The organism is Vreelandella aquamarina (assembly GCF_900110265.1).
Classification (GTDB): domain Bacteria; phylum Pseudomonadota; class Gammaproteobacteria; order Pseudomonadales; family Halomonadaceae; genus Vreelandella; species Vreelandella aquamarina.
In genome coordinates this window covers 1-56,737 of the sequence record NZ_FODB01000002.1, presented here as the reverse complement: position 1 = coordinate 56,737, position 56,737 = coordinate 1, and the positions used below count along the sequence as shown (strand labels likewise).

The window sequence follows — 56,737 nt, the reverse complement described above, 5'->3', positions numbered from 1 at the left end:
ATGCTGACGGCGCCCATGCGCACGCCTGCCACCAAGGCGCCACCCAGGCTCAGGGTGTCCATGAGCAGCGGGTTCATCTGGGAAGTAATGGGGACTTCTTCACTTTCGCGATAGGCGATCTCGGCACCGATATCCAGCCGGGGCAGCTGTTCGGGGCTGAATCCCGCGGTCAGCCGAAAGCCGGTGGTGTTGGTGTCCAGGCTGCTCAGGTCGCTGCCTTCCAGCACCACACCGTTATCGAGGCGCATCCATTCGCTATTGGGGGCTGCATAGGAGAGAGCAGGAGCGTCATCATCGGCCAAGGTGGCTTCTAGGGGTAGGAGCGTGCCGAACAGACTCAAGAGCAGGGTGCTTGCCAAGCGGTTCATTGGCGTTCCTCTTGTCCTTTCTTGTTGACGTTATCCCTAACAGACTAGCAACGGGCGCTGATTTCCACCACGTTAATTGCGCCGTTGGCCAAATTTTCTAGCAAATTTTTTCCCATCTGCACAAACCTCTCACCGAACACCCATTGCGGCGAAAGCACAGCGGCATGCGCTGCCTGCTCTTTTTGCCGCTGGCGCTGGCGCCATTCAAGTGCCGTGTCGCTCCAGTCTTCGCAGTGTCGAATATCGAAGCCCGCCGTTTGCAGTCGCTGTGTCAATGCCGCCAACGTCAGCAAATGCGAGTGTGTCGGCCCTTCTGCCCAGGGCACCGGAAAACGCAGTGCCTCGCAGTGAGGGCCGCTGACCACCTCATGCATCACCAGCTGCCCGCCGGGGCGCAGCACGCGGCGGCACTCGGCCAGTACGCGTGCAGGATCGGGCATATTCATCAGGCTGTGTTGGAACAGCACAGCATCGAAGCTGGCATCACTAAACGGCAGTGCGCAGGCATCTCCCGTCACACAGCGCAGAGTGCCCGCTGATGAATCGTTAGGAGGCTGTGTCATTGCCAGTTCGCTGATGGCTTGATTCAGCACGTTAAAGCGGTGGGTAATATCCAGTCCGGTGAGATGAAAACCCAATGCGGCCCCCTGGCGCATCAATCCCCCCAGCCCTGCGCCAATATCCAGCGCCATAGGGGCGCTCTGATCGAGCAAATCCAAGAGCCTTTTTGATGCGGCGATACCGCCAATATGCAGCTGGTCGAGCGGTGCTAATTGATGCAGCGTGGGGCCATCGGGGTAGTGGGAGCTCAGTTGGTTAAGGATATCCTGGTCGCGCAGCGCTTGATGGTAGTGGTGGGCGAGGGAAGTAGGCATGGGGAGCCTCGGTTGGGGCTAGCGTCTCAGGATCAGAACAACCCTGGCGAAGGCCGCCGCTACGGGTTGTTCTGATCGACAGTTGATCGTTGTAACAGCTTCGATCCCTTTTACTTTTGGTCTTCCAGCCCCAGCTCTTTAATCGAGATTTCGCGTATTTTGAATTTCTGAATTTTGCCGGTCACGGTCATCGGGAACTCATCCACGAACTTGAAGTAGCGCGGGATCTTGAAGTGGGTGATTTTGCCTTTGCAGTATTCGCGCAGGTCTTCCCCGGTAATTTCGCCCGCCGTGCTGTTGAGCTTCACCCAGGCAATCAGCTCTTCGCCGTACTTTTTATCTGGCACGCCGGTGACCTGTACTTCGGAAATCGCCGGGTGAGCGTACAAGAACTCTTCGATCTCTTTCGGGTAGACGTTTTCGCCGCCGCGAATCACCATGTCTTTGATGCGACCGACGATCTGGATGTAGCCCTCGTCATCCATGGTGGCCAAGTCGCCGGTGTGCATCCAGCCTGTCTCGTCGATGGCCTCAGCAGTGGCTTTGTCGTTGTTCCAATACTTCAGCATCACGCTGTAGCCACGGGTACACAGCTCGCCGATTTCGCCACGGGGTAGAATGCCGCCGTTGCCGGGGTCGACGATCTTGCTCTCCAGGTGGGGCTGGGTGCGGCCCACGGTGGAAACGCGCTTTTCAATGGTGTCGTTCGCGCCGGTTTGCGTAGAGACCGGGCTGGTTTCGGTCATGCCGTAGGCGATTTGCACGCCCTTCATGTTCATCTTGTTGATGACCTGCTTCATGATTTCAGCAGGGCAAATGGAGCCCGCCATAATGCCGGTGCGCAGCGTCGAAAAATCGGTGCTGGCGAAGTCAGGGTGCTCAAGTTCGGCAATAAACATAGTGGGCACGCCGTAGAGCGCGGTGGCTTTCTGCTCATGAACGGCTTTCAGCACTTTACCGGGGTCGAAGCCTTCATCTGGGTAGATCATCGCCGCGCCGTGGGTCACGCAGCCCAGGTTGCCCATTACCATGCCAAAGCAGTGGTAGAGCGGTACGGGAATCACCAAGCGGTCTTCGCTGGTAAAGCCCATGCTTTCGGCCACAAAAAAGCCGTTGTTAAGAATGTTGTGGTGAGAGAGCGTGGCCCCTTTGGGAAAGCCGGTGGTGCCAGAGGTGTACTGGATATTGATCGGATCATCGAACTGCAGCGTGGCCTGTAGGTCGTCCACGTCGGTTTGGCTCACCTTGTCGGCTTCGGCGATGAAATCTGCCCAGCGCCACATGCCGCTGTGCTTGTCGGCGCTTAAATTAATCACACACTCAAGGTCCGGCAGCTTTTGTGATGTTAGCTTGCCTTCCGCGCAGCTGTTGAGCTCTGGCGCCAGCTCGAACAGCATCGCCGTGTAGTCGGAGCTTTTGAATTGGTTGGCGGTGACTAAAAAGCGCGCGCCGGACTGGTTCAGCGCGTACTCCAGCTCGTGGGTTCGGTAAGAGGGATTGATGTTCACCAGGATCGCGCCAATTTTAGCGGTGGCAAACTGGGTCAACGTCCATTCGCTGCAGTTGGGTGCCCAAATGCCCACGCGGTCGCCTTTTTGTACACCAATCGCGAGCAGGGCGCGGGCGCAGCGGTTCACTTCCTGCTGAAGCTCGCGGTAGCTCCAGTGAATATTCTGGTGTAGCGCAATCAGCGCGTCGTTATCCGGATACTGGGCGGCAATTTGGTCGAATTTATCGCCAATGGTCATGCCCAACAGCGGCTTTTCTGCGGTGCTGCTGGTGTAGCTGGGCAAGGTTGCAGGTGATGCCATGGTGAGTCTCCGATGTCTTTTTCTTATCTGAACGGGAAGTGACGCATTTTTAATTATTAGGTTGTTTGGGTGGCGTTATGCTTTGCTGCTTTTGGCACACCCTTTGGCGAGTGCCACTTTGGCACTGGGTTTACGGCCAAGCTGCTGAGTGATCCAGTAGCCGGTATCGATCACTGCCTGCAGGTCGATGCCGGTATCGATACCCAGCCCTTCCAATAAATAGAGCACGTCTTCGGTGGCCACATTGCCCGATGCGCCCTTAGCGTAGGGGCAGCCACCCAGGCCTGCCGTGGCGGCATCGATCACGCTCACGCCTTCTTCCAGCACGGCGTACAGGTTGGCAATCGCCATGCCGTAAGTGTCGTGGAAGTGAGCGGCCAGTTTCTCAATCGGCACCTGTTGGCGAGTGGCTTCGATCATTCGCTTAGCGGCCAGCGGCGTACCCACGCCAATGGTGTCGCCCAGGGAAACTTCATAGCAGCCCATCTCATACAGCGCTTTGGCGACGTCAGCCACTTTATGGGGGGCAATGTCGCCCTCATAAGGGCAGCCCAGCACGCAGGAGACGTAGCCCCGCACCCGCACGCCTGCCTCGTTGGCGCGGGCAAGCACCGGCTCAAAGCGCGCCAGCGACTCGGCAATTGAGCAGTTGATGTTCTTCTGGGAGAACGCTTCCGATGCCGCACCGAATACCGCGACTTCCTCAACACCTGCCTCCAGGGCGCTTTCCAACCCCTTTAGGTTTGGCGTCAGCGCGGAATACACCACGCCGTGCTGGCGCTGAATGCCGCGCATCACCTCAGCGGCATCGCCCATTTGCGGCACCCACTTGGGCGAGACAAAGCTGGCTGCTTCGATATGGTGAATACCCGCATTCGCCAGCCGCTCGATCAGCTCGATTTTGGTGGCGGTGGGCACCAGGGTGCCCGGCTCGTTCTGCAGCCCGTCGCGGGGGGCCATTTCAAAGAGCTTGATAGACGAGGGCAGTGCCATGTTCGGCTCCTATTCACTGGGGGCAAAGTCGAGCAGTACATCGCCCTGGCCAACGGTATCGCCCGCCTGGAAGTGGAACGTCTCTACGCTGCCATCGGCGGGAGCGGTCATGGTGTGCTCCATTTTCATGGCTTCCATCACCATCAGCGGCATGCCTTTTTCAACCTGAGCGCCGGGCTCCACCAGCAGCGCCACTACCGTGCCGTTCATCGGAGCGGTGAGGGTGGATTCCGCTTCGTGGTGGCCGTGGTCGATGGCATCGATGCGCCGCCAGAACAGGCGGATTTCACCGCTGGGTTCGGCCATCACCACGACATGACCATCTTTATACGCCTGTAAGCGGCGGCGGTGACCGTTGAGTGTGACGGCCACGGCATCGCCTTCCAGCGGCTGTAGGCTGGCAGTCAGTGTGCTGTTGCCAATGGTGAGCTGCCACTGGGTATCCAAGGTGGCGCGCTTGCCCTCTACCACGACCACTGCGCTGTCATTATCCGCGGCTTGAGCGCTTGCCGGGTCACACAGCGCAATGCGAATGGTGTGCGGCGCGTTCAGTCGGAAACCATCGTGGCGGCCCCAAGGGGAGTCGCTTTCGCACTCCTGGGCTAATTGATGCAAGCCAATCAGCGCGGCGCTGGCATAGTCTTCTGTAGAAAACTGACGCGGAGCAAACAGGGTGGCTTCGTTGCGCTCGATAAAGCGGGTATCCAGCTCGACGTTCTTAAAGCCAGGGTGATTGGCTAAGCGCTGCAAGAAGGCGCGGTTGGTGACCACGCCCTGCACATCCAGCGCCGCCAGCGCCCGGTTGAGGGTGGCTAGCGCAGCGTCGCGGTCAACGCCATGCACAATCAGCTTGGCGAGCATCGGGTCGTAGTGCATCGACACCGTATCGCCGCTCTCCACGCCGCTATCCAATCGCACTTGATCAGCGCCTAGCCCTGCGCCTTCCAAGTCCAGCGCGAAGCGGGTGAGTAGGCCGGTGGCGGGAAGGAAGTCCTGCTCCGGGTCTTCGGCGTAAATGCGTGCTTCAAAGCTGTGGCCGGTAATGGTTAGCTCGTCCTGGCGGCAGGGCAGCGGCTCGCCCATAGCGACTCTTAGCTGCCACTCCACCAGGTCTTGACCGGTAATCATCTCGGTAACGGGATGCTCGACCTGCAGGCGGGTGTTCATCTCCATGAAATAGAAAGCGCCGTCCTGACCTGGTGAAGAGTCCAGCAGAAACTCCACCGTGCCCGCATCCACGTAGCCAATCTCCTGGGCGGCGCGAACGGCGGCATCGCCCATGGCGGCGCGCAGTTCAGGCGTCATGCCGGGGGCGGGGGCTTCTTCAATCACTTTTTGATGTCGGCGCTGCACGCTGCAGTCCCGCTCGAACAGATACACGCCGTTGCCGTAACGGTCGCAGAACACCTGTACTTCCACATGGCGGGGCTGTACTAGATACTTCTCGATCAGCATGCGGTCATCGCCAAACGCGGCTTTAGACTCCCGGCGGCAGCCGTCCAGCGCGGCCTGGAAGCCTTCACCGCTCTCTACCACGCGCATGCCTTTACCGCCGCCACCGGCGCTGGCTTTTAGCATGACGGGGTAGCCGATCTTATCGGCCTCGGAACGCAGCAGGGCATCGCCTTGGTCGTCGCCGTGGTAGCCGGGCACCAGCGGCACGCCCGCATTCGCCATACGCGCTTTGGCGGCAGACTTGTCGCCCATGGCGGCAATGGCGGAAGCGGGCGGGCCAACAAAAGTAATGCCCGCTTGCTCTAGCGCTTTAACAAAGGTGCCGTTTTCAGACAGAAAGCCATAGCCGGGGTGAATCGCGCCGGTGCCGGTGCGTTGGGCGGCCTCAATCACCGCGTCAACGCTTAAGTAGCTTTCCCGGGCGGCGGCAGGGCCGAGGCGCACGGCTTCATCGGCTTCACGTACGTGGCGGGCGGTGGCGTCGGCATCGGAATAAACCGCCACGGTTTTTAAGCCCATGCGGCGGGCGGTACGCATCACGCGGCAGGCAATCTCACCGCGGTTAGCCACCAGCAGGGTATCGAATTTGGTTGGGGTAAACGTCATGAGCGTGGCTCCGCAGTGTTGTTGTGTTCTTCGGGTGACGTCCAGGCGGGGCGACGCTTGTCAAAAAAGCTGGCGAGGCCCTCTTGGCCCTCTTGGCTCACCCGCAGCTTGGCAATCACTTGGCAGGTGTGCTCACGAGTAGCATCGGCATCTGGAGCTTGGGCCACGGTGGCTAATAGTGCCTTGGTAGCCCGCTGTGCCTGAGGGGAGCCTTTAACCAGCGTAGCGATCATGCTATCCACCGCGTTATCCAAGGCATCGTGCTCCACTACCTGATGGGCTAAACCCAGGCTGAGCGCGGTTGGCGCATCCATCACTTCGGCGGTCAGCGCGTAGCGGCGCATTTGGCGCTGGCCAAGGGCGCGCTGAACGTAAGGGCTAATCACCGCAGGCGACAGGCCAATATTGACTTCCGACAGGCAAAACTTGGCTTTTTCGGACGCCACGACGATATCGCAGCAGGCGGCTAAGCCCACCGCGCCACCAAACGCCGCCCCCTGTACGCGGCAGATGGTCGGGCAGGGCAGGGTATCCAGGCCGTGCATCAGCGCCGCAAGCTTGCGGGAATCCGCTAGGTTATCTTCCAGGTCGTAATCGACCATGCGCTTCATCCAGTTCAGGTCAGCACCTGCGGAGAAGCTTTTACCTTCAGAGCCGAGCACCACCACCCGCACGTCGCCTGCACTTGCCAAGTCGTGGAGCTTTTCCAGATGAGCATTGAGTTCGGCAATCAGGCTATCGTCAAAGGCGTTATGCACCTCTGGGCGGTTTAAGGTTAGGCGAGCGATACCCGCCTCGATGACTAATGTTGAGTAAGCCATGATGTTCGCCCCTTACATCCGGAACACGCCGAAGCGCGTCTCTTTGACTTCGGCATTCATCGCGGCGGCCAGTGACAGCCCCAGCACATCGCGGGTTTGCATCGGGTCGATCACGCCGTCATCCCACAGGCGGGCGCTGGCGTAGTAGGGGTGGCCCTGATGCTCGTACTGGTCGCGGGTGGGCTTTTTGAACGCTTCTTCGTCCTCTTTGCTCCATTCTTGGCCTTCGCGCTCGTACTGCTCGCGTTTTACCTGGGAAAGTACGCCCGCCGCCTGTTCGCCGCCCATCACCGAAATACGCGCGTTGGGCCACATAAACAGCAGGTTGGGGTCGTAAGCACGACCACACATACCGTAGTTACCCGCGCCGAAGCTGCCGCCAATCAGCACGGTGTATTTCGGCACGTTGGCGCAGGCCACGGCGGTGACGAGTTTGGCGCCGTGCTTGGCAATGCCTTCATGCTCGTACTTGGAGCCAACCATAAAGCCGGTGATGTTCTGCAGGAACACCAGCGGGATTTTGCGCTGGGCGCACAGCTCAATAAAGTGCGCACCTTTTACCGCGCTCTCAGAAAACAGCACGCCGTTATTCGCCACGATCCCCACCGGGTAGCCGTGAATATGGGCAAAGCCGGTCACCAGCGTGTCGCCGTAGTAGCGTTTGAACTCGTCAAAGTCGGAGCCATCGACGATGCGGCCAATGACTTCGCGCACGTCGTAGGGCTTTTTCAGGTCGGTGCCGACGATGCCATAAAGCTCTGAAGGGTCGAGCTTGGGCGGCCTAGGCGGCTGCATGGCCAGCTGGCCGCGCTTTTGCCAGTTCAGACGCGATACGCAGGCGCGGGCAAGCTGCAGCGCATGGGCGTCATTTTCGGCGTAGTGGTCGGCTACACCGCTCACTTTGGCGTGAACATCCGCACCGCCCAGGTCTTCCGCGCTGATGCTCTCCCCCGTGGCGGCTTTTACCAGTGGTGGGCCACCCAGGAAGATCGTGCCTTGCTCTTTAACAATGATGGACTCATCCGCCATGGCAGGCACATACGCACCCCCTGCGGTACAGGAGCCCATCACCACGGCGATCTGCGGAATGCCTTCAGCGGACATCGTGGCCTGGTTGTAGAAAATACGCCCGAAGTGGTCACGGTCAGGGAAGACTTCGTCCTGGCGGGGCAGGAAGGCACCGCCAGAATCCACCAAGTAGATGCACGGCAGGCGGTGCTTGCGGGCAATTTCCTGGGCACGCAGGTGCTTTTTCACCGTTAGCGGGAAATAGGTGCCGCCTTTTACCGTGGCGTCGTTGGCCACAATCACGCACTCAACGCCAGATACCCGACCAATCCCGGTGATCACGCCTGCGGCAGGTACCTCACTGTCGTAAACGTGATGCGCCGCCAGCGCGGAAAACTCCAGAAACGGCGAGCCTTCATCAATCAAATGGTCGATGCGGTCACGCACGTACAGCTTGCCACGGCTCTCATGGCGGGCGCGGGCTTTCTCACCGCCTCCTTCTGCAATGGCCGCAGTGAGTTCACGGAGTTTGTTGACTTCCCCCAGCATGGCGGCCTCGTTGGCCTGAAACACATCGCTGCGCGGGTTGATCTGTGTGGAGAGTGTGCTCATGGCGCGCCCCTGCTAATTTTTGTTAAAGGCTTTCGGTGAAAAGTTCGCGGCCAATCAGCATCCGGCGAATCTCGCTGGTGCCCGCGCCAATTTCGTAAAGCTTCGCGTCGCGCAGCAGGCGGCCGGTGGGGTACTCGTTGATATAACCGTTGCCGCCCAGTAGCTGGATGGCATCCAGCGCGACCTGGGTGGCTTTTTCAGCGCAGTAGAGGATGACGCCAGCGGCATCTTTACGAGAAGTTTGGCCACGGTCGCAGGCGGCCGCGACGGCGTATAAATAAGCGCGGCAGGCGTTTAGCGTGGTGTACATATCCGCCACCTTGCCCTGCACCAGTTGGAACTCACCGATGGATTGATTGAACTGCTTACGCTCATGGATGTAAGGAATGACGATGTCCATAGCGGCTTGCATGATGCCGATGGGGCCAGCGGCCAGAACGGTGCGCTCGTAATCCAGGCCGCTCATCAATACACGAACGCCTTTGCCTACTTCGCCCAGCACGTTCTCGGCGGGCACACGGCAATCCTGGAAGACCAGCTCGCAGGTGTTAGAGCCGCGCATGCCCAGCTTGTCGAGTTTCTGGGCGGTGGAGAAGCCCGGCATGCCTTTTTCGATAATAAACGCAGTGATGCCTTTGGAACCGGCATCCGGGTCGGTTTTGGCGTAAACCACCAGCACATCGGCATCGGGGCCGTTGGTGATCCACATTTTGTTGCCGTTGAGAATGTAGTGGTCGCCATCCTCTTTGGCGCGCAGCTGCATGGAGACCACATCGGAGCCAGCGCCGGGCTCTGACATCGCCAGCGCGCCCACGTGGTCGCCGCTCATCAGCTTGGGCAGGTATTTGGCTTTTTGCTCGGCGGAGGCGTTGATCTTGAGCTGGTTAACGCACAGGTTGGAGTGCGCGCCGTAGGAGAGCCCGACGGAAGCACTGGCCCGGGAGATCTCCTCCATGGCGATACAGTGGGCCAAGTAGCCCATACCGCTGCCGCCATCTTCTTCCGGTACGGTAATGCCCAGCAGGCCCATATCGCCGAATTTCTTCCACAGGTCGTTGGGAAACTCGTTGTTGTGATCGATCTCGGCGGCGCGTGGGGCAATCTCACTGGCGGCAAAGGCGTTGACCTGCTCACGCAGCATGTTCAGCTCATCGTCAAGACCGAAATTTAGTTCTGAATAGTGGGAAAACATGGTCAATCACCTTGTCGTTGTTAATCGGGTCGTTATGCGTTGGTGTTGTTTATTTCGCGGTGGCCGGATGTTTCTCGTTAAGCTCTTCAAGGGCTTGGCGGCAGCGAATCTCAGCGCTTTCAAGCTCCAACTGCACCATCGTGATGTCTTTCATCTGCTGCTCTAGCGCGGCTTTGCGTTCGCTGATTTTGCTCAGCATCAGGTGTAGCTGCTTTTCGCTGCCGCTGCGGGTCTCATCCCACAGCTCAAACAGCTCGCGGATTTCCGCCAGCGAAAACCCCAGGCGTTTGCCGCGCAGTGTCAGCTTTAGCCGTACGCGATCTTTACTGCTGTAAATACGTGTCTGGCCCCGGCGGGTGGGATGCAGTAGCTCCTGATCTTCATAAAAGCGGATGCTACGCGTGGTCACATCAAACTCGCTGGCCAGTTCGCTGATCGAGTAGGTTTTGCTCATGATCATTATTCTCGTCGATAGGGGAATGTCCCTATGGAACACTGACCATGAGGCTAAAACAAGTTTACGTTAACGTAAAGCTTAGATTGCAATGAGTGAGTTACCGTTGAATTTTAAAAAATAACTGATAAATAAAGACTTTTAAGCTTTAATTTGGTGCATCAGAGTGGTGCGTAGACCAAAGTTGTAATTGTAATACCCTGTGTGGGGTTGCTAGTTTGCACTTACACCTTACGTTCAGGTAAGGATGCGTTGCTGGCTAACGAGTTTCGCTTCCCACCGTACAAGAACAACAAGAGGCGTCCTACCTCATGCGTGCAGACGAAGTGACCAAGGGGCCAGTGCTCGAAACTCGAGGGCTGACCAAAGAGTTTCGCGGCTTTACCGCCGTGGATAACGTAAACCTCCAGGTGCAGGAGGGGCATATTCATGCCCTGATTGGCCCAAACGGTGCAGGTAAAACGACGGTCTTTAACCTGTTAACCAAGTTTTTGCCCCCTACGCGGGGCGAGATTCTCTATCGTGGCCAACCCATCACCAGCAAAAAATCCAACGAGATCGCCCAGCTTGGCTTAGTGCGTTCGTTTCAGATTTCAGCGGTATTTGCCCACATGACCGCACTGGAAAACGTGCGCGTAGCGCTTCAGCGCCAGCTGGGCACGTCGTTCCACTTCTGGAAATCGGAAAAAACGCTGGAACACCTCAACGACCGCGCCCTAGCGCTGCTCGATGAAGTGGGCCTGCGCGAATACGCCGATACGCTCACTGTGGAAATGCCCTATGGCCGCAAGCGCGCCTTAGAAGTGGCCACCACGCTGGCGCTGGACCCCAGCATGATGCTGCTAGACGAGCCGACCCAGGGCATGGGCGCGGAAGATGTTGACCGTATCGTGGCGCTGATCAAACGGGTTTCCCAAGGCCGCACGGTGTTGATGGTGGAGCACAACCTTAGCGTGGTCAGCCGCTTGTGTGACCGTATTACCGTATTGGCACGGGGTGCGGTACTGGCAGAAGGGGATTACGACACGGTTTCCCGCAACCCCTTAGTGCGCGAAGCCTATATGGGCAGCGAAGAGGCTGAGGAGGCTGCCGTATGAATACCGCAGAAGCATTCGAGAGCCAAGAAGCCCCAGAAAACCAGACCCTAGAGATGCTGCGAGTGCAAGACCTGCACGCCTTCTATGGCGAATCGCACATTCTGCATGGGGTGAATTTCGACGTGAAGCGTGGCGAGCTGGTGACTCTGCTGGGCCGTAACGGCGCGGGCCGCAGCACCACGCTAAAAGCGATTATGAATATGGTCGGGCGGCGCACTGGTTCGATTGTCATTAATGGCAATGAAACCCTGCGCATGAAGCCGCACCATATTCCCCGGTTAGGGATTGGCTACTGCCCGGAAGAGCGCGGTATTTTTGCGAGCTTAGATGTTCACGAAAACCTGCTGCTGCCACCCACTGTGCGTTCAGGCGGTATGAGCTTGGATGAAATCTACGGCATGTTCCCGAACCTCTACGAGCGTCGCAAAAGCCAGGGCACGCGGCTCTCCGGCGGCGAACAGCAGATGCTGGCCATGGCGCGCATTCTGCGTACCGGTGCGCGCTTGCTGCTGCTGGATGAAATCACCGAAGGCTTGGCGCCGGTCATCGTGCAAAAGCTGGGCGAGGTATTGGTGCAGCTAAAAGAGCGCGGCATGACCATCGTGCTGGTTGAGCAGAACTTCCGCTTTGCTGCCCCGCTGGCTGACCGCCACTTTGTGATGGATCACGGCCAAATTGTTGAGGAGATCACCGCCGAGCAGTTGCCTTCCCGGCGGGAACATTTAAACAGCATGCTGGGGGTATAAATCGCACACCATCTAAACTGTAAGCACGGCCTTAAAGAACAACAAACGCAACACTTACGTTTCATACACAAGCGCTCCACACACAAACGCTATAACTGAACGTCCGCATCATAAAAACAAAGGCCCTCAGGGCCAGGAGACGAACATGACCTATATGAAGAAGACGCTGGCCGCCAGCATCGCCGTTGCCGCTGCCTCCAGCATGGCGATCTCGACCGCCCACGCCGAGATCAGCGATGGTGAAGTGCGTATTGGCTACTTAGCCGATATGTCCGGCACCTACCGTGATTTGGCTGGCCCAGGTGGCCAAACTGCGATGGAAATGGCGGTGGCCGATTTTGGCGGCAGCGTGAACGGCTCACCCATTGTGATTTTCAGCGCCGATGACCGCAACAGTGCCGACGTGGGTGCCAACACCGTGCGCGAGTGGATCGACCAGCGTAACGTCGATATGGTTGGCGGCTTAGTGGCGTCGTCTGTGTCTATCGCCGTGACCAAAGTGTTGCAAGAGAACAACGGCCTGGGCATCGTCTCGGGCTCGGCGGCGTCTAGTATTACCAACGAACACTGTACTCCGAACCATATTCACTGGGTATATGACACCTATCCGCTGGCCAACGGCACCGCGAAGTCCGTCGTTGAGCAGGGCGGCGATAGCTGGTTCCTACTCACTGCGGATTACGCCTTCGGCCATGCACTGGAAGCCGACGTGACCAGTGTGGTAGAAGCCAATGGCGGTGAAATTGTCGGCGGCGTGCGTCACCCGTTCCCCACCAGTGACTTCTCCTCCTACATTCTTCAGGCGCAGGGTTCTGGAGCGAAAATTGTCGGCCTCGCCAATGCCGGTGCCGACACGGTCAACGCCATTACCACTGCCAGCCAGTTTGGTCTGACCCAAAGCGGCCAGCAATTAGCAGGTCTGCTGATCTTTCTCAACGACGTACACGCGCTGGGGCTAGAAGCCACCCAAGGGCTGCTGCTGACCACCGGCTGGTACTGGGACATGGATGAAGAGTCCCGCGCTTGGTCCGAGCGTTACTTTGAAGAAACAGGCCGTATGCCCACCATGGTGCAAGCCGGTATCTACTCCAGCACTATGCACTACCTGAAAGCCGTGGAAGCCGCTGGCACCGATGACCCCGAAACCGTGCGCGCGAAAATGGCCGAAGAGCCGATCAACGACTTCTTCGCCCGTAACGGCAGCATTCGTGAAGATGGCCGTATGATTTACGACATGTACCTAGCCCAGGTAAAAACGCCGGAAGAGTCTACCGGTGAGTGGGACCTCTACGAGATCCTTAGCACCATTCCCGCCGCAGAAGCCTACCGTCCGCTGTCTGAAAGCCAGTGCTCGCTGGTACAGAACTGATCTGCTGACGCGCTCCAGGCCCAGGCATCTGCTGCCTTGGCCTGGGGCCAAGCAAGCCGTAAAGGCGTGATGAAAGGCGTTTCTAACAATAAGCAACGCGCTGGGGCAGCCCTATAGGGCTGCCCGCTTAGCGGCGAGGAGAGTCATACCATGACGATGATATTCGGCGTGCCAATGGCCGTGTTCATGGGCCAGCTAACGCTTGGGCTTGTGAACGGTGCCTTTTACGCACTGCTTAGTTTGGGCCTGGCGGTCATCTTCGGCCTACTGAAGATCGTCAACTTTGCCCATGGGGCGCAGTACATGCTGGGAGCCTTCGCCGCGCTGCTAGGCTTTCGCTACCTGGGCATTAACTATTGGCTAGCACTGATTTTGGTCCCGCTGGTAGTGGGTGGTTGCGGCATGCTGATGGAGCGCTTTCTGCTGCGTCGCATTGCCCACCTGGACCACCTTTACGGGCTACTGCTGACCTTCGGGTTGGCGCTGATTTTCGAAGGCACTTTGATTAACTTGTTCGGCGTTTCTGGGGCGCGTTACGAAACGCCTGCCATTCTACAGGGCGGGCTGAACCTGGGCTTTATGTTCCTGCCCACCTACCGTGCTTGGGTGCTGGTAGCGGCGCTGGCCATGTGTCTATTCACCTGGTTCATGATTGAGCGTACCCGCTTGGGTGCCTACCTGCGCGCCGGTACAGAAAACTCCCAACTGATGCAGGCGTTCGGTGTGAACGTACCGCTGCTGATTACCCTAACCTACGGGTTTGGGGTTGGGCTTGCCGCCTTTGCAGGCGTGCTGGCGGCACCGCTGTACCCGGTATCGCCCACTATGGGCTCAAGCCTATTGATTGTGGTGTTTGCGGTGGTCGTTATCGGCGGTATGGGCTCCATTTTAGGCGCCATTTTAACCGGCTTAGGCATGGGCATTATTGAAGGGTTAACCAAGGTGTACTACCCGGAAGCCTCTAATACCGTGATCTTTCTAGTGATGATCCTGGTACTCATGCTACGCCCCGCTGGGCTGTTCGGTAAGGAGGCATAACCATGACAACAACGCATACCACCTCGGCAACCCAGTTGCCCTCCGTGGTGCAGGAGCGTCAACGGCGCGCCAAGCTACGCCGCAATATGTTCTACCTTGTGCTGCTGGCGATGGGGTTAGTTGCTCCCTTTGTGGCGTACCCCGTCTTCTTGATGAAGATTCTCTGTTTTGCGCTGTTTGCCTGCGCTTTCAACCTACTGTTGGGCTACGCCGGGCTGCTCTCATTTGGCCATGCGGCCTTCCTAGCCACCGGCGGCTATGTGACCGGCTACTTGCTGGCCAGCTACCCAGGCTTAACGCCAGAGCTAGGCATTCTTGCGGGTACGTTAATGGCAACGCTGCTAGGCGTATTGTTTGGCGTGCTCTCTATTCGCCGCCAGGGCATTTACTTCGCCATGGTCACACTGGCGCTGGCACAGCTGATGTTCTTCGTGTTCGTGCAGTCGTCGTTCACCGGTGGGGAGGATGGCCTGCACGGTGTGCCGAGAGGGCACCTGTTTGGCGTGATCGATTTGAGCAGCAACTTGGCGATGTACTACTTCGTCTTCGCCGTGTTCGTGTTTGGCTTCGCGGTGATTCAGCGCACGGTTCATTCACCCTTTGGGCAAGTGCTGAAAGCCATTCGCGAGAACGAGCCCCGGGCCGTGTCGCTGGGCTACAACGTCGATGCCTACAAGCTGTTGGCTTTCGTTCTCTCGGCGGCGCTAGCAGGTTTGGCAGGTTCCACTAAAACCGTGGTGTTCCAGCTGGCCTCGCTCACCGATGCCCACTGGCATATGTCGGGTGAGGTGATTTTGATGACGCTGCTGGGCGGTGTAGGCACGCTGCTTGGCCCGCTGATGGGGGCGGGGCTAGTGGTTAGCCTGCAGCATCTGCTGGCGCAGTCGCCGTTGGGGAACTGGGTAAGCGTGATTCTGGGCATCATCTTTGTGGTGTGCGTGCTGAGCTTCCGTAGCGGCATCATCGGCGAGCTGGCCAAAATGTACCGTAAAAACTTTAAGTGATGGATTCCCGTTAACCGCGTCTGTCCGTGGATTGGGTGCCTTCGGGCACCCTTTTTTCTGCTTGTGAAATAAGGCCGTAAGCCCATTTCTACGCCAAAGGTCGTGGGGGATTTGGTTGCGCAAGGTAGGGTAAGAATATAAGTTAACGTAAACGTCAACATTGCTAATAATGACAACAGCTAATGCGTGACTTGCCTGCCGCCTGCCTAGGCGCGGTGCATCCACGCACTGTGGAGATACGCCATGAATTTTGAGCTAAGTGAAGACCAAGTCGCTTTTTCCGATATGGCCCGGGCGTTCGCCCAGAACGAGCTGGAGCCCCGCGCCGCCGAGTGGGACGCAGAATCTTTTTTCCCCGTCGATGTGATTCGTAAAGCAGGGGAGTTGGGCTTCTGTTCGCTCTACGCCCCGGAAAGTGTCGGCGGACTGGGCCTTTCCCGGCTCGATGCCAGCATTATTTTTGAACAGCTCTCGATGGGCTGCACCTCCACCACCGCGTACCTCACCATCCACAACATGGTGACCTGGATGCTGGCGGACTTCGGCACACCGGACGCCGTGGCGCAGTGGGGCGAAAAGCTGGCGACCGGCGAGCTATTGGGCTCTTACTGCTTAACCGAACCCAACGCAGGCTCCGACGCGGCCTCGCTGAAAACCACCGCCAAGCGTGATGGCGAGCACTACGTGCTGAACGGCAGCAAGATGTTTATTTCCGGCGCGGGTAGCACCGATTTCCTGGTGGTGATGGCGCGCACCGGCGGCGAAGGCCCCAGCGGCGTTTCCGCCTTCGCGGTGGATGCCAAGAGCGAGGGCATCAGTTACGGCCGCAAAGAGGAAAAAATGGGTTGGAATAGCCAGCCCACCCGCATGATCACCTTTGAAGACGTGCGCGTACCCGCTAACCACCTGCTGGGCAACGAGGGCGACGGTTTCAAAATCGCCATGAAGGGCCTGGACGGCGGGCGCATCAATATTGCGACGTGTTCGATCGGCACCGCTCAGCAGGCGCTCAATAAAGCCCGCGAGTATATGCTAGAGCGCAAGCAGTTCGGCAAGCGCCTGGCCGAGTTCCAAGCGCTGCAGTTCCGCCTAGCCGATATGGTGACCGAGCTGGTGGCCGCCCGCCAACTGGTACGCATGGCCGCCACCAAGCTGGATGCGGGCCACCCGGATGCCACCACCTACTGTGCGATGGCCAAGCGGTTCGCTACCGATGTGGGTTTCAAGGTGTGCGATGAAGCGCTGCAGCTTTACGGTGGCAATGGCTACATTAAGGAGTACCCGATGGAGCGCTACGTGCGCGATACCCGCGTGCACCGTATTCTGGAAGGCACCAACGAGATTATGCGGCTGATTATTTCCCGCCGCGTACTGGCCGACGGTGCCGCTGAGCTATAGCTGCCAGGGCACATATCACCAAGCCCCGAGCATATAAGGACAAACCATGAGTTGCGTACTATTTGAAGAGCACACCACCCAAGATGGCCATGTGATTGGCGCGATTACCCTGAACGCCGAGCGCTCTTTAAATGCGCTCACGCTGGAAATGATCGAAGAGATCCTGCCGCGCTTAAACCAGTGGCAAAGCGACGAGCGGGTCGTAGCCGTGCTGCTGGATAGCGCAGGCGAAAAAGCCTTCTGCGCCGGTGGCGATGTGGTCAACCTCTACAAAGCCATTCAAGGTGAAGGTGCCGCGGACTTCCCCGAGCGCTTCTTCGAGAACGAGTACCGCCTGGATTACCAGCTGCACACCTTCCCCAAACCGGTGATCTGCTGGGGCAACGGCATCGTGATGGGCGGCGGCATGGGCCTGTTAAGCGGCAGTAGCCACCGCATCGTCACGGAAACCTCCCGGTTGGCTATGCCAGAAGTCACCATTGGGTTGTACCCGGATGTGGGCGCGAGCTGGTTCCTTAACCGCCTACCGGGCGGCGCTGGGCGGTTTCTGGCCATGACCGGTGGGCAAATTAATGCCCCGGACGCGGTTCACCTGGGTCTTGCCGACCGCGCCATTGCCAGCCACTACCGCGACGAGCTGGCCGAAAAGCTGCTAGCAGCCAGCTGGGGCGAAGGCGAACACACCGACGCCCACGGCGTAGTGAATCACGTACTGCGCGAGCTGGAGCAGGCCTCCCAAGAGGTGTTCGCGGAGATGGAAGCGCCAGTTTACAAGTCGTCTTCTTTAATTCGTGAGCTGATGGACCACGACACCGTCGAGCAGATGGTCGAGGCTGTGCTGGCGGTCGAGACCGACGACAAGTGGTTCAGCAAAGCGCAAAAAACCTTGGCCCACGGCAGCCCCGTTTCGGTCAAGTTGATTCACGAGCAGCTCGCCCGCGCCAAGCATATGTCGTTGGCGGAAGTGTTTCAGTTTGAGCTTTCGCTCTCTGTGCAGTGCTGCCGCCACCGGGAGTTCCCCGAAGGCGTACGCGCACTGCTGGTGGATAAAGACGGCCAGCCAAGCTGGACCTACCCCGACGTGGCCTCGGTCGAGCCCTCCTTTATAGACGAACTGCTGGCACCCGCATGGGACACCAACCCGCTGGCAGACCTCAAATAACGCACACTCATTCACCGCAAATGACACGCTAATAAGGACAAAAAGATGACTACCGTTGCGTTTATTGGTTTAGGCAATATGGGCGGCCCCATGGCCGCCAATCTGGCGAAAGCAGGCTTTAACGTGCGCGCTTTTGACCTTTCCGCCCAAGCGCTGGAAACCGCTAAATCTCAAGGCTGCGAGATTGCCGCCACCGCTTCGGAAGCGGCCACCGATGCCGACTTCGTCATCTCCATGCTGCCCGCAGGCAAGCACGTGCGCGGGTTGTACGTGGATGGCGACGCGCCGCTGTTCGAGGTGATCAAACCCAGCGCGCTGGTGATTGATTGCTCCACCATTGATGCCGATACCGCCCGCCAAGTAGCCGCTGCTGGCGCTGAAAAGGGCATTGGCTTTGTAGATGCACCGGTTTCCGGTGGGGTAGGCGGTGCCCAAGCGGGCACGCTGACCTTTATCGTCGGCGGCTCGGAGGCTCAGTTCGCCCAGGCGCAGCCAGTGCTGCAAGCCATGGGTAAAAACATCTTCCACGCCGGTGACCACGGCGCAGGGCAGGTAGCCAAAGTGTGCAACAACATGCTGCTCTCGATTCTGATGGCGGGCACCTGCGAAGCGATCAATATGGGCGTCAAAAACGGCCTAGACCCCGCCGTGCTGTCGGAAATCATGAAGCAAAGCTCCGGCGGCAACTGGGCGCTGAACGTCTACAACCCCTACCCAGGGGTGATGGAAAACGCCCCCGCCTCGAAAGGCTACCAGGGCGGCTTCCAGGTGGATCTAATGATCAAAGACTTAGGCCTCGCCATGGACGTGAGCCAGCAAAGCGCATCCCCCGTGCCCATGGGCTCCGCCGCCCGTTCGTTGTTCACCCTGCACAAAGCAGGCGGCAACGGCAAACTCGACTTCTCCAGCCTGCTCAAGCTGTATCAGGATAAGAGTGAGTAGTGAGTGGTAAGTGGTAAATCGTGAGGGGGTGGCGTAGCGCGTGGTAACGAGCAGCGCGAGGCACCCGCGAAGGGCGGCAACGCCGCCCTGGTCGCGCCACAAAACTAACCAACAACAAGGATTGCCATGATTACGCTTTGGGGCCGCAACAACTCCACCAACGTTAAAAAAGTGCTCTGGGCACTGGAAGAACTGGAACTACCGTTCGAGCAGGTCATGGCAGGCCTGCAACACGGCGTAAACGACACGCCAGAATACCTCGCCATGAACCCCAACGGCTTGGTGCCGCTGCTTAAAGATGACGCCACCCAAAGCGTGCTGTGGGAGTCCAACACCATCATCCGCTACCTAGCGGCGCAGTACGGCCCCAACCATTTATGGATTGAAAGCCCTGCCAAACGGGCGCAAATGGAAAAGTGGATGGACTGGTCCACCAGCCTGCTAACCCCCGCCCACCGCACCATTTTGATGGGCTATGTACGCACCCCGCCGGAGCAGCGCGATAGCACACTGCTAGACCCCGCCATCGCCACCTGCGAAAAACTCTTCGCCCAGCTAGACGCCGCGTTAAGCCAGCAGTCCTGGTTCTCTGGTGATGAATTCGGCCTTGCCGATATCGCCATCGCCCCGTTCACCTACAATCTCTTAAACAGCGGCCTTACTTGGCAGCCCCGCCCGCTTCTACAGCGCTGGGTAGAGCAGCTCGCCGAACGCCCCGCCTACCGCAAAATAGTGATGATTCCCGTCACCTAAAAATTCATTTTGAGCTTGGCGTGTATCTTCGTCGTTGAACAGGGGTAATCATCCCGTAGCACGGCGTAACGAGCCACGCGAGGCACCCTCGAAGGGTGGCAAAGCCGCCACTGGGCTGTTATCGACATACTCAACCTACCCATCGGGCGTTATAACAATACTCAACTTTAGTGCTTGTGGGAGCGCCTGTGGGAGGTCGCTTCAGCGCGCGACGATCCAGCCACCCAAGCCTGCCTAAAACCCCGCTTCCAACAACGTCAGTTCCTGATCTAGCCCCTTCAATACTTCACACCCCAACCCATGCCGCTCAGCGCTCTCAATCAAAGGCCCTAAAATCGCCCTACGCTCGGTAGGCCGCTTCGCCTCTACATCCTGCAGCATCGAGGCTTTATTATTCGCGGTGTTCTCCACCACTTGCCACACCAGCGCCAACCAGGCGGCTTCACCCTCGCCACCGTTCGGCGGCACAACGCCTTCCTTCGCTAAAATCGCAGCCACTTCCTTCACCACGGCAACCACACGGCCCGAGTAGGCATTACCACGAAGTTCCCCATTGCGCACGCCATGCAACGCCGCCAGGGGGTTAATCGCCGCGTTGACCGCTAGCTTCTGCCACAGGCGGCTACGAATATCGCCCACTGCCGTAGCGGGAAACCCAGCCTCACTCAACAGCGCCGCTAAGAATTCCGCTAACCCTGGGTGCTGGTTATCCAAATCCCCGATAAACGTTGGCCCACGGCCTGCGTGTACCACGCCATCATCCCCGGTTAAGTACGCCCCCTGAGTCGTGGTAGCGCACAGCACCGGCCCAGGCCACGTTTGGGTAATGCCCGGCTGGGTATAAAAACCGTTCTGCCACAGCACCAGCGGGGTAGAGGGGGGCAGCAGGCTGGCAATACTCGAAAGCGCCGCCTCGGCAGCCATCGCTTTGGTAGTGATATGCACAAACGCAGGCGGCTTAGGGGCATTAGCCACCAACTGTTTAGCGGCGAGTGAGGTTAAGTACTGATCACGCGCTTCGCCTTCTGGCGTGGTGAGCACCTGCCGCGTAGGCAATTCACGGCGGCCAATCACCGCCACCTCCACAAACGGGGCCAGCGAGTGCGCCAATAAACGGCCAATGGCCCCAGGGCCAAGCATCCAGTGGGTTGTCATGGGTAAAGTATCTTCAGCAGCGGGAGTGCCGCCAAGCTTACCGTGTTCGGTGTGGGGAGGCTAAGCTAAGGGAAGCGCTGCACGCATCCCGCCACAGCTGTCATCTGCCCTGCCAGCCGGCTAATCCGGCTGGCAGGGGAAACAGACCACCTTCGCTGGTCAGAAAGCGACCGCTGATGCAGTGAAAGTGCCATTATGAGCGTTTCAGCCGCTTAGAGACGAATTGATCAGCGGTTCCTGAAGGTAAGCTTTTTTGTAACTTTATGTTTCGCAATTTGCTTCCAATTGCTCAATCATTTTGCGGGCAGCATTAGAGAGCGTGCGGTTGTTATGTACTAGATAGCCCAACGGACGATGGATGGTAGCGGTGTCTACGGGTAGCGCTACTAGCTCGCTGTCGAGCATTTTTTCGGGTAACAGGCTCCACCCTAAACCAACGCCACACATCATTTTGAGCGTTTCAAGGTAGTTGGTGGACATGCTCACGGGCAGGTTAAGACCTGCTTCTTCAAAGCGCTGGCCAATCAGCGTGCGGGTAAAGGTTTTGGCTCCCGGCAATATGCAGTTCACTTCACACAGTTCCGCCAAGCTCAGGGGCTTGTCATCAGCACGGCTGCGTTGGGCCAGCGGGTGGTCTTTGGCGCAGACAAAACACAGCCGGTCTCGCCAAAGCTCGACTACCTGCAGTTGTTCAACGGGGTGAGGGGCGAGCGTCACAATGGCCATTTCCAGCGTGCCATCCATTACGCCCTGGTAGGCCAGTTCGGAATCTAAAAAGTGCAGGTCTAACGCGACTTCTGGGTGGCGCTGGGTGTACTGCTTTAATAGCGGCGGCAGCCGGTGCAAACCAATATGGTGGCTGGTGGCGAGCGTCAGTTTGCCGCCCACTTGGCCAGAGAGATTCGCCAGCGCGCGGCGGCTGTCTTCCACGGTAAATAGAATGCGCTGAGCTTTGGGTAGCAGCACGTTACCCGCCTCGGTGAGTGCGATGCGCCGTCCAATGCGGTCGAAGAGCCGCGTGCCCAGCAGGTCTTCCAGTGTGGCGATGCGCTTGCTGACGGCGGGCTGCGTGAGATGGAGCTGCTCGGCAGCGCGGGAGAAGCTCTGGGTTTCCGCCACGGCGAGAAAGGCTTGCAGGCTTTGGGTATCCACGGGCGGCTCCCTGGTTGCTATTCCTATTTGGAATCTAAAGTATGAATAACATGAATTGCTTTTATGCACGAGTCGCGTAACACTCCTGTTCATCGCAATTTAAGCAGCACGCAGAGGCTGCCATACCGAACTAGCAGGGCACTGCCCAGGAGAGCCACATGTCAGGTCAAACCCTTTACGACAAACTCTGGAACCAGCACTTGGTGAAACAGCGCGATGATGGTACGGCGCTGATCTACATCGACCGCCAGTTGCTCCACGAAGTGACCTCGCCCCAGGCGTTCGAAGGCCTGCGTTTGGCCAACCGTAAGCCCTGGCGTTTGGATGCCAACCTGGCAACGCCGGACCACAACGTGCCCACCACGGTGAAAGAGCGCGCCGAGGGCAATAGCGGCATTAAAGACCCGGTCTCGCTTATTCAGGTGCAAACCCTGGACGATAACTGCGTCGAGTACGGCATCGAAGAGTTCAAAATCAACGACCCACGCCAGGGTATCGTGCACGTGGTAGGCCCCGAGCAGGGCGCTACATTGCCCGGTATGACCGTGGTATGCGGCGACTCCCACACCGCCACTCACGGCGCATTTGGTGCCTTGGCTCACGGTATTGGTACGTCAGAAGTGGAGCATGTATTAGCCACTCAGTGCCTGCTGGCGCAAAAGATGAAAAACATGCAGGTGCGCGTCGAAGGCGAGCTGGGCCTGGGCGTGACCGCAAAAGACGTAGTGCTGGCGATTATCGGCAAGATTGGCACCGCAGGCGGCACAGGCTACGCCATCGAGTTCGCTGGCAGTGCCATCGAGTCGCTCTCCATGGAAGGCCGCATGACGGTGTGCAACATGGCGATTGAAGCGGGTGCTCGCGTGGGCCTGATCGCCGTGGACGATACCACCATCGACTACCTCGCTGAGCGCCCCTTTGCGCCCACCGCCGAGCAGTGGGAAGCCGCCGTAGCCGATTGGCGCAACCTAGTGTCGGATGCAGACGCCCACTTCGATAAAGTGGTGACGCTGAAAGCCGAAGAGATCGAACCGCAGGTGAGCTGGGGCACCAGCCCGGAAATGGTCACCGGTATTTCAGGCCAAGTACCCGACCCGCAAGCCGCCGATGACGAAACCGTTCAGCGCAGCCACGCCCGCGCGTTGGAGTACATGGGCTTGCAGGCGAATCAGAAGATCACCGATATCAAACTGGATAAAGTCTTTATCGGCTCCTGTACTAACTCGCGTATTGAAGACCTGCGTGAAGCGGCAAAAGTGGCGAAGGGCAACAAAGTGGCCGATTCCATCAAGCTGGCTATGGTGGTGCCGGGTTCTGGCTTGGTGAAGCGCCAAGCGGAAGCGGAAGGCCTGGACAAAATCTTCATTGAGGCGGGCTTTGAATGGCGCGAGCCGGGCTGCTCCATGTGTTTGGCCATGAACGCTGACAAGCTGGGCGCAGGCGAGCATTGTGCGTCTACCTCTAACCGTAACTTCGAGGGTCGCCAGGGCTACGGTGGTCGTACTCACTTGGTCAGCCCTGCCATGGCAGCGGCAGCGGCGATTGCCGGTCACTTTGTTGATGTACGTACCTTACCCGCTAACGACGCCACACACGCGCAGGAGGCCTAAGTCATGAAAAAGTTCGAACGTTTTGAAGGCATCGTCGCGCCGCTGGATCGCGCTAATGTCGACACCGACCTGATCATTCCCAAGCAGTTTTTGAAGTCCATCAAGCGCACGGGCTTTGGCGTCAACCTGTTTGACGAGCTGCGCTACCTGGATGAAGGCCAGCCGGGGCAAGACTGCTCGAAGCGCCCGCTGAATCCGGATTTCGTATTGAACCAGCCGCGTTACCAGGGCGCTGAGGTACTGCTGGCGCGCCGTAACTTCGGTTGCGGTAGTTCCCGCGAACACGCGCCTTGGGCACTGGAAGATTTCGGCTTCAAGGTAGTGATTGCCCCCAGCTTTGCCGATATCTTCTACAACAACGCGTTCAAGAACGGCATTTTGCTAATCACGCTGGCGGAAGAAGAAGTGGATCGCCTGTTTGCTGAAGTAGAAGCTAACGAAGGCTACCAGTTAGACGTGGATCTTGAGCACCAGCGGGTGATTACGCCCAGTGGCGAGATTCTTGAGTTCGACGTGGATGCATTCCGCAAGCACTGTCTGCTGAATGGCTTGGACGATATTGGCATCACCCTGCAAGACGAAGACGCTATTCGTAGCTTTGAGGAGAAGCACCGCCAGCAGCGCCCGTGGCTGTTCCGCCAGTCAGCTTAGCGTCCACTCACCGAGTAATGGCAAGGGCAAGTCTATGCGAGGGTCTTTTGCCATGGATGGCAAAAGTAGCGCCCAGGGAGGGGTTCACAGCGCCCTCGCAGAGAGTTGCCATGGGCTATGAATATCTAAATTATCAGTGCTAAGGATCGAGCATGACTCACAAAGTGTTACTGCTGCCCGGTGATGGTATCGGCCCGGAAATCGCGGCCCAGGCGGCGCGTTTGTTACAAGCCTGCCAAGAGGCGGGCTTGGATATCGAGGTAGAAGAGGGCTTGGTGGGCGGTTCCGCTTACGATGTCCACGGCGAGCCGCTGCCCGCTGAAACCCTGGAAAAAGCCAAAGCCGCCAGCGCCATTCTGCTGGGTGCGGTGGGTGGCCCCAAGTGGGATAAACTCGAAGATCTTTCCAAGCGCCCTGAAAAAGGCCTGCTGGGGCTGCGTAAGAATCTTGGTCTGTTCGGCAACCTTCGCCCGGCCATGCTCTACCCGCAGCTAGCCAGCGCTTCCAGCCTGAAACCCGAGCTGGTAGCGGGGCTGGATATCATGATCGTGCGTGAACTCACCGGCGGCATCTACTTCGGGCAGCCGCGCGGTATCGAAGAGCGCAACGGTGAGCGTGTTGGTTTCAACACCTATGTCTACTCCGAAAGCGAAATCGAGCGCATTGGCCGCGTCGCCTTTGAGATGGCCCAGAAGCGGGGCAAAAAGCTCTGCTCGGTGGACAAGGCCAACGTGCTGGAAGTGACGATTCTGTGGCGTGAGGTCATGGAGCGGCTGGCGCCGGAGTACCCGGATGTCGAGCTGGCCCACATGTACGTGGACAACGCTGCCATGCAGCTGGTGCGCGCGCCGAAGCAGTTCGATGTGGTGGTCACCGGCAACATGTTTGGCGACATTCTCTCCGATGCCGCCGCCATGCTGACAGGTTCCATTGGCATGCTGCCGTCTGCCTCGCTCAACGAGAGCGGTCAGGGCATGTACGAACCTTGCCATGGCAGCGCGCCGGATATCGCGGGCCAAAACATCGCCAACCCGCTGGCCATGATGCTCTCCGTGGCGATGATGCTGCGTTACTCGCTCAATGAAACGGCGATGGCCGAGCGTATCGAAGCCGCCGTGGGTAGCGTGTTGGACGATGGCTTGCGTACCGCCGATATCGCCTCTGAAGGCATGAAGCGCGTCTCGACGGTTGAGATGGGGGACGCCGTGCTCGCGGCGTTCGAGCATTATCAAGCATAAAGCGAGCTTGCTAACTAACTGATTCGCCTTGTTGCTTTGTAAACAGACCGCGTCGGCCGCCCTCAGGGGTGGCCGACGTCGTGTCTGATATGTGTGTATAATATAGGTCTCATTCTTAGTTGGAGGACTTCACATGTTGAAAGTCGGTTTCGTGGGATGGCGTGGCATGGTTGGCTCGGTGCTGATGCAGCGCATGCAGGAAGATGGTGATTTTAACGGCATTGAGCCGATCTTTTTCACCACTTCTCAAGTTGGCCAGCCCGGCCCCGACATCGGCGTGGACGTGCCTCCGCTGAAAGATGCGTTTGCACTGGATGACCTGAAAGCGCTGGACGTGATCATCACCTGTCAGGGCGGTGACTACACCCAGAAGGTCTACGGCGACCTGCGCAGCGGCGGTTGGCAAGGCTACTGGATCGATGCCGCCAGCACCCTGCGGATGGAAGACGAAGCCACCATCATCCTCGACCCGGTGAACCGCAAGGTCATCGATGCGCAGCTGGCGAAAGGTGCCAAAACCTTCGTGGGTGGCAACTGCACCGTCAGCCTGATGCTGATGGGCCTTGGCGGCCTGTTCGAGGCCGATATGGTCGAGTGGATGACCTCCATGACCTATCAGGCGGCGTCTGGCTCCGGTGCCAAGCACATGCGTGAACTGCTGAACCAGATGGGCCAGCTGCGCGACAGCGTTTCCAGCGAACTAGCCGACCCGGCAAGCGCCATTCTGGATATCGACCGCAAAGTGACGGCAGCCATGCGCAGCGGTGATTTCCCCACAGACAACTTCGCTGCGCCGTTAGCAGGCAGCCTTTTGCCGTGGATCGACACCAAGTTGGATAGCGGCCAGAGCCGTGAAGAGTGGAAGGGTAGCGTCGAGACCAACAAGATTCTGGGCCTTGAGAACAACCCGATTCCCATTGATGGCCTCTGCGTACGTATCGGTGCTATGCGCTCTCACAGCCAGGCGTTCACTATCAAGCTGAAGCAAGATGTGCCGCTGGATGAGATTGAAGAGCGTATTGCCAAGCATAACGAGTGGGTTAAGCTAATCCCCAACGATAAAGATGCCACCATTGCGGGCCTAACGCCTGCAGCTGCCACTGGCACGCTGCAAGTGCCGGTAGGCCGCCTGCGTAAGCTGAAAATGGGCGGTGAATACCTCTCTGCCTTCAGCGTTGGCGACCAACTGCTGTGGGGTGCTGCTGAGCCGCTCAAGCGCATGCTGAAAATTCTGCGTGAGCAGTAAGCGGTCGCGAAACACCGGCGTTTAATCGCTAGCTAAAAGTGGGAAGCTGTTCGCAGCTTCCCATTTTTTTGCCGTGACTTATGTTTCTAATCCATGACATTCATGCAAATGTATGCGTTGAACATAACGGCATGATAAATACGCTATGATAAGAACGAACTACCTTATCTCGTCGCAATAGAATGCAGGTGTTGCATCGTGGCAGTGAATCGCAGGCAGTAGGGGCCCTACATGAAAAAGAAGCTGGCATGGTGGTTGTGGTTGCCACTGAGCGCTGTTAGCCCGTTGGCTTTAGCAGTTGGGCTTGGGCAAGCCACCGTGAATTCTCCGCTGCAATCGCCGCTAGATGCCACCGTGCCGCTGGTCGATGCCGCCGGTGTGGCGCTAGACGATGTACGCGTGGAAATAGCAAATGAAGCTGCCTTTAACGCGCTGGGCTTAGAGTGGACGCCGCTGGTCGCCAGCGTGCGCGCTGAATTACAGCATATGCCCGGTGGCCCACAGTTGGTGCTGCGTTCTGAGCAAGCGGTGAGCGAGCCATGGTTGGATCTCTTGGTCACCATCACTACGCCTGAAGGGCGGCGTACGGAAGCGATTATGCTGCTGTTTGACCCGCCCAATATGGTGAATGCACGCAGTCCATCGCATGAGCAGCAGAAAATTGCTCTACCCAATCGCCAGTCTGCCGCTTCTGCAGCCCCTGGCGTGCCAAACGGCGGTAGCACTTCCACAGCGAATAACACCGCTTATGTGGCAAGTGGCGATACGCTGTGGAGTGTGGCCGACCGGATTAAGCCCGATAATGCTAGCGTACAGCAGATGATAGTGGCGCTGGTGGATGCAAATCCGAGCGTTTTTCCCTCTGGCAATATCAATAGCCTGCGTGCTGGCCAAACGTTGGCGGTGCCGAGCCGGGAGCAGGTGATGGCGCGCTCTCCCGGTGAGGCAGCGCGTGCGGTACAAGCAATGCGGCGGACAAGTCAATCGCCGCCTGCCGAAGCGGCGGCAGAAATCCCGCAGGAAGAGCCGGGTCAGGCCACTGGTGATAGCGCTTCTGTCGCGGAGTCAGTGGCAGAGCCACTTGACGCTGAGCAGGCGCAAAATCCTGAAAGTGCGCTGGCTGGCCTTACTTTAGATGACGTCATAGAGCAGCTGGCCGAAAGCCAAGCCATGCTCCAACAAGTGCTTGAAGAGCGAGCCCAGCTGCGTATAGAGCTGGCTGAGCTACGCCAGGAGGTTGCTGCGTTAACCGAGGCGCTGAATGCCTCTCAGCAGGAGAGCCGCGCGGCTAATGCCGTCGCAACGGGGCTTTCGGTAGGTGCAGGGCGTGAGCAAGGCCAGGGCGCTTCACCTGAACCTACTGCCAATCAGGGCAGTGTGTTAGCGCCGCTGGCTGAGTATCGGTGGCCGCTAGCCAGTGCTGCCCTCGTGCTGTTGTTGGCAGGGTTAGTCTGGTCGCGCAAGCGCCGAGAGCGTCAGTGGGAAGATGCACCGGTAACCGAATGTTCCGTAACGCCTCCGCCGGCGTCTGCTGCGACAGCCTCAGGGCGCACGGAGCCGCATGTCGCGGAGCCTGCCCATGCTGCCCCTTTTGAATCACAGGCTGCTGAGCCAGAGCTGGAGACCGCAGCGTTTGATGAGGCGCCGGTAATGAAGCCCGGCATGGCTGCGCCAAATGAGGAGCCGCCAACGGTTAGTGACAGCGAAGCACCAAAAGAGTGGGAAGCGGACGACGATGACGTGTTTACACGCAGCCAAGCATCGGGATTAGCGGCACAGCGTCAGCAGCATAAACCGGATAGCCAAGATCAGGTATCGCTAGCGCCTTCGACGGCGAAACAGGAAACCAGTGCGCTCGATGATTTATCCCATGCCGATGAGCAGGAAAGCCCGAAGGAGGGCGTGGAGGACGAGATGTCGCCGCCTGATGAGGATCAGCGCTCTCAGCCCCTGGATTACTACATTGACTATAACCCCCCATCGCTAAAACAAGAGGAAATGGGTGAGGAGGGCGCGTATAACGATGGGCTGAACAGTGGCACGACAACCCCGTCTAAGAGCGCGAATCACACGCGGCGAGTGCCCGAAGAGGAGTGGGAAATCGAAGAGGTGGCATTCGAGCCGCGACGTCGGGATAATAGCTAACCTTCAAAATCCTCTAAATGACGTGGCTCGATGACGCTGTTCTACCACTTTGATGAGACACAACCGCTGGCTGGCCGTTTGGCGATGGGCGTTGAGTACGATGGCTCACGCTTTTGCGGCTTCCAGCGTTTAAAGCATGCGGCCTCTGTCCAGCAGGCCATCGAGGATGCGTTAGCCAAGGTGGCTGGCGCGCCGGTGCGTATCCATGCCAGTGGGCGCACAGATTCAGGCGTACACGCCACGCGCCAAGTGATTCACTTCGACCCGCCGGTACAGCGCACCGAAAAGGCCTGGATCTTTGGCGCGAATACCAATCTGCCCCGAGACGTGGCAGTGCGTTGGGTGAAGCCGGTGTCCGACGACTTTCATTCGCGCCTTGGCGCGCTGGCGCGCCGTTACCGCTATATCTTTCTGAATCAGATCAGCCGCCCGGTCATGGAGCGCCACAACGTCACCTGGTGTCGCGACCCGCTGGATGCCGATGCCATGCATCGTGCTGCCCAGGCGTTGGTTGGTGAGCATGACTTCAGTAGTTTTCGTGCCGCCGGTTGTCAGTCGAAAACCCCCTGGCGCCAGATGCACTTCGTCGAAGTGAAGCGTTACGGCCCGCTGGTGGTGATCGATATCCAAGGTAATGCCTTCCTGCATCACATGATCCGTAACATTGCCGGAGCGCTGGCCAGCGTTGGCCGGGGGGCGCAGGACGAAGGGCATATTGAGCGCCTTCTGGCGATGAAAAATCGCCAGAAGGGCGATGTCACGGCGCCTGCCTGCGGCCTGCATTTCGTCGACTCCATCTACGATGAGCGTTTCGAGCTACCCAAAGAGCCGCTAGGCCCGAATCTACTCGCCTTTACTGGGGAGTGGACCGGAGAGCGCGTATTGCCGGAAAGCCCTCGGGTGGCCGCAAGGCGGCGGCTGACGTTCTCCAAGCAAGCGAAACCTGAGCAGCAGGAGACTTCCTCATGAGCCAGCTGATGACACGCACGCGTATCAAATTTTGTGGGCTCACTCGCCCGGAAGATATTGCCAAAGCGGTGGCATTGGGTGTCGATGCGCTAGGTTTTGTGATGTGGCCGAAAAGTAGCCGCAGCATTACCCCTGAGGCCCTGCGGGTACTTGCCGCACAGGTGCCTGCGTTTGTGACCCGCGTGGGGCTATTTGTGAACCAGCCTACCGAGCTGATTGAGCAGTGTCTGCCGCATTTAGATCTTATTCAGTTCCACGGCGATGAGTCGGCGGCGTTTTGCCAACAGTTTGGGCGACCCTGGATTAAAGCGCTGCGCATGCGTGATGACATCGACCTACACGAGGCGGCAAAAGAGTACGCGGCGGCGCAAGCGCTGCTGTTAGATGCCTACCGTCCGGGCGTGCCGGGTGGAACTGGCGAGACTTTTGATTGGTCTAGAATCCCCGCAACCTTGGAAAAACCTGTTATCCTCGCGGGTGGGCTAACAGCCAATAATATTGCCGCCGCGGTGACTCAGGTAGCGCCGTATGCGGTTGATGTTTCAGGCGGTATTGAGGCATCCCCCGGTGTTAAAGAGGCCGAGTTAATGGCCGCTTTTGTTCGTCATGTGGCGCAGGCCAATACGCATTAAGCGTTACCACCTGCGTGCACTCAGAATTACGATGCGTGGCTCACCGCGAACGTGGGCGCGCTAGACGTTTGTTCATTCATTTTTGCCTTTTCTGGCGATCTTGTGAGGTATGCCTGTGACTGTCTCAGCAACTGAAACCAAGTTCAGCGACCTGACCCGAATGCCGGATGCCCGTGGTCATTTTGGCCCCTACGGCGGCCGGTTTGTGTCAGAAACCTTAAGCTTTGCCCTGGAAGAGTTGGAGCAGATTTATCTGAGTTTGCGTGATGATCCGGATTTTCAGGCCGAGTTTGATCGTGACTTGGCTCACTACGTGGGCCGTCCATCTCCGCTTTATCATGCAAAGCGCTGGTCGGAGTCGTTAGGCGGCGCGCAAATCTGGCTGAAGCGGGAAGACCTCAACCACACGGGCGCTCATAAGGTTAATAACACCATTGGTCAGGCGCTGTTGGCGAAAAAGACCGGCAAGCCGCGCGTGATTGCTGAAACCGGTGCTGGCCAGCACGGCGTTGCCACGGCCACCGTAGCCGCCCGCTTGGGCCTTGAGTGCGATGTCTATATGGGGGCTGCCGATGTGCAGCGCCAGAAGCTCAACGTTTACCGCATGCGTCTGTTGGGTGCCCGTGTCATCCCGGTGGAGTCTGGCACCCGTACACTTAAAGACGCCATGAACGAAGCCCTGCGCGATTGGGTAACGAACGTGGATAATACCTTCTATATCATCGGTACCGTGGCGGGCCCGCACCCATATCCGCAGCTGGTGCGTGATTTCAATGCCGTGGTGGGCCGCGAAGCCCGTCGCCAGTCACTAGAGCAAATCGGCCGTTTACCCGATGCGCTGGTCGCCTGCGTGGGCGGTGGCTCCAACGCGCTGGGTCTCTTCTATCCGTTTGTAGAGGATGATGCAGTGGCCATGTACGGCGTAGAAGCCGGTGGTGACGGGGTAGAGACAGGCCGTCACGCCGCACCGCTCTCATCTAACGCGCCGCGTGGCGTGCTGCACGGCAACCGAACTTACCTGATGTCGGATGAGGCGGGGCAGGTGTCGGATACGCACTCGATTTCTGCAGGCCTGGATTACCCCGGCGTTGGCCCCGAACACGCGCTGTGGAAAGACGTGGGCCGGGTTAACTATGTAGCCGCGAACGATAAAGAGGTGCTGGAAGCTTTCCGTGAGCTGACCCACATGGAGGGCATTATGCCCGCTTTGGAGTCTGCCCATGCGTTGGCCCATGCCAAGGTGCTGGCTCCCACCATGCGCCCGGATCAGCATATTGTGGTGAACCTCTCGGGTCGTGGTGATAAAGACATCATGACCGTTGCGAAAATCGACGGCATCGAGTTTTAAGGGCTAGCATGAATCGTATTGACCAGCGTTTTTCAGAGTTAAAGCAGCAGGGGCGTAAAGCCCTGATCCCTTACATCACCGCAGGCGACCCGGCACCGCAGTATACCGTTGGCTTTATGCATGCCTTGGTAGACGCGGGCGCTGATGTGATTGAGCTTGGCGTGCCGTTTTCAGATCCCATGGCCGATGGCCCGGTGATCCAGAAAGCCTGTGAGCGGGCGCTGAAGCAGGGCACCCGGCTGGTGGATCTGCTGGAAATGGTGGCCGAGTTTCGCCAAACCGATACCACCACCCCCATCGTCTTGATGGGCTATCTCAACCCTATCGAGCGCATCGGCTACGAGGTGTTTGCCGATAAAGCCGCGAGTGTTGGGGTGGATGGTGTGCTGGTAGTTGATATGCCACCAGAAGAAGCCGATGAGTTCGGCCCGCTGCTGAAGGCACGTGGCTTGGCAGCGATTTTCCTCGTTGCGCCTACCACTTCCCATGCCCGTGCCGCTACAATATGCGCCCACGGTGAGGGCTACCTTTACTATGTTTCGCTAAAAGGTGTCACCGGTGCGGCAACGCTGAACGCTGAAGACGTTGCCGAGCACCTTGCGCCACTGCGTGATATGACCGATTTACCGCTTTGCGTTGGTTTTGGTATTCGCGATGGTGTGACGGCTGCCGAAGTGGCAAAAGTTGCCGACGGCGTGATTGTGGGCAGTGCACTGGTTAACCGTATTGCCGATAGCGTCGATGCGCCTGAAACGATCGCCGGGCAGTTAAAAAGCGTGCTGGCAGAAATGCGCACCGCGATGGACGCCTAAGCGCGTTCCCTCATCGTCTACACTGAATTGATTGACGACACTCATCAGGCTTGGCGCTGCCAAGCCTTGACGTACACGGAAGCCTTTTTGATATGAGCTGGTTAGACAAGATCGTGCCCTCCATGGGGCGTATCCAGCGTAAAGACCGTCGTGCCAGCGTGCCCGATGGTCTCTGGCGTAAATGTCCCAAGTGTGAAGCCGTTCTCTACCTGCCTGAATTAGAGAAACATCACAGCGTATGCCCCAAGTGTGAGCATCATTTACGCTTAACGGCGCGCAAACGCTTGGACTGGTTCCTGGATAAACAGGGGCGCGAAGAGATCGCGGCAGAGATTGAGCCGAATGATCGCCTCAAATTCCGCGACTCCAAGAAGTACAAAGACCGCCTGACCGCAGCGCAAAAAGAGACTGGCGAGAAAGACGCGCTGGTGGCGATGCGCGGCGAGCTGGATGGCCTGCCGATCGTTGCTGTGGCGTTTGAGTTCACCTTTATGGGTGGTTCTATGGGCGCTGTGGTGGGTGAGAAATTTGTACGTGCCGCCACCATCGCTCTGGAAGAGGGCATTCCGTTGGTCTGCTTTGCTGCCTCGGGTGGTGCGCGTATGCAGGAAGCGCTGTTCTCGCTGATGCAGATGGCGAAAACCTCAGCGGCCCTTGAGAAACTCAAGCAGGCGGGCGTGCCCTATATTTCGGTGCTGACTGACCCCGTGTTTGGTGGTGTTTCGGCTTCCTTGGCGATGTTGGGCGACCTAAATATTGCCGAGCCCAACGCGCTAATTGGTTTTGCTGGCCCCCGTGTTATTGAGCAAACCGTGCGTGAAACGCTGCCGGAAGGTTTCCAGCGCAGTGAGTTCCTGCTAGAGCACGGCACGGTGGACATGATTGTTCACCGCCACGATATGCGTGCCCGCGTGGGTGGCGTGCTGCGTAAGCTGACACATCAAAGTGCTAACCCGGCTGAAGGTGATCTGCCCGAAGCTGAGGTGGTTGAGCCGGTGGCCAATGAAGAGCAGCTAGCGGAAGCGGCAGAGACATCTGCTCAAGCCGATTCTCGTCACGCGACGAGCGATGACGCTTCACGCAATGCCTAACACCTTAGCCGAGTGGCTTCACCACCTTGAAACCCTGCATCCCGTAGGGATCGATATGGGGCTGGAGCGTGTTTCTCTGGTGGCCAAGCGTATGGGGTTGCTAGAGCGCCCCATCGCGAAACAGGTCATCACGGTAGCAGGTACCAATGGCAAGGGGTCTACCCTTGCCATGATAGATGCCGTCGCTCGTGCCCACGGGTTGCGGGCGGGTACTTATACCTCTCCGCACTTGCTGCGTTACAACGAACGCGTGACGGTAGATGGCCGGGAAGCCAGCGACCAGCGTTTGGTGGAAGGCTTTCAGCAAGTAGAAAGCGCCCGTTTACAAGAGCCTTCAATTAGCCTCACGTATTTCGAAGCTGGCACGCTGTGTGCGCTGTGGTGCTTGGCTAATGCCACATTGGATATTGCGATTCTGGAAGTGGGGCTGGGCGGCCGTTTAGACGCGGTGAATATTATTGACGCGGATGTGGCTATCGTGACCACGATTGCGCTTGATCACGCGAATTTTCTAGGCAACGATCTTGAACAGATCGGGCGAGAAAAGGCGGGTATTTTTCGCCCGCTAAAACCCGCTGTGCTAGGTAGCCAGTCGCTTCCGCCAAGCGTGTTGGAATCAGCAATAGCGATAGCGGCCCATAGCTACGCACTAGGCACCGCCTTCAGTCATAGCGCTGGTGAGACGGTAGGCAACCCCTGGTGCTGGCATGGCCTTACTGCCGATGGCAGTACACTTTCGCTGGATGGTTTACCAGACCCTGGATTGCCAATTGATAATGCCGCCACGGCGCTTCAAGCGCTGGCCTTAGCGGGTGTCACTTTGCAGTTAAACACGGTGCGCAAAGCGCTGCGTACGGTAACGCTCTCCGGGCGAATGCAGTGGGTAGGGCAGTGGTGTTTGGACGTAGGGCATAACCCTCATGCGGCACACTACGTGGCCCGCCGTTTGCCAGCACCACCAAAAGGGGGTCGTCAGTGGGCGTTGATTGGTATGCTTAACGACAAAGATGCCGACGGTGTGATTCAGGCGCTTTTGCCAAGTATCACGGACTGGGTGTGCGTTACCCTTGAAGGTGAGCGTGGCCGTTCTGCAGACGAGTTAGCCAAACGTATTACGTCGCTGGGCGGACACGTGTATTATTGCGCCGACTCCCCCGCAGCGGGGGCTGCCAAGCTTGCCAAGCAGCTAGCCCCAGAGGACCGCGTGCTGGCCACCGGCTCATTCTTCACGGTAGCTGAGTTACTGGCCATGCCACTGCCGCAAGCAACGCCGCGGGCACGCTAAGCTTGATGGAGAGGGATATGAAATACGGTAAAACGGAACGCATTAGTGGCATCGTGATACTGCTGGCGCTACTGGCCATCGTTGTCCCTTGGTTGATGAGCGACCCCGCACCTCGGGAAGAGCGCCCTCAGCCCACCTTTGTAATCGAACAGCCTGTGGATGTGGAGCGTCAAGATGTGCCCGTGCCTGACATGCCTGACACCATTGATACACCTGCACCGTCGTCACCTGTCCTTACCGATGAAGCGCTGGATGAGCCGATAGAGGAAATACCTCGAGCGCCACAAACAGATCAAGTAGCGAGCTCTAGTTCTGATGAAGGTTCATCGTCGCAAACCGCTGCTGCCGAGCCTAGCCAACAAGCGCCTTCGCAGCCCAGCCGTGAACCGGATTCTCCGCCGCAAGAAGACCCCATTGCCGCGCTGGTCGCAGCGAATGAGAGCCGTAATAGCAGTGCCTCCGTAGCACCCTCTGCTCAGCAGCAGGGTGAGTGGGCAGTCCAGGTGGGCAGCTTTGGTGATACCGCCAACGCCCAGCGTATTAGCGACCAGCTAAGCGGTGAAGGTTTTAGCGTGTTTCAGCGCGCCCGTGATAACAATCTGACTACTGTATTAGTAGGCCCTTACGCCACGTCTGAGGATGGTGAGGCAGCGATGGCGCTTATCAAACAGCGTATTAATGTGCAGGGTCTGCTTGTTCGAGTAAGAGATTAACGATGGCATTGACCTGGATTGATGCGCTGTTTTTAGCCGTTCTTGGGCTTTCGATGCTGGCGGGCTTTGTGCGCGGTTTCGTGCGCGAGTCGCTTGGCTTAGCTGCTTGGGTCGTTGCGTTAATGGTCGCACGTGTTTTGGCGGAGCCCGTTGCAGAGTTAATGAGCGGCTTTATTGAGAGCTTTGATGCACGCTTAGTGCTGGCATTTGCTCTGGTGATTTTTGCCGTCATTCTGTTATGTGGCATTGTTATTCGCGTGGTGCATGCGGCCGTTGAATGGGTTGGCATGGGGTTGTTGAATCGATTTGCAGGTGCTGCCTTTGGGATAGCCCGCGGGGCGGTGATTCTGCTAGTGGCTACGGTGTTGATTACCCTAACGCCGCTGGCTGAGCTCCAGGCTTGGCAGCAAGCATCGTTACGGCCAACCTTTATTGAGCTTCGCGATTGGGCGGTCAGCCAGCTAGACCAATGGGAGCGGGAGCTGCCGACACCGCCTGAGTCGCTGCGCGATATTTCGCTACCTGAACTGCGTCGCCCACAGCCGACGCTACCCTCCAGCAGCGCCCCTGAGGTTGAGTAACGGGAACTGCCAGAAAATTCTCCGCTGGTGCTGCTTCCAGCGCCAGTGCTTGTCAGTTTGATGAACGTACGGGCTTGCGTCAGTAAGCCATGGTATTAAAGCGAGGTAACTGGAATGTGCGGTATAGTGGGCCTTCTGGCCAAGCAGGCAGTAAATCAGGGAATCTACGATGCCCTGACCGTACTTCAGCATCGGGGCCAAGACGCTGCCGGAATGATGACTTGGAACGAGGGGCGCTTCCTACTGCGCAAGAGTAACGGCTTAGTTCGTGACGTCTTCCATACTCGCCACATGGCACGCCTGAAAGGCAACCTGGGCATTGGTCATGTTCGCTATCCGACAGCTGGCTCCTCCAGTGAGGCAGAATCACAGCCTTTCTACGTTAACTCTCCTTACGGCATTGCGCTGGCCCACAACGGTAACCTGACCAACTCAGAGCAGTTGAAGCAGGAGCTGTTCTCCACGGATCTTCGCCACATCAATACCAGCTCTGACTCGGAAGTGCTGCTGAATGTGTTCGCCCATGAATTGGGCAAGCAGGGGCTGCATCTAGAAGCTGAGGATATTTTCGATGCGGTTCGTAGAGTGCACCGGCGCTGCAAAGGCGGCTACGCGGCGGTCGCGATTATTAATGGGTTTGGTATGGTGGCGTTCCGTGACCCCCACGGCATTCGTCCGGTGGTGTTTGGTACCCGTCAGGATGCTGATGGCCAAGAGGTGATGATTGCCTCTGAGTCGGTGGCGCTGGACGTGGGGGGCTTCGAGCTGGAACGCGACCTTGGCCCCGGCGAAGCGATTTTTGTTGATATGCAGGGGCAAGTACACACCCAGGTATGTGCAGATCGCCCACAGCTACGCTCGTGCATTTTTGAGCATGTTTATCTGGCGCGTCCTGACTCTATCCTGGACGGTGCTTACGTTTACGGCACGCGGATGCAGATGGGTCGTAAGCTGGGTGATCGCATCTTGAGCGAGTGGCCGGATCACGATATCGATGTGGTTATTCCAATTCCCGATACCTCGCGTACTTCCGCTCTAGAGATGGCTCAGCATCTCGGCGTGACCTACCGCGAAGGCTTTATGAAGAACCGCTACATTGGCCGTACCTTTATTATGCCGGGTCAAACCCAGCGTAAAAAATCGGTACGCCAAAAGCTGAACGCCATTGATGTGGAGTTCAAAGGCAAGAATGTACTGCTAGTGGATGACTCCATCGTACGAGGTACCACCTGCAAACAGATTATTCAGATGGCGCGAGATGCTGGTGCGCGTAAGGTTTACTTTGCCTCTGCCGCGCCGCCCGTTCGCTACCCCAACGTTTATGGGATTGATATGCCTGCGGCGTCTGAGCTGATCGCCCATGGTCGTACTGAAGAGGAAGTTGGGCAGCTGATCGGTGCCGACCGCATCTTCTATCAGGATCTGGAAGATCTAAAAGACGCCTGCCGCGAAGTAAATCCTGACATGGAAGCCTTCGACTGTTCAGTATTTGACGGTAACTACGTCACTGGCGACATTGACGATGCGTATTTGGCCGTCTTGGAAGCCAGCCGTAACGATGCAGTAAAAGATCAGAGCGCGGGTGACCACGCGCTGGTCGATATGCATAATCAAGACGACGATCTGGACGATTAAGTGTCACGCTACCTGCGGTGCCCAAGTGGCCCGCAGGAGAAATGTGTATGTGGTGCAATAATTAGCATTTTGAAATCGCGTTTGGAATAAGGGGCTCTGCCATGCACGAAGATAGCCATCAGGATGAGTGGTCGCTTGAGACGCTTGCTATTCGCGCGGGCCACCACCGCACGTTTGAGCAGGAGCACTCGGAACCCATTTTTCCCACATCAAGCTTTGTGTACGAGAGTGCTGCCGAGGCGGCACGCAAGTTTGGTGGTAAAGAGCCAGGCAATGTTTACTCGCGCTTTACGAACCCTACCGTACATACTTTCGAGCGCCGTCTAGCGGCGCTTGAAGGTGGTGAACGCTGCGTGGCGACTAGCTCTGGCATGTCAGCCATTCTCTCAACGGCGCTGGCACTGCTTTCAGCAGGCGATGAGATTGTGGCGTCTCGTTCGCTATTTGGCTCCACGGTCAGCCTGTTTGATAAGTATCTGGGCAAGTTCGGTATCACAACGCGCTATGTGGAGCTTTCCAACTTGGCCGCGTGGGAAGAGACGATCAGCCCTAAGACTAAGCTGCTGTTTGCTGAAACGCCTTCAAACCCGCTTTCCGAAGTGGCGGATATCCCTGCGCTGGCGGCGCTCGCCAAGCGTAGCGGTGCACTGCTCGCCATTGATAACTGCTTTTTGACCCCCGCACTGCAAAAGCCTATCGCGCTAGGTGCGGACTTGGTCATTCACTCTGCCACGAAATATCTGGATGGTCAGGGACGCGCAGTAGGCGGAGCCGTGGTAGGCAAGCATGACGTGATGGAAGAAGTTTTTGGTGTCGTGCGCACCTGTGGACCTTGCATGAGCCCGTTTAATGCGTGGATTTTCACCAAAGGCTTGGAAACCCTCTCACTGCGTATGAAAGCGCACTGTGAAAACGCACTGGCACTGGCGCTCTGGCTAGATCAGCATCCGGCCGTCAATCGCGTCTACTACAGCGGGCTGGAAGCACATCCTCAACATGTGTTAGCGAAACAGCAGCAGCAGGGCTTTGGTGCGGTGCTCGGTTTTGAGGTGAAAGGTGGGCAAGAGGGCGCTTGGCAGGTCATTGATGCCACGCGGATGCTTTCCATTACCGGGAACTTAGGTGATGTAAAAACCACTATTACTCATCCGGCAACCACCACGCATGGCCGTCTCTCGGACGCACAGAAAGCGGCGGCAGGCATTTCGCCGGGCTTGGTTCGTGTGGCCGTTGGGCTTGAAAGTCAGGAAGATATTCAGCGTGACTTGGCACGAGGCCTAGATGTACTAGCCGCCCAGTAAGGAACATTGGTTCAAGCTAAATAAAAAACCCACCGTGAGGTGGGTTTTTGTCATCTAAGGAGCTAAGCGTTTCTGCGTTGGACAGCAGCGCTTACCTGTCTTAGGAGGCGTTGCGATGCGGCAGGTCAGACTGCGCAATCTGGTCATTGTTGCTGTTTGAGTGACGCGCTTCAGAGCTAGGCTCGATAACGGTGTTTTTAGCAGCATCACCGTTTACACGCGTCAGATCAGCGGGCGTCAGGTTTAAGCTTTCTGTGCTGTGGTTCACAGAAGAGCTGGCCTGAACGATTTCATTGAGCTCAGCAGAGCCTTGTTCGGCTAGAGCCGCTGTAGAGGTCAATGTTAGGGCGATAGCGGAAATAAGGGTCAATTTTTTCATGGGTCATACTCTCTATAGATAGTGGATTCGTTTAAAAGCGTTGTGATGTGTCGTGTCAGAAAGTGCGCTAATAATAAGTGCGCTAAACAAATAGTAAAATTGATTAAAATTGCTGGGTTTGTTCGATTTTTTAAACTTTCGTCTAAGATGCTAGGCTTGGAACATGTCGTGGAGAATTTGTGAAGAAGCATCAGAGTCATTAGCGACATAACCAATGGTTTTTACGAACGATGTATTCTGCTTTTTTCAGCAGAGTTTTTGCCGGTGAAACGGTATGCTCATTACGAAACGAGCGGGCAGACCCTTGCGGGCAGTTTTATATGGGGAATCAAGGATGTTGCGGAACACACGCAGCGGTTGGGGTGTCATTAGTATTCTTTTTCACTGGCTCAGTGCCCTGGCGATCATTGGGTTGTTTATTTTGGGCTGGTGGATGACCGGATTGGGTTATTACGATCCTTGGTATAACCAAGGCCCCTGGGTTCATCGCTCGATAGGTATTTTGTTACTACTGGCGACCGTAGGCCGCTTAATATGGCGTTTTGCTCAGCCCACGCCTGCGGGAGAAGGCAGCCGCTTAGAGCAAGCTGCTGCTCACCTGGGCCATATAGCGCTTTATGTACTATTACTGCTTGTGCTGACCAGTGGCTATTTGATTTCCACAGCGAATGGCCGCGGTATTAGCGTGTTTGGATGGTTTGAGATTCCTGCGGTGCTGTACGATCTGCCGAATCAGGCAAGCCTTGCGGGGGAGGTTCATTGGTATAGCGCGATTGCGCTAATGCTGTTGGCGGGTGGTCATGCCCTGGCAGCGTTAGTACATCACTACCGGTATCGTCATACAACGCTGAGTCGGATGGTAAACCCCCGCTATAGCCGAACCAGCCTCTGATTGCTGGGTGACAATTTTTGAACGCTGTCGGGTAAGGTAGAGGCAATGCCGACAGTGCCCATAAAGGAAAGAAAGGAGATGGAAATAATGATGAAGAAAAGCGTAATGGCAGTAGCCGTAGCGGCAGCGGCGATGGTTCCTTTGAGCCAAGCACAGGCAGCGGACTACCAGATTGATACGGAAGGCCAGCACGCCTTCGTTCAATTCAAAATTAACCACCTGGGCTTCTCCTACATCCTGGGCAGCTTTGAAGAGTTTGACGGCCAGTTCTCTTACGATGCTGACGATCTGGACGCTTCTTCTGTCGAAATGGAAGTTCAAATTGATAGTCTGACCAGTAATCATGCTGAGCGTGACCGTCACATCTTGAGTGGTGACTTCCTGAATGCCAGCGAATTCCCCACGGCGACGTTTACTTCTACCGGTTTTGAATCTACCGGCGACAATGAAGGCGTTGTGACCGGTGAGCTAACGCTGCATGGTCAGACTCAAGTGATCGAAATGCCGGTAACCCTGATGGGCGAAGGTGAAGACCCCTGGGGCAATTACCGTGCAGGTTTTGAAGGCAGCACGATGCTTACCCTCGGCGATTTCGGTATTAACATGAGCGATTTCCCGGAAGTTATGCACGAAGTTGAGCTGTACGTGACGTTTGAAGGTATTCGCCAGTAAGCGATACGGTTTAAAAACGCCGCCACCCTAACGGGTGGTGGCGTTTTTTTGCGTTTAGTATTCCTACATTTATGATGTTAAGGAGTCAGTTTTTGGCAGCTGTCATGCAACAACGCGAGTTGGCGATAACCCTATGGCGGCAAACGTGGCCGATGGCCATTGGTGTGCTGGCGCTATTGGGTTTTCAGCTTGTGGATAGTGCGTTTATCGCACGTTTAGGCACTGCGCCGCTGGCGGCTCAGTCGTTTACCTTTCCTCTGTCGTTTTTGATCATTGGTATACAGGTGGGAATGGGCATTGCCATCGCCGCGCTGATTTCCAGAGCATTAGGAGCAGGAGAGCAGGCGAGGGCCAAGCGGCTCTCAAGTCTAGTGCTGATTGCTGGTGGGGCGGTGATTGCCGTACTGGCAGTGGCGTTATGGCTGCTTCAGGTGCCGCTCTTTCAGCTGTTGGGGGCGGACGAAACGGCGCTGACGTATATTCGTACCTACTGGGGGCCTCAGCTATTTTCTGCCTGGTTAGGGGCGCTGCTTTACTTTATGTATAGCGTTTTTCGTGCTAACGGTGATACACGCATGCCCGGCAAGATGATGGTGCTCAGTAGCCTGATCAACCTAGCACTCGATCCGCTGTTTATTTTTGGTGTAGGTGGCTGGGAAGGTTGGGGGCTTCCGGGGGCAGCGTGGGCGACTGCCGTGGCGTTTTCCGTTGGGCTGTTGCTAACAGGGGCTAAATTGCGGCGCTGTCAGTGGGCGACAATGGATGATATTGGGCAAGAAGCTGTGCGCTCATGGCGGCCTTTTACAGGCATTGCCGCTCCCGCGATGGTCAGCCAGTTAATGCCGCCGCTGGCGGCAATGCTTGCCATTGCCGCAGTGGCGGGCTTAGGCGACACCCAAGTAGCGGCGTGGGGGTTAGCGAGTCGCCTTGAGACGCTATCGCTCATGGTGATTTTAGCGATGACCATGTCGTTGCCCCCTTGGCTGGGGCGCTGTTATGGCGCGGGGGATTGGGGGCAAATTCAGCAGCTTATGCGTCTAGCATTAAAAGTGGCCGTGATCTGGCAGCTAAGCCTTGGCGTGCTGCTGGCGTTAGCGTCGCCGTGGGTGGCCATGGCCTTGGCGGGCAATCCAGAGGTGCAGAGTGAACTTGCTCTGCTGATTCGCTTTATGCTGCCAAGCTACGCAGCACTTGGTGTCTGTATGCTGGTCGTATCGGCCGGTAATGCGCTGGGGTGGCCGCTTAGGGCAATGCTGCTTTCCAGTGCGCGGCTGTTTATCTGCTACTTGCCCTGTTTATGGCTAGGGGCAGCGCTATTTGGCTGGACGGGCCTCGCTGCTGGTGCAGCTATCGGCAACCTACTGGCCGGGCTAACGGCGTGGGTCTTGCTGAAGCGTATCCTCTCCCGCCCGCATCGGCAGGCGGGAGCGTCAGGCTAGCTTAGCGTTTATAGGGGGCTTCTTGGAACGAGAAGTACGTAAACAGCAGGGCCATGGCTAAGTAGCCCATCACAAATTCCGGCGCGGCGTTAAAAGCGAGTTTGGGCGCATGCATTAAGCCGACAAACGAGAAGCCTGCGGCTATCACAGCAAACGCGGCTGCTCGTCGGAATTGGCGACGAACGCGCAATTGTACACAACATTTGCCAAGGGGATTGATAATCTTATGGCTTTTCGAAATAGCCAGTTGTTACCAACAAAAACGCCCAGGCGCTTGGCCTGGGCGTGGATAGGGTATGCCGTTGGTTAGTCGTTAACCGAAGCAATGGCTTTGGCGAGGTAGGGCAGATTTTCATGGGAGAAGCCTGCCACGTTCGCGCGGCCAGAGCGCACCATATATATGCCGAACTCGTCGCGCAGACGATCTACCTGTTCGGGCGTGAGGCCGGTGTAAGAGAACATACCGCGCTGCTCGGCAACGCAGGCGTACTTCTCATCGAGACCGTAAGGCTTCAGCGCATCAACGAAGTCACGACGCAGCGTGTTGATCCGGTCACGCATTTCGGTCAGCTCTTCGCGCCACATGGCAGAAAGCTCTGCATCATGCAAAATCTCGCTGACAATCGCACCGCCGTGGGCTGGCGGGTTAGAGTAGTTTTCACGGGCCACAATAGCCACCTGGGAGCGAACGTTCTCCATCTGCTCTGCGTCTTTAGCGACCAGAATTAAGCAGCCTGTGCGCTCACAGTAAATGCCAAAGTTCTTGGAGCAGGAACTGGTGATGATCACTTCATCCAGGTTTTCAGCTAGCAGGCGAACGCCATAGGCGTCTTCATCAAGGCCTTCACCGAAACCTTGGTAAGCGAAGTCGACGAGTGGCAACAAATGGCGCTCTTTCAGTACCGCCAGCACTTCTTGCCACTGCTGTTGAGAAAGATCAAAACCGGTCGGGTTGTGGCAGCAGGCATGCAATACCACTACATCGCCTTCGGGGATCTTTTTCAGCGCGGCCAACATACCATCAAAATCTAAACGGTTGTCGGCATCTACATAGGGGTACTTATGCAGTTCAATGCCGGCAGCGGTGAAAATACCGTGGTGGTTCGGCCAAGTGGGGTCGCTGACCCAAATGCCTTTACCTGGCAGTTGGCTGGCAATAAAGTCGGCTGCCAGACGTAAGGCACCGGTGCCGCCAGGGGACTGGGTAGCGCTGGCGCGGTTGGCTTTTAGCACCGCAGAGTCAGCGCCCAATACCATCGGCAGAACGACATTGCCATAAGCGGGTGCACCGTGGGAGCCAATGTAGGTTTTGGTGGTTTCATTCTTGAGCAGGCGAGCTTCTGCTTCCTTGACGGCGCGCATGACCGGCGTGTTGCCAGCGGCGTCGCGGTATACACCAACACCAAGGTCCACTTTCTGCGGGTTGGTATCTTTTTTGAAAGCTTCGATCAGCCCGAGAATGGCATCTCCAGGGACTCGCTCAATTTGCTCAAACATTTATTCGGCTACCTCGTCGGTTCTGGCGGCAAGAATGAAGTCATTAAGATGCAGGCCGTTTATTTTATGAGACCACCACGTCACCGTGGTTTTGCCCCACTCGGTCACCAATACTGGGTGATGGCCAGCCTGCTCTGCGACATCACCAACACGCTGGCTAAACGCTAGCGCATCAGCAAAATTACGAAACGTAAATTGTCTCGTCAGCTTCATGATGCCATCGTGCTCGATAATCTGCCACTCTGGAAGCGCCTTAAGATGCGCTTGGCATGCGTCATAAGAGAGCGGTATAGCGCTACCGCTGCAGGGTTCGCACTGCGACTGAGCAAGAGATGTCATAGTGTTAGTCTCCAGGGTTGACTTATCTATCAGGGTAGAAGGCAGACACAGTCACGACCAACATCCTTTGCACTATATAACGCTCGATCGGCCCGTTCGATCAGGCTCACCAGTGGCTCTCCGCAACGATATTCAGCCACGCCAATGCTGAGTGTGACGTTACCCTGGCCAATGCCAAAATCGTAGTCTGCAATGGTGTGGCGTAAACGGTCGGCAAGCTTATGGCATTGCTGCAGCGAGGTAAGCGGCAGCACTACCATAAACTCTTCACCTCCTAGCCTTGCCACCATATCTTCACAGCGAAGCAGTGACTGCGTCACATCGGCTAGCTGTGCCAGAACGCTATCACCTTGTAGATGACCCCAGCGGTCGTTGAGCCGTTTGAAGTGGTCGATGTCGATCATCATAATCGAAAGCGGCGTACCGTGGCGTGTGCTCAGCGATGTGAGGTGGGTTAATTGCCCCATCAGTTTGCGCCGATTAGGTAGGCCGGTCAGCGGGTCGGTATCGCTTAGTTTGCGCAAGCGAAGCTCTTCCAGCACTTGGTCAGTAATATCCAGCATAATGCCGTTCCAGCGTACCCCCGTCTCCATTGGCTCGGGGTTAGCGCTAACGGCGATCCAGTGCGGTTTTGCTTTAGGAAAGGGCAGCCTGAAACGCGTATTTAACGGCAGCATCCAGCGCGCGGAGCGCTCAATGGCTGACATCACCTTAGGGTGATCATCACCTGTCAACTGTTCGATTAGTTGGCTTGCATTGGTCGCTAGCTGCTGTCTGTCAACATAAGCAAGTGCCATGCCGCCGCCCTCTAGGTAAGGGAAGTGCATATGGCCGCTATGGGAGCGATAGAATTGAAAAAGCACCCCAGGGATATGTGGAACTAAGGTATCAGCACTTTGAGGTATGGCTACAGGAGGTACAGGTGCATCATTCACGGGCATGCGTGAATCTCCAATTTTATACCTGTTGTAATTTAGCCGTGAAGATTAGCGGTAAAATCGTAAACAATATGTAAGCTTTTGCTGACAATTCATCTTTTTTAATATTTTTTGGTAATTAAAAATCTCTCATCTATTCCATTTTTGTTGTTTTGCCGTAAAAATGACAAAGGTTGGGGCGGATTATGCTTTTTATTCTTTTTTGAAATATTAAAAAATAATTTAATTCTATTTGGTGGTCGCTTTGGTTACGCAGAAATTACACACGGGCGCCGTTACGGCAACAGCATCTGAAGCGGCGCCGCGTTCCCAGGGGCGCGTTAGCTTGGTAGGGGCTGGCCCAGGAGACCCTGATTTATTAACGTTAAAGGCTTACAAACGACTTTTGAGTGCGGAAGTCGTGCTGTATGACCGCTTGGTTAGCGATGAAATTTTGGCACTGTTACCCGCAGAGACCGCGCGCCACTACGTGGGCAAAGCGCGCTCCTCCCATAGCGTCCCGCAGGAGGATATCAATCAATCGCTGGTAGAGTGGGCTAGGCAAGGAAAGCAGGTGGTACGCCTGAAAGGCGGTGATCCATTTATTTTTGGGCGCGGTGGTGAAGAGCTTGAAACGCTGGTCGCCGCTAATGTGCCCGTTGAGGTAGTGCCTGGCATTACCGCCGCTTCCGGATGTGCAGCTTATGCGGGCATTCCGTTGACGCATCGCGACCATGCGCAGTCGGTGCGGTTTGTGACCGGACATCTTCAGCATGGCGAATTTACCCTAGATTGGCCCACCTTAGCTCAGCCTGGCCAAACGCTGGTGTTTTATATGGGGTTGAGCAATCTCACGTTGATCTGTCAGGAGCTGATTGCTCATGGTTTAAACCCAGCAACACCTCTTGCACTGATTGAGCAAGGCACTACACAACAGCAACGAACCCACATAGGCACACTACAGCATTTGCCGGATGGCTTTTTAGCAGGTGACATTAAGCCACCCACGCTGTTAATAATTGGTAGCGTGGTATCGCTGCACCGGACGCTTTCATGGTTTGAGACTGATAGCGGAACAGCAGTTGGTTTTTCAGAGGGTAAGCATGCGCGTTTAACAGATGGTTGAGCGTTTTGAGAGCCAAGCCGGGTGGCGTTATGTAATTGTCTGTGTATGCTAGTAAAGAGCACTTTTAAAAAACGATCATTCACTTATCGTGCTACTTGCCACTAACGCTGCTAACGCCAGTAGCCAAGCAAAAAGAGGGGCGCAGCATGTCAGAAGAAAACCGTTCAGATCAGTACACGCCAGGCCACAAGCCGGATATGAAAACGCTGTTTAAGGATAACCGGGTCAAAGGTATTGCCGGTATTGCAGCCATTGCGGTGATCTGGGCCATTATGGCGCAATCCAATTCAGGCACCCACCAGGAGCGTGTAGAGGCGCTTGAAGGGCAGCTCGCCAGCGTTGAGCAAGAGAATACTGAGCTCAGCCAGCGCCTGTCGGAAGTAGAGCAGGCCGAAACTGATTTGACCGCGATGCGCGATGAAATGGCGTCTTTAGAGCAGCAGCAAGCAGAGGCAACCGCCAGCCTTGAGTCTGCTCAGGGAGATGTCAGCAGCGTACAGTCTCGTCTTGAAGAGTTAGAAAGCCAGCGTGAAACGCTGCAGCAGGAAGTCACTGCTTTGGAAGAGCAGCTTGCCAGCACCGCAAGCGAGTTGCAGTCGCTTCGTGAAGAGCGTGAGCAAGTGGTAAGTGAGCGCGATGAGGCGGAGGCGTCGCTTCAGCAGGTTGAAGAAGCTCGTCAAAGTGCCGAGGACGCTCGTCAGCAGGCAGAGTCTGCTCGTCAGGAAGCTGAAGAGCAGCGTCAGCAAGCTGTTGAAGAGCTAGGCGCCGCTGAAACCAAGCTAAGCGATCTTGAAGCCCAAGTGACGGATGCCAATGAGCGCTTAGCGACGCTTGAAGAGGAAATTGCTGCCCAGGAGAGCGAGCTGCAAACCTTGCAGGATGAGCGCGATAACGTGGTTGAAGAGCGTGACTCGCTGCAATCAGAAGTGGACTCTTTAACTCAGCTGCGCGAAGAAGAGCAGCAAAGCCTAGAGCAGGTTCGCACTGAAATGGACGACCTGATGGTGGCACTGGATATCGGTCGCGATGAAGTGGCTAAGGTCGAGAGCGATATCGAAACCCGTGAAGAGCAGCTAGCACGTTTAGAAGCGCAGTTGAGCGAGTGGCGCGATGAACTCTCTGCGCTGGATGAGCGTTTAAACGTAGAAGATGCTGCCTCTGGTGAGGTGCCCAGCCTAACGGGTGAACAGCAAAACCAACAAGATCAGCAAAATCAGGAAGGCCAGGACCAAGAAGATAGCGCTGGTGATGACAACAATGCAGAGAGCGAAGATGCCCAAGCGGCTGAAGAGAGCCAGCCAAGCAGCAACTAAGCACGGCGCCGTGGCTTCCGGGGGTTGATAACTCCTTTAGCGGATGTGGGGTGGTTTCCCACATCCGCTTTTGTTTGTTGGTTTAGAAATAGACCGCTGAGGAGTATCATTCACGCCATGTTCACGATAAACAAACAACGGGAGTGCCATTGATGGATGGTGTAAAACATATTGTGGCAGTGGCATCCGGCAAAGGTGGCGTTGGTAAATCCACCGTGACCGTCAATTTAGCGCTGGCGTTGTCTGCACAGGGCTATCGTGTAGGCGTTTTGGATGCAGATATTTATGGCCCCAGCCAGGCACAAATGCTGGGTGTAGAAGAGGGTGTGCGTCCTCAGGCGGCGGCAGATAATAAGTTTCTGCCGTTGGAAGCCCACGGTATTCAGGCCATGTCGATGGCGTTTATGGTTAACACGCGGGATGCCATGGTGTGGCGTGGCCCGATGGTGGTGGGTGCGTTTCAACAGATGCTGACCCAAACTCAGTGGGATAACCTGGATTTTCTGCTGATCGATATGCCGCCGGGCACGGGTGACATCCAGCTAACGCTGGCGCAGAAAGTGCCGGTATCTGGTGCTGTGATCGTCACGACACCACAGGACATCGCGCTATTGGATGCCCGTAAAGGCATCGAAATGTTCCGCAAAGTGAACGTGCCAGTGCTGGGCGTGGTGGAGAACATGAGCCTGTACCACTGCGAGAAGTGCGGCCATGAAGCCGCTATTTTTGGCACTGGCGGTGGCGATCGTATTGCAGAGGAGTACGACACTACCGTGTTGGGACGTTTGCCGCTGACCCTGTCGATTCGCGAGCTGGCAGATTCTGGACGCCCAAGCGTGGTTTCCGAGCCAGACAGTGCCGTTAGCCGTACCTTTGCCGAGATTGCCAGCCAAGTAGCGCAGTCCGTCAGTGCTAGCCAAAGCGGCGGCCCTACGATTTCTTTTAGCGAGTGATGAAGTAACCGATGAGCATTAAATCAGACAAGTGGATTCGCCGGATGGCGCAAAGCGATGCCATGATCGAGCCTTTCGAGGCAGAGCAGGTACGCTATGTGAACGACCAGCGGGTGATCTCCTATGGCACTTCCAGCTACGGCTACGATGTACGCTGCGCCGATGAGTTTAAGGTATTTACCAACATTCACTCGGCGATTGTTGACCCTAAAGCCTTCGACGACAAAAGCTTTGTCGATGTGAAGGGCGATGTTTGCATCATTCCGCCAAACTCTTTTGCGCTGGCGCGGACGGTGGAGTATTTCCGCATTCCGCGTAATGTGCTGACCATTTGTCTGGGCAAATCCACCTACGCGCGCTGTGGCATCATCGTCAACGTGACGCCGCTGGAGCCTGAGTGGGAAGGACACGTGACGCTGGAATTCTCCAACACCACCAACCTGCCCGCGAAGATCTATGCCCATGAAGGCGTCGCCCAGATGCTCTTCCTGGAGTCGGATGAGGTGTGTGAAACCTCTTATAAAGATAGGGGTGGTAAGTACATGGGCCAACGTGGCGTGACGTTGCCGCGTACCTAATACGCCTTCTGTGCTACTAAAAAAGCCTTGCCGCATCACTGCGGCAAGGCTTTTTTTAACGGCGGCTCTTCTGAGAAATTAGGCGTCGTCGATCTCTTCATCCAGCTCTTCAGCGGCATCCGCATGGGAGAGGCGCATGCCGTACGGCGGAAGCGGGTGGCCGTCCATGGTGGCACCCTCTGCGTTGTACTGCAGGCGTCCTTCCAGGAACCACTGCACCGCAATCGGGAAGATCAGGTGCTCGCGCGCGTGGACTTTCTCCTTTAGCGTCTCCACCGTGTCATCTGGGTTAACCTGCAGCTCCGCTTGCAGCACAACGGGACCGCCATCGAGCTCTTCAGTGACAAAGTGTACGCTGCAGCCGTGGTGCGAGGCGCCATCAGCTAATGCGCGTGCATGGGTGTTCAAGCCCTGGTAAGCCGGCAGCAGTGAGGGGTGAATATTAAGCATCCGCCCCAAGAAACGCTGTACAAAACGCGGTGTTAGAATGCGCATAAAGCCCGCTAGAACGATAACGTCTGGCTCGTGGCGTTCTATTACCTTGATCAGCGCGCCATCGTAAGCATCGCGGCTATCATATTCACGATGGGGAAGTACTACCGCTTCGATGCCAGCTTCATGGGCACGTTTCAAGCCATAGGCATCGGGCTCGTTGGAGATCACTGCAACGATCTCACCGCCCAAGCGGTCATGCTGCTGAGCATCAATGAGCGCCTGTAGATTACTGCCGCTGCCAGAGATCAGTACCACCACGCGGCGTGCGCCCACAGGATCAGGCGTCATGCCGTTTAGGGTGTCGCTGCTGTAGTCGGTGCTGCTCATGCGTTGTGGCTCGCTTGGGCGTGGTCGAGTACGACCGCCTCGTCCTGGCGATGAATAATCTGACCGATTTGATAAACGGTCTCGCCCTGGGCCTCAAGGTGCGCTTTAGCGTTCGCTGCCTGATCTGCGGGCACCACGATGACCATACCAATACCGCAGTTCAGTACGCGGTGCATTTCGGTTTCGTTGACGTTGCCTTTGGCCTGCAGCCAGTTGAACACTTCAGGGCGCTGCCAGCTGGTGAGATCAATGTGCGCTGCCAGGGTGTCTGGTAGAACGCGGGGGATATTTTCCAGCAGGCCGCCGCCAGTAATGTGCGAAAGGGCATGTACGGGGATGTCGGTGCCGCGCATCATGGAGAGCAGTGATTTTACATAGATGCGCGTAGGGGCCATCAAGGCATCGCCTAGTGGCTTGCCGTCAACGGTTTCTTCCAGGGAAGCATTGCTGACTTCAAGAATTTTACGAATCAGCGAGTAGCCATTGGAGTGGGGGCCAGAGGAGGCCAGACCGAGCAGCACATCGCCTTCGGCCACCTTGCTGCCGTCGAGAATCTCTGACTTTTCTACGACGCCAACGCAGAAGCCGGCCAGGTCGTAGTCGCTGCCTTCGTACATGCCGGGCATTTCTGCGGTTTCACCACCTACCAGTGCACAGCCTGCTAGCTCGCAGCCAGCGCCAATACCGGTCACTACGTCGGCAGCAATATCCACATCTAGTTTGCCCGTGGCATAGTAGTCCAGGAAAAGTAGCGGCTCGGCACCCGCCACGATCAAGTCATTCACACACATGGCTACCAGGTCGATGCCGATAGTGTCATGCTTGCCAAGATCCATTGCCAGACGCAGTTTAGTGCCCACCCCGTCTGTGCCTGAGACGAGTACCGGCTGTTTATAACCCGCGGGCAGCTCGCACAGTGCGCCGAAACCGCCAAGGCCACCCATCACTTCAGGGCGTGATGTGCGCTTGGCAACGTGCTTGATACGATCAACAAGGGCGTTGCCGGCATCAATATCGACGCCTGCGTCTTTGTAGCTGAGAGAGGGAGTAGCCTGGGAGGGAGAGGTCTCGGTCATGACAGGTCCTGTGAAGCCTATGCAAAGCTGCAATGCGATTGTGCTGGCAAGTAGCCAGTGCCGGAGCAATAACGGGGTGCGATTGTATCACTCAGCGACGTAAGTCGCATCGATGTAACGTGTTATCAGGTGCGCTGCGGGCAACTTTTGTTACTATTCAAGCATTACCGCTGACCGTATATCCAGGAAGGAGCGTGGAATGAGAAACTCAAGGTGGGGAGTTGCGCTACTTGTCGCGCTGGTTGGCACGGTTTACTTTCTCGATGCAGTACTGATGCCCTTTATTGCTGGGTTGATATTGGCGTACTTGGCCGACCCATTGACCAATTATTTCCAACGCCTGGGAATGAAGCGTGTTTGGGCAGTCAGCAGCGTGTTTTTAGTCCTGATGATTGTTCTGGCGCTGAGCTTACTTATTCTTATTCCGCTGGTGGTACAACAGATTAAGCAACTGGGCGAAGCGCTCCCGGGCGTGCTTAACTGGATTGAAGGCGTATTGGCTCCACAGGTGCAAGAGTGGACGGGCTATGACCTCGCCTCCGAGCTGAGCAATGTACGTGAAACGCTGGTTGAAAACTGGCGTGATGCGGGTAGTTACGTTGCCCAGGCGTTAGGCCAGATTGGCCGCTCGGGCATGGCGTTTGTCTCTTGGGTCACCTATGTAGCGCTGATTCCTGTGGTGACGTTTTATTTGCTGCTGGATTGGGAGCGCATGCTTAACAATATGGCGAATCTAGTACCCCGCCAGTGGGTGGACGATACGTTTCGCTTGGCACGTCGCTGTGATGAGGTATTAGCCTCGTTTTTACGCGGTCAACTGCTGGTCATGCTTTGCTTGGGTATTATCTACGCAGTGGGTTTAACCCTGTTGGGGCTTAACTTTGGCCTGCTGATTGGTGTGCTCTCTGGGCTAGTGAGCATCGTGCCATTTTTAGGTTTTATCGTCGGGCTAGTAATTGCTCTGGTGGTGGCACTGTTTCAGTTTGATACGTGGTGGGCGCTATTAGGCGTCATTGCCGTGTTTGGTCTGGGGCAAGTGGCTGAAAGCGTGGTGCTGCAGCCGAAGCTATTAGGCGATAAGATTGGTCTGCATCCGGTAGCAGTTATTTTTGCCGTACTGGCGGGTGGGCATCTCTTTGGTTTAACTGGGGTGTTGTTAGCGCTTCCGGCGGCGGCGGTGATTATGGTGCTGCTGCGAGAAGTAAAAGATCGTTATAAAAATAGTGCGCTGTATGATGCACGGTCAGAACCATTAGAACAGCAAACACAGCATGATGAGCTGGGTCGCGACGACAAAAGGGAGTCATCATGAGCCGAGTACCGGCACAGCTACCGCTTGGGGTAGGGTTGCGCGACGATGCTACGTTTAATAATTACTACGCATCCAGTGCCAATGCTTCGTTGGTAGACCACTTAAGCCATCAGCTAATGCCTGGCTCAGAGCCGTTTCTTTATCTATGGGGCGCGCCGGGCAGTGGCCGTAGCCATCTTTTGCAAGCGGCCTGCCATGCGGCCTCTGATCAAGACAAACGAGCGCTCTATTTACCTCTGGCTGATTTAGGTCATTTCCCCCCGCTGATGCTAGAGGATATTGAGCGTCTTGATTTAGTCGCGATTGATGACCTTGAGTATGTGATAGGCCGTAAGCGCTGGGAGGAAGCGCTATTTCACGCGTTTAATCGCTTACGGGATGCGGGCAAAGCATTACTGATTGCCGCCAATAAGCCTCCACGCCACTTGGAAGTAGCCCTACCGGATTTGGCATCGCGTCTTGCCTGGGGGGTAACGTTTCACCTACATCCTATGGATGATATTGATCGCTTGGCCGCCTTAAAGCTGCGTGCGAATGTCCGCGGGATGCAACTACCGGATGACGTTGGGCGCTACATTATGCATCGTGGCCCAAGGGAGTTAGGGGAGCTGTGTCGAGCGCTGGAAACGTTGGATCAAGCGTCACTCTCTGCGAAACGCAAACTCACCATTCCTTTCGTGAAATCCGCGCTTAATTGGTAAAACGCCCCTGCCAGAGAACTGGCAAGGGCGTCATCTAGCCGCTTTTAAGTTGCTGAATCGCTTTCGCGATCAGTTCAGCATTAGGCAGTTTTGCTCATTTTGCTGGCAGTCGCTTGTGCCTGCTTAACGTTATCTTCCGTCAGCTTTTGGCTCTTCTGCAAGAAGTCCTGCTGCAGTGATACCACTTTGTCTGCATCACCTTTGACGCGCTCAGCCAGCTCTTTGGCTACTTTCTGCTGGCTTTCCATGTAGCTGCGCAGGCCCTCAGCGTCTTTAACGCTCATCAGCTGGCGCATTTGTGCAATGCCGGTATCAACATAGGCTTTGTTAGCGTCTAGCTGAGCGTTTAGCAGTTTTTCAGAATAGTCGATGCTGAGGCTCATGTAGGCACGTGCCGGAGCCATAAACAGGTTATCGAACTGCTGAGTCATTTCATTGGTGTTAAAGGTACGCATAATCAACACTCCTGTGCCATTGCTAAGGTCTGTGGGCTGCTAAGCTAAACCCAAGACGATTCGTTTATCAGCGACGGCGAGCTAAGGAATGCACCGTTACTGATCTGGGTTATCTTGCATTGCAGCATAGCAAGCGGTTTTGTGCAGCGCAACAATTTGGGCAAAATAAACCTTGAAAACGCGCCCAGCCAGCTTGGTGGTTTACCAAACCGTGCGGGGTGGCTAGGCTGAAGCGTAGAGAGAATCGTTATCAATGAAGTGGTGTTAGTTCAAATGCCGCTGATGACTTAACAGGAGTGTGGAATGGATACGCGTATTGAACGAGATAGCATGGGAGAGCTTGAGGTACCGGCAAAGGCGCTTTACGGTGCCCAAACCCAGCGTGCCATTAATAATTTTCCCGTCTCAGGCACGCCCATGCCGGTGGCATTTGTGCATGCCGTGGCACGCATTAAGCTAGCGGCTGCTCGTAGCAATCACCAGCTAGGTCTATTGGATGCCGAGCGCGCGCAGGCTATCGAAAAAGCCGCACAAGCGGTGATTGATGGCCAGCATGACGACCATTTCCCCATTGACGTTTTCCAGACTGGCTCGGGCACCTCCACCAATATGAACGTGAATGAGGTGCTGGCGACGTTGGCTAGCCGTGAAGGAGTCGAGGTGGCGCCCAACGATCACGTTAATATGGGCCAATCCAGTAACGATGTGATCCCGACGGCGATCCACCTCTCCGCCGCTATCGCCGTGAATGAGTCACTGAAGCCTGCATTAGTCGCGCTACAAGCGACCATTGATCGCCGTGCTGACGAACTCAGCCATGTCGTTAAAACCGGGCGTACCCATTTGATGGACGCTATGCCTTTGCGGATGGATCAAGAGTTAGGGGCGTGGTCTAGTCAGGTGGGGCAAGCCATTGAGCGGTTTGACAGTGCGATGGTGCGGTTATGCCGCCTTGCCCAGGGTGGAACTGCAGTGGGTACGGGGATTAACGCGCCGGAGGGCTTTGCTGACTTAATGGCGAAAGAACTGAGCCAACAAACGGGCCTCTCTTTTGTTCCTAACGATAGCTTTTTTGCCAGCTTGGCTTCGCAAGACGCTGCGGTGGAATTATCCGGCCAGCTGAAAGGCTTCGCCTGCGTGGTGATGAAGATCGCCAACGACCTACGTTGGATGAACTCGGGGCCGCTGGCCGGGCTGGGTGAAATTGAGCTTGAAGCGCTGCAGCCGGGTAGCTCTATTATGCCGGGCAAAGTCAACCCGGTGATTCCCGAGTCGGCAGCACAGGCGGCGGCGCAGGTGATGGGGTTAGATACGGCGATCACAGTGGCGGGGCAGAGCGGCAATTTCCAGCTTAACGTTATGCTGCCGCTGGTGGCGTCTAATCTGCTCACGTCAATTACTCTGATGAGTAATACCGCCAAGCTGTTGGCTGAGCGTGCTATCGCAACTTTCAAAGTGCGTGAAGATAACCTGCAGGTGCCGCTGGCGCGTAACCCGATTTTGGTGACCGCGCTGAACAGTGTGATTGGCTACAACGCGGCCGCCGCGATTGCTAAAAAGGCATATCAAGGAGGACGGCCGATTATCGATGTCGCGGAAGAGGAAACGGACCTGGACCGCGCCACCCTAGAGCGCCTGCTTGATCCCACTGTATTAACGCAAGGCGGTGTGCCCGAGTAACCTATTCCATCCTATGCCTAGCGATTGGGTAAAACGGTTAAGTTTGCTGCGTCTCCGTTTTGCCCTTTTCAATGGTTTCGCTGGCTTCCTGGCGCTCTTCTTGACTGGCTTCTGGTGTTTCATGCTCGTTCTGGCGAGTAGGGCGATAGCAGAGTGTGGCCAGAATAGGGAAATGGTCAGACCCAAAGGCATCCAAGCGCTGCATGCTGTCCAGCGTAAAGTGCTCACTGACAAAGACGTGATCTAACGGCCAGCGCAGGACCGGGTAGTTAGCGTGAAACGTGCTGAACATGCCCCGGCCACGACGAGGGTCAAGCATGCCGCTGATGCGGCAGAAGCGTTGGGTGGTGCGCGACCAAGCAACATCGTTTAGATCGCCTGCGACCAGAGTGGCAGAAGGGTGGCGATGAATTTCCTTACCAACTAACAGTAGTTCAGCATCGCGCCAGAGCGACTTCTCGCTTTCACTGGGTGCTGGCGGACGCGGGTGAAGAGCGTATAGGCGGATTCGGTCGCCGCTTTCCAGCGTGACATAGGTACGGATAGAGGGAATGTCATCCTGAATCAGCCACTTTACCTCGGTCTCGCTGAGGGTTAGTCGCGAGTACATATGCATGCCATAAAGATTATCGAGCGGTATTTTGACGCTATTGGGCCACTTATCCTCTAACGCTTGATCTAGTTGATCCTGCCACCACTGGTCTGACTCCAGCGTTAGCACAATATCGGGCTGGTATTGCTCAATCATACTGAGCAGTTTATCCGCCTGGCGATTCGGAGTAAGCACATTGGCGATCAGCAGGGTGATTTTTTGATTGCTTGGCGCCTCATGGGTCGATTTCACTTGAACGGGCCAGAGACGCGTCCAAGGGATGATGTAACGCAGCTGTATCAGCAGGGTAAGCAGCGATAAGCCTGTCGATGCCATTCGCCATTTACCTGGCTCCAGCAGCATCCAGCTTGCTAGCGCACATACCCCAGCGAGTAAGGCAATCTGCAGGCGTGGAAACTCAAAACTGCGTATCCACCACCAGCGCAATCTTATGCGAGCAATTAACGTGGAAAGTAGCAGTAAAACGGCGATGCATCCTAGCAAAGGCCCTAGCAAAACCTACCTCCTTATTTCACGGGCGATCAGTATTAATCTATGTCCAGCTTAGTCCTTAGGTTTGATAAGTGCCGACATTATTCATAGAAACAGCGATAAGGTACTCGTTGGTAAGGGTGTGAAGAATAAAAACTACTTGCAATTCAGCTATGAAGCCGTAGAATACGCATCCGTTGCACAGCAGGACCATAGCTCAGTTGGTTAGAGCGC

At 56.6% G+C, this 56,737-nt stretch carries 53 protein-coding genes and 1 pseudogene (1 of these 54 cut by a window edge); 34 read left to right on the top strand and 20 right to left on the bottom strand.

Annotated features, from left to right (window positions below):
* The 9 genes from BMY49_RS00950 to BMY49_RS00910 form a co-directional block, all read right to left on the bottom strand.
* Positions 1–368 carry the 5' portion of a hypothetical protein gene (locus BMY49_RS00950; RefSeq protein WP_058578062.1) on the bottom strand. 202 nt of this gene lie to the left of the window's left edge, so the window shows 368 of its 570 coding nt (coding positions 1–368); its start codon is at positions 366–368; its stop codon lies beyond the left edge, outside the window.
* 44 nt (positions 369–412) lie between these two features.
* A complete protein-coding gene (locus BMY49_RS00945) occupies positions 413–1,243 on the bottom strand; it encodes a class I SAM-dependent methyltransferase (RefSeq protein WP_089674549.1) in 831 nt (276 codons plus the stop codon).
* A gap of 110 nt (positions 1,244–1,353) precedes the next feature.
* Positions 1,354–3,054, bottom strand: a complete 1,701-nt coding sequence (locus tag BMY49_RS00940; protein WP_062361123.1) for an AMP-binding protein — start codon at positions 3,052–3,054, stop codon at positions 1,354–1,356.
* A gap of 75 nt (positions 3,055–3,129) precedes the next feature.
* The gene (locus tag BMY49_RS00935; RefSeq protein WP_074210502.1) at positions 3,130–4,047 is read right to left on the bottom strand and encodes a hydroxymethylglutaryl-CoA lyase; all 918 of its coding nucleotides are present in this window, start codon (positions 4,045–4,047) and stop codon (positions 3,130–3,132) included.
* 9 nt (positions 4,048–4,056) lie between these two features.
* Positions 4,057–6,108, bottom strand: a complete 2,052-nt coding sequence (locus BMY49_RS00930; RefSeq protein ID WP_074210503.1) for an acetyl/propionyl/methylcrotonyl-CoA carboxylase subunit alpha — start codon at positions 6,106–6,108, stop codon at positions 4,057–4,059.
* A complete protein-coding gene (locus tag BMY49_RS00925; protein ID WP_074210504.1) occupies positions 6,105–6,929 on the bottom strand; it encodes an enoyl-CoA hydratase/isomerase family protein in 825 nt (274 codons plus the stop codon). Before BMY49_RS00925 ends, BMY49_RS00930 begins: the two co-directional genes overlap by 4 nt.
* Before the next feature lie 12 nt (positions 6,930–6,941).
* Complete coding sequence (locus BMY49_RS00920; RefSeq protein WP_074210505.1) at positions 6,942–8,549, bottom strand: carboxyl transferase domain-containing protein; 1,608 nt, start codon at positions 8,547–8,549, stop codon at positions 6,942–6,944.
* A gap of 22 nt (positions 8,550–8,571) precedes the next feature.
* Positions 8,572–9,741 carry an isovaleryl-CoA dehydrogenase gene (locus tag BMY49_RS00915; RefSeq protein WP_054640826.1) on the bottom strand — a complete coding sequence of 390 codons (1,170 nt, stop codon included), beginning with the start codon at positions 9,739–9,741 and terminating at the stop codon, positions 8,572–8,574.
* 49 nt (positions 9,742–9,790) lie between these two features.
* Complete coding sequence (locus tag BMY49_RS00910; RefSeq protein WP_054640827.1) at positions 9,791–10,195, bottom strand: MerR family transcriptional regulator; 405 nt, start codon at positions 10,193–10,195, stop codon at positions 9,791–9,793.
* A gap of 311 nt (positions 10,196–10,506) precedes the next feature.
* Here BMY49_RS00910 and BMY49_RS00905 point away from each other — a divergent pair, with 311 nt between their 5' ends.
* From BMY49_RS00905 to BMY49_RS00865, 9 genes are all read left to right on the top strand, one after another.
* On the top strand, positions 10,507–11,292 hold the full coding sequence (locus tag BMY49_RS00905; protein ID WP_089674548.1) for an ABC transporter ATP-binding protein: 786 nt from the start codon (positions 10,507–10,509) through the stop codon (positions 11,290–11,292).
* Positions 11,289–12,038 (top strand): ABC transporter ATP-binding protein, encoded by a 750-nt coding sequence (locus BMY49_RS00900; protein WP_054640828.1) that lies wholly within the window; start codon positions 11,289–11,291, stop codon positions 12,036–12,038. Before BMY49_RS00905 ends, BMY49_RS00900 begins: the two co-directional genes overlap by 4 nt.
* A gap of 145 nt (positions 12,039–12,183) precedes the next feature.
* Positions 12,184–13,407 (top strand): ABC transporter substrate-binding protein, encoded by a 1,224-nt coding sequence (locus BMY49_RS00895; RefSeq protein ID WP_089674547.1) that lies wholly within the window; start codon positions 12,184–12,186, stop codon positions 13,405–13,407.
* A 150-nt stretch (positions 13,408–13,557) separates the two neighbouring features.
* Positions 13,558–14,445, top strand: a complete 888-nt coding sequence (locus BMY49_RS00890; protein ID WP_044628348.1) for a branched-chain amino acid ABC transporter permease — start codon at positions 13,558–13,560, stop codon at positions 14,443–14,445.
* Between the two features lie 2 nt (positions 14,446–14,447).
* On the top strand, positions 14,448–15,449 hold the full coding sequence (locus BMY49_RS00885) for a branched-chain amino acid ABC transporter permease (RefSeq protein WP_044628347.1): 1,002 nt from the start codon (positions 14,448–14,450) through the stop codon (positions 15,447–15,449).
* 243 nt (positions 15,450–15,692) lie between these two features.
* A complete protein-coding gene (locus BMY49_RS00880; protein WP_089674545.1) occupies positions 15,693–16,847 on the top strand; it encodes an acyl-CoA dehydrogenase family protein in 1,155 nt (384 codons plus the stop codon).
* Positions 16,848–16,893: 46 nt separating this feature from the next.
* Positions 16,894–18,009 carry an enoyl-CoA hydratase/isomerase family protein gene (locus BMY49_RS00875; RefSeq protein WP_089674543.1) on the top strand — a complete coding sequence of 372 codons (1,116 nt, stop codon included), beginning with the start codon at positions 16,894–16,896 and terminating at the stop codon, positions 18,007–18,009.
* A 45-nt stretch (positions 18,010–18,054) separates the two neighbouring features.
* On the top strand, positions 18,055–18,951 hold the full coding sequence (gene mmsB / locus BMY49_RS00870; protein ID WP_089674542.1) for a 3-hydroxyisobutyrate dehydrogenase: 897 nt from the start codon (positions 18,055–18,057) through the stop codon (positions 18,949–18,951).
* Between the two features lie 126 nt (positions 18,952–19,077).
* Entirely contained in the window at positions 19,078–19,704 is a 627-nt protein-coding gene (locus tag BMY49_RS00865; RefSeq protein ID WP_089674539.1) for a glutathione S-transferase family protein, read from the top strand.
* Positions 19,705–19,938: 234 nt separating this feature from the next.
* On the opposite strand, the gene BMY49_RS00860 is transcribed toward BMY49_RS00865, so the two are convergent.
* Both BMY49_RS00860 and BMY49_RS00855 read right to left on the bottom strand, forming a co-directional pair.
* Complete coding sequence (locus BMY49_RS00860; RefSeq protein WP_089674537.1) at positions 19,939–20,859, bottom strand: ketopantoate reductase family protein; 921 nt, start codon at positions 20,857–20,859, stop codon at positions 19,939–19,941.
* Positions 20,860–21,120: 261 nt separating this feature from the next.
* The gene (locus BMY49_RS00855) at positions 21,121–22,011 is read right to left on the bottom strand and encodes a LysR family transcriptional regulator (RefSeq protein ID WP_089674535.1); all 891 of its coding nucleotides are present in this window, start codon (positions 22,009–22,011) and stop codon (positions 21,121–21,123) included.
* A 158-nt stretch (positions 22,012–22,169) separates the two neighbouring features.
* Between BMY49_RS00855 and leuC the strand changes: the two genes are divergently transcribed.
* The 15 genes from leuC to BMY49_RS00780 all read left to right on the top strand — a co-directional run bounded on the left by leuC (position 22,170) and on the right by BMY49_RS00780 (position 39,268).
* Positions 22,170–23,621 (top strand): 3-isopropylmalate dehydratase large subunit, encoded by a 1,452-nt coding sequence (gene leuC / locus BMY49_RS00850; protein WP_044628340.1) that lies wholly within the window; start codon positions 22,170–22,172, stop codon positions 23,619–23,621.
* A 3-nt stretch (positions 23,622–23,624) separates the two neighbouring features.
* Positions 23,625–24,272, top strand: a complete 648-nt coding sequence (gene leuD / locus BMY49_RS00845; protein WP_089674533.1) for a 3-isopropylmalate dehydratase small subunit — start codon at positions 23,625–23,627, stop codon at positions 24,270–24,272.
* A 152-nt stretch (positions 24,273–24,424) separates the two neighbouring features.
* Complete coding sequence (leuB, locus tag BMY49_RS00840) at positions 24,425–25,510, top strand: 3-isopropylmalate dehydrogenase (RefSeq protein WP_089674531.1); 1,086 nt, start codon at positions 24,425–24,427, stop codon at positions 25,508–25,510.
* Between the two features lie 133 nt (positions 25,511–25,643).
* Positions 25,644–26,756, top strand: coding sequence for an aspartate-semialdehyde dehydrogenase (gene asd, locus BMY49_RS00835; protein WP_062375079.1), 1,113 nt, complete (start codon positions 25,644–25,646; stop codon positions 26,754–26,756).
* Between the two features lie 231 nt (positions 26,757–26,987).
* Complete coding sequence (locus tag BMY49_RS00830; protein ID WP_089674529.1) at positions 26,988–28,901, top strand: FimV/HubP family polar landmark protein; 1,914 nt, start codon at positions 26,988–26,990, stop codon at positions 28,899–28,901.
* A gap of 30 nt (positions 28,902–28,931) precedes the next feature.
* Positions 28,932–29,870 carry a tRNA pseudouridine(38-40) synthase TruA gene (truA, locus tag BMY49_RS00825; protein ID WP_089674527.1) on the top strand — a complete coding sequence of 313 codons (939 nt, stop codon included), beginning with the start codon at positions 28,932–28,934 and terminating at the stop codon, positions 29,868–29,870.
* Positions 29,867–30,502: a phosphoribosylanthranilate isomerase gene (locus BMY49_RS00820; RefSeq protein ID WP_089674525.1), complete on the top strand. Its 636-nt coding sequence runs from the start codon at positions 29,867–29,869 to the stop codon at positions 30,500–30,502. Before truA ends, BMY49_RS00820 begins: the two co-directional genes overlap by 4 nt.
* A 109-nt stretch (positions 30,503–30,611) precedes the next feature.
* Entirely contained in the window at positions 30,612–31,850 is a 1,239-nt protein-coding gene (gene trpB, locus BMY49_RS00815; RefSeq protein WP_054644957.1) for a tryptophan synthase subunit beta, read from the top strand.
* Between the two features lie 8 nt (positions 31,851–31,858).
* Positions 31,859–32,662 carry a tryptophan synthase subunit alpha gene (gene trpA / locus BMY49_RS00810; protein WP_054640833.1) on the top strand — a complete coding sequence of 268 codons (804 nt, stop codon included), beginning with the start codon at positions 31,859–31,861 and terminating at the stop codon, positions 32,660–32,662.
* A 92-nt stretch (positions 32,663–32,754) separates the two neighbouring features.
* The gene (gene accD / locus BMY49_RS00805) at positions 32,755–33,753 is read left to right on the top strand and encodes an acetyl-CoA carboxylase, carboxyltransferase subunit beta (protein WP_044628331.1); all 999 of its coding nucleotides are present in this window, start codon (positions 32,755–32,757) and stop codon (positions 33,751–33,753) included.
* On the top strand, positions 33,731–35,038 hold the full coding sequence (folC, locus tag BMY49_RS00800) for a bifunctional tetrahydrofolate synthase/dihydrofolate synthase (RefSeq protein ID WP_244154873.1): 1,308 nt from the start codon (positions 33,731–33,733) through the stop codon (positions 35,036–35,038). Before accD ends, folC begins: the two co-directional genes overlap by 23 nt.
* Positions 35,039–35,055: 17 nt before the next feature.
* Positions 35,056–35,751, top strand: coding sequence for an SPOR domain-containing protein (locus BMY49_RS00795; RefSeq protein ID WP_054640834.1), 696 nt, complete (start codon positions 35,056–35,058; stop codon positions 35,749–35,751).
* Between the two features lie 2 nt (positions 35,752–35,753).
* Positions 35,754–36,332: a CvpA family protein gene (locus tag BMY49_RS00790; protein ID WP_044628328.1), complete on the top strand. Its 579-nt coding sequence runs from the start codon at positions 35,754–35,756 to the stop codon at positions 36,330–36,332.
* A 114-nt stretch (positions 36,333–36,446) separates the two neighbouring features.
* The gene (gene purF, locus BMY49_RS00785; protein ID WP_044628327.1) at positions 36,447–37,967 is read left to right on the top strand and encodes an amidophosphoribosyltransferase; all 1,521 of its coding nucleotides are present in this window, start codon (positions 36,447–36,449) and stop codon (positions 37,965–37,967) included.
* Positions 37,968–38,068: 101 nt separating this feature from the next.
* Positions 38,069–39,268 (top strand): O-succinylhomoserine sulfhydrylase, encoded by a 1,200-nt coding sequence (locus BMY49_RS00780; protein WP_089674521.1) that lies wholly within the window; start codon positions 38,069–38,071, stop codon positions 39,266–39,268.
* Between the two features lie 100 nt (positions 39,269–39,368).
* Here the strand turns inward: BMY49_RS00780 and BMY49_RS00775 are convergent, their stop codons facing one another.
* Positions 39,369–39,647 carry a LolA-like protein gene (locus tag BMY49_RS00775; RefSeq protein WP_044628325.1) on the bottom strand — a complete coding sequence of 93 codons (279 nt, stop codon included), beginning with the start codon at positions 39,645–39,647 and terminating at the stop codon, positions 39,369–39,371.
* Positions 39,648–39,981: 334 nt separating this feature from the next.
* On the opposite strand from BMY49_RS00775, the gene BMY49_RS00770 reads away from it, so the two are divergent.
* The 3 genes from BMY49_RS00770 to BMY49_RS00760 all read left to right on the top strand — a co-directional run bounded on the left by BMY49_RS00770 (position 39,982) and on the right by BMY49_RS00760 (position 42,650).
* A complete protein-coding gene (locus BMY49_RS00770) occupies positions 39,982–40,539 on the top strand; it encodes a cytochrome b (protein ID WP_062360409.1) in 558 nt (185 codons plus the stop codon).
* An 87-nt stretch (positions 40,540–40,626) separates the two neighbouring features.
* Entirely contained in the window at positions 40,627–41,211 is a 585-nt protein-coding gene (locus BMY49_RS00765) for a YceI family protein (RefSeq protein ID WP_044628323.1), read from the top strand.
* Positions 41,212–41,315: 104 nt separating this feature from the next.
* A complete protein-coding gene (locus BMY49_RS00760; protein ID WP_167359348.1) occupies positions 41,316–42,650 on the top strand; it encodes an MATE family efflux transporter in 1,335 nt (444 codons plus the stop codon).
* A gap of 1 nt (position 42,651) precedes the next feature.
* Here BMY49_RS00760 and BMY49_RS00755 read toward each other — a convergent pair.
* The 4 genes and pseudogenes from BMY49_RS00755 to BMY49_RS00740 form a co-directional block, all read right to left on the bottom strand.
* A pseudogene (locus BMY49_RS00755) lies at positions 42,652–42,834 on the bottom strand (NCS2 family permease); the annotation flags it as partial.
* Between the two features lie 122 nt (positions 42,835–42,956).
* Positions 42,957–44,147 (bottom strand): amino acid aminotransferase, encoded by a 1,191-nt coding sequence (locus BMY49_RS00750; RefSeq protein ID WP_044628321.1) that lies wholly within the window; start codon positions 44,145–44,147, stop codon positions 42,957–42,959.
* Complete coding sequence (locus BMY49_RS00745; protein ID WP_044628320.1) at positions 44,148–44,486, bottom strand: 4a-hydroxytetrahydrobiopterin dehydratase; 339 nt, start codon at positions 44,484–44,486, stop codon at positions 44,148–44,150.
* Positions 44,487–44,515: 29 nt separating this feature from the next.
* Positions 44,516–45,427, bottom strand: a complete 912-nt coding sequence (locus BMY49_RS00740) for a GGDEF domain-containing protein (protein WP_089674515.1) — start codon at positions 45,425–45,427, stop codon at positions 44,516–44,518.
* Positions 45,428–45,668: 241 nt separating this feature from the next.
* Between BMY49_RS00740 and cobA the strand changes: the two genes are divergently transcribed.
* From cobA to dcd, 4 genes are all read left to right on the top strand, one after another.
* Positions 45,669–46,529: a uroporphyrinogen-III C-methyltransferase gene (gene cobA, locus BMY49_RS00735; RefSeq protein ID WP_089674513.1), complete on the top strand. Its 861-nt coding sequence runs from the start codon at positions 45,669–45,671 to the stop codon at positions 46,527–46,529.
* 146 nt (positions 46,530–46,675) lie between these two features.
* On the top strand, positions 46,676–47,842 hold the full coding sequence (locus BMY49_RS00730) for a coiled-coil domain-containing protein (protein ID WP_062375074.1): 1,167 nt from the start codon (positions 46,676–46,678) through the stop codon (positions 47,840–47,842).
* 152 nt (positions 47,843–47,994) lie between these two features.
* The gene (gene apbC, locus BMY49_RS00725) at positions 47,995–48,795 is read left to right on the top strand and encodes an iron-sulfur cluster carrier protein ApbC (RefSeq protein ID WP_052509914.1); all 801 of its coding nucleotides are present in this window, start codon (positions 47,995–47,997) and stop codon (positions 48,793–48,795) included.
* Positions 48,796–48,806: 11 nt separating this feature from the next.
* Positions 48,807–49,373, top strand: coding sequence for a dCTP deaminase (gene dcd, locus BMY49_RS00720; protein ID WP_044628317.1), 567 nt, complete (start codon positions 48,807–48,809; stop codon positions 49,371–49,373).
* Between the two features lie 78 nt (positions 49,374–49,451).
* Here dcd and purN read toward each other — a convergent pair whose 3' ends face one another.
* Together purN and purM are read right to left on the bottom strand one after the other, a co-directional pair.
* Complete coding sequence (purN, locus tag BMY49_RS00715; protein WP_044628316.1) at positions 49,452–50,195, bottom strand: phosphoribosylglycinamide formyltransferase; 744 nt, start codon at positions 50,193–50,195, stop codon at positions 49,452–49,454.
* Positions 50,192–51,271: a phosphoribosylformylglycinamidine cyclo-ligase gene (purM, locus tag BMY49_RS00710; protein WP_044628315.1), complete on the bottom strand. Its 1,080-nt coding sequence runs from the start codon at positions 51,269–51,271 to the stop codon at positions 50,192–50,194. The genes purN and purM overlap by 4 nt, the downstream gene beginning before the upstream one ends.
* Before the next feature lie 199 nt (positions 51,272–51,470).
* Between purM and BMY49_RS00705 the strand changes: the two genes are divergently transcribed.
* Positions 51,471–52,583 (top strand): AI-2E family transporter, encoded by a 1,113-nt coding sequence (locus BMY49_RS00705; RefSeq protein ID WP_089674511.1) that lies wholly within the window; start codon positions 51,471–51,473, stop codon positions 52,581–52,583.
* The gene (hda, locus tag BMY49_RS00700) at positions 52,580–53,284 is read left to right on the top strand and encodes a DnaA regulatory inactivator Hda (protein ID WP_089674509.1); all 705 of its coding nucleotides are present in this window, start codon (positions 52,580–52,582) and stop codon (positions 53,282–53,284) included. The genes BMY49_RS00705 and hda overlap by 4 nt, the downstream gene beginning before the upstream one ends.
* A gap of 80 nt (positions 53,285–53,364) precedes the next feature.
* On the opposite strand, the gene BMY49_RS00695 is transcribed toward hda, so the two are convergent.
* Positions 53,365–53,739 carry a phasin family protein gene (locus BMY49_RS00695; protein WP_089674507.1) on the bottom strand — a complete coding sequence of 125 codons (375 nt, stop codon included), beginning with the start codon at positions 53,737–53,739 and terminating at the stop codon, positions 53,365–53,367.
* A 303-nt stretch (positions 53,740–54,042) separates the two neighbouring features.
* On the opposite strand from BMY49_RS00695, the gene BMY49_RS00690 reads away from it, so the two are divergent.
* Positions 54,043–55,419 (top strand): class II fumarate hydratase, encoded by a 1,377-nt coding sequence (locus BMY49_RS00690; RefSeq protein WP_089674505.1) that lies wholly within the window; start codon positions 54,043–54,045, stop codon positions 55,417–55,419.
* Positions 55,420–55,456: 37 nt separating this feature from the next.
* Here the strand turns inward: BMY49_RS00690 and BMY49_RS00685 are convergent, their stop codons facing one another.
* The gene (locus tag BMY49_RS00685; protein ID WP_089674504.1) at positions 55,457–56,527 is read right to left on the bottom strand and encodes an endonuclease/exonuclease/phosphatase family protein; all 1,071 of its coding nucleotides are present in this window, start codon (positions 56,525–56,527) and stop codon (positions 55,457–55,459) included.
* Positions 56,528–56,737: the final 210 nt, after the last annotated feature.

Bases quoted from the DNA above. Each gene is read 5' to 3' on its own strand.
- BMY49_RS00690 (WP_089674505.1), top strand. From the start codon at position 54,043: ATGGATACGCGTATTGAACGAGATAGCATGGGAGAGCTTGAGGTACCG.
- BMY49_RS00905 (WP_089674548.1), top strand. From the start codon at position 10,507: ATGCGTGCAGACGAAGTGACCAAGGGGCCAGTGCTCGAAACTCGAGGG.
- BMY49_RS00915 (WP_054640826.1), bottom strand. From the start codon at position 9,741: ATGTTTTCCCACTATTCAGAACTAAATTTCGGTCTTGACGATGAGCTG.
- trpA (WP_054640833.1), top strand. From the start codon at position 31,859: ATGAATCGTATTGACCAGCGTTTTTCAGAGTTAAAGCAGCAGGGGCGT.
- BMY49_RS00930 (WP_074210503.1), bottom strand. From the start codon at position 6,108: ATGACGTTTACCCCAACCAAATTCGATACCCTGCTGGTGGCTAACCGC.
- BMY49_RS00860 (WP_089674537.1), bottom strand. From the start codon at position 20,859: ATGACAACCCACTGGATGCTTGGCCCTGGGGCCATTGGCCGTTTATTG.
- BMY49_RS00885 (WP_044628347.1), top strand. From the start codon at position 14,448: ATGACAACAACGCATACCACCTCGGCAACCCAGTTGCCCTCCGTGGTG.
- BMY49_RS00900 (WP_054640828.1), top strand. From the start codon at position 11,289: ATGAATACCGCAGAAGCATTCGAGAGCCAAGAAGCCCCAGAAAACCAG.
- BMY49_RS00865 (WP_089674539.1), top strand. From the start codon at position 19,078: ATGATTACGCTTTGGGGCCGCAACAACTCCACCAACGTTAAAAAAGTG.
- BMY49_RS00820 (WP_089674525.1), top strand. From the start codon at position 29,867: ATGAGCCAGCTGATGACACGCACGCGTATCAAATTTTGTGGGCTCACT.
- folC (WP_244154873.1), top strand. From the start codon at position 33,731: ATGACGCTTCACGCAATGCCTAACACCTTAGCCGAGTGGCTTCACCAC.
- BMY49_RS00765 (WP_044628323.1), top strand. From the start codon at position 40,627: ATGATGAAGAAAAGCGTAATGGCAGTAGCCGTAGCGGCAGCGGCGATG.
- truA (WP_089674527.1), top strand. From the start codon at position 28,932: ATGACGCTGTTCTACCACTTTGATGAGACACAACCGCTGGCTGGCCGT.
- mmsB (WP_089674542.1), top strand. From the start codon at position 18,055: ATGACTACCGTTGCGTTTATTGGTTTAGGCAATATGGGCGGCCCCATG.
- BMY49_RS00890 (WP_044628348.1), top strand. From the start codon at position 13,558: ATGACGATGATATTCGGCGTGCCAATGGCCGTGTTCATGGGCCAGCTA.
- BMY49_RS00745 (WP_044628320.1), bottom strand. From the start codon at position 44,486: ATGACATCTCTTGCTCAGTCGCAGTGCGAACCCTGCAGCGGTAGCGCT.
- BMY49_RS00770 (WP_062360409.1), top strand. From the start codon at position 39,982: ATGTTGCGGAACACACGCAGCGGTTGGGGTGTCATTAGTATTCTTTTT.
- BMY49_RS00935 (WP_074210502.1), bottom strand. From the start codon at position 4,047: ATGGCACTGCCCTCGTCTATCAAGCTCTTTGAAATGGCCCCCCGCGAC.
- purM (WP_044628315.1), bottom strand. From the start codon at position 51,271: ATGACCGAGACCTCTCCCTCCCAGGCTACTCCCTCTCTCAGCTACAAA.
- hda (WP_089674509.1), top strand. From the start codon at position 52,580: ATGAGCCGAGTACCGGCACAGCTACCGCTTGGGGTAGGGTTGCGCGAC.
- BMY49_RS00750 (WP_044628321.1), bottom strand. From the start codon at position 44,147: ATGTTTGAGCAAATTGAGCGAGTCCCTGGAGATGCCATTCTCGGGCTG.
- purN (WP_044628316.1), bottom strand. From the start codon at position 50,195: ATGAGCAGCACCGACTACAGCAGCGACACCCTAAACGGCATGACGCCT.
- apbC (WP_052509914.1), top strand. From the start codon at position 47,995: ATGGATGGTGTAAAACATATTGTGGCAGTGGCATCCGGCAAAGGTGGC.
- BMY49_RS00740 (WP_089674515.1), bottom strand. From the start codon at position 45,427: ATGCCCGTGAATGATGCACCTGTACCTCCTGTAGCCATACCTCAAAGT.
- BMY49_RS00730 (WP_062375074.1), top strand. From the start codon at position 46,676: ATGTCAGAAGAAAACCGTTCAGATCAGTACACGCCAGGCCACAAGCCG.
- leuB (WP_089674531.1), top strand. From the start codon at position 24,425: ATGACTCACAAAGTGTTACTGCTGCCCGGTGATGGTATCGGCCCGGAA.
- BMY49_RS00790 (WP_044628328.1), top strand. From the start codon at position 35,754: ATGGCATTGACCTGGATTGATGCGCTGTTTTTAGCCGTTCTTGGGCTT.
- BMY49_RS00780 (WP_089674521.1), top strand. From the start codon at position 38,069: ATGCACGAAGATAGCCATCAGGATGAGTGGTCGCTTGAGACGCTTGCT.
- BMY49_RS00925 (WP_074210504.1), bottom strand. From the start codon at position 6,929: ATGGCTTACTCAACATTAGTCATCGAGGCGGGTATCGCTCGCCTAACC.
- BMY49_RS00895 (WP_089674547.1), top strand. From the start codon at position 12,184: ATGACCTATATGAAGAAGACGCTGGCCGCCAGCATCGCCGTTGCCGCT.
- BMY49_RS00940 (WP_062361123.1), bottom strand. From the start codon at position 3,054: ATGGCATCACCTGCAACCTTGCCCAGCTACACCAGCAGCACCGCAGAA.
- trpB (WP_054644957.1), top strand. From the start codon at position 30,612: ATGCCTGTGACTGTCTCAGCAACTGAAACCAAGTTCAGCGACCTGACC.
- BMY49_RS00945 (WP_089674549.1), bottom strand. From the start codon at position 1,243: ATGCCTACTTCCCTCGCCCACCACTACCATCAAGCGCTGCGCGACCAG.
- BMY49_RS00695 (WP_089674507.1), bottom strand. From the start codon at position 53,739: ATGCGTACCTTTAACACCAATGAAATGACTCAGCAGTTCGATAACCTG.
- BMY49_RS00910 (WP_054640827.1), bottom strand. From the start codon at position 10,195: ATGAGCAAAACCTACTCGATCAGCGAACTGGCCAGCGAGTTTGATGTG.
- asd (WP_062375079.1), top strand. From the start codon at position 25,644: ATGTTGAAAGTCGGTTTCGTGGGATGGCGTGGCATGGTTGGCTCGGTG.
- dcd (WP_044628317.1), top strand. From the start codon at position 48,807: ATGAGCATTAAATCAGACAAGTGGATTCGCCGGATGGCGCAAAGCGAT.
- BMY49_RS00830 (WP_089674529.1), top strand. From the start codon at position 26,988: ATGAAAAAGAAGCTGGCATGGTGGTTGTGGTTGCCACTGAGCGCTGTT.
- leuC (WP_044628340.1), top strand. From the start codon at position 22,170: ATGTCAGGTCAAACCCTTTACGACAAACTCTGGAACCAGCACTTGGTG.
- BMY49_RS00920 (WP_074210505.1), bottom strand. From the start codon at position 8,549: ATGAGCACACTCTCCACACAGATCAACCCGCGCAGCGATGTGTTTCAG.
- BMY49_RS00795 (WP_054640834.1), top strand. From the start codon at position 35,056: ATGAAATACGGTAAAACGGAACGCATTAGTGGCATCGTGATACTGCTG.
- accD (WP_044628331.1), top strand. From the start codon at position 32,755: ATGAGCTGGTTAGACAAGATCGTGCCCTCCATGGGGCGTATCCAGCGT.
- BMY49_RS00775 (WP_044628325.1), bottom strand. From the start codon at position 39,647: ATGAAAAAATTGACCCTTATTTCCGCTATCGCCCTAACATTGACCTCT.
- purF (WP_044628327.1), top strand. From the start codon at position 36,447: ATGTGCGGTATAGTGGGCCTTCTGGCCAAGCAGGCAGTAAATCAGGGA.
- BMY49_RS00705 (WP_089674511.1), top strand. From the start codon at position 51,471: ATGAGAAACTCAAGGTGGGGAGTTGCGCTACTTGTCGCGCTGGTTGGC.
- BMY49_RS00880 (WP_089674545.1), top strand. From the start codon at position 15,693: ATGAATTTTGAGCTAAGTGAAGACCAAGTCGCTTTTTCCGATATGGCC.
- leuD (WP_089674533.1), top strand. From the start codon at position 23,625: ATGAAAAAGTTCGAACGTTTTGAAGGCATCGTCGCGCCGCTGGATCGC.
- BMY49_RS00760 (WP_167359348.1), top strand. From the start codon at position 41,316: ATGCAACAACGCGAGTTGGCGATAACCCTATGGCGGCAAACGTGGCCG.
- BMY49_RS00875 (WP_089674543.1), top strand. From the start codon at position 16,894: ATGAGTTGCGTACTATTTGAAGAGCACACCACCCAAGATGGCCATGTG.